At 68.7% G+C, this 57,671-nt stretch carries 45 protein-coding genes and 1 pseudogene (1 of these 46 running past the window's edge); 24 read left to right on the forward strand and 22 right to left on the reverse strand.

Annotation, left to right across the window (positions count from 1 at the left end; all coding sequences use genetic code 11):
* Window positions 1-814: 814 nt before the first annotated feature.
* The 12 genes and pseudogenes from ASG32_RS09035 to ASG32_RS09085 all read right to left on the reverse strand — a co-directional run bounded on the left by ASG32_RS09035 (window position 815) and on the right by ASG32_RS09085 (window position 16,404).
* Window positions 815-1,363, reverse strand: coding sequence for a cytochrome b/b6 domain-containing protein (locus tag ASG32_RS09035; protein WP_056524818.1), 549 nt, complete (start codon window positions 1,361-1,363; stop codon window positions 815-817).
* Entirely contained in the window at window positions 1,360-2,472 is a 1,113-nt protein-coding gene (locus ASG32_RS09040; protein WP_056524821.1) for a catalase family peroxidase, read from the reverse strand. Before ASG32_RS09040 ends, ASG32_RS09035 begins: the two co-directional genes overlap by 4 nt.
* Window positions 2,473-2,480: 8 nt before the next feature.
* On the reverse strand, window positions 2,481-3,248 hold the full coding sequence (locus tag ASG32_RS09045) for an anti-sigma factor (RefSeq protein ID WP_082557816.1): 768 nt from the start codon (window positions 3,246-3,248) through the stop codon (window positions 2,481-2,483).
* A gap of 2 nt (window positions 3,249-3,250) precedes the next feature.
* Window positions 3,251-3,781 carry a sigma-70 family RNA polymerase sigma factor gene (locus ASG32_RS09050; protein ID WP_082557810.1) on the reverse strand — a complete coding sequence of 177 codons (531 nt, stop codon included), beginning with the start codon at window positions 3,779-3,781 and terminating at the stop codon, window positions 3,251-3,253.
* A gap of 789 nt (window positions 3,782-4,570) precedes the next feature.
* A pseudogene (locus ASG32_RS34975) lies at window positions 4,571-4,690 on the reverse strand (IS481 family transposase); the annotation flags it as partial.
* Between the two features lie 223 nt (window positions 4,691-4,913).
* Window positions 4,914-5,858, reverse strand: a complete 945-nt coding sequence (locus tag ASG32_RS09055; protein ID WP_056524828.1) for a family 16 glycosylhydrolase — start codon at window positions 5,856-5,858, stop codon at window positions 4,914-4,916.
* Between the two features lie 132 nt (window positions 5,859-5,990).
* On the reverse strand, window positions 5,991-8,621 hold the full coding sequence (locus tag ASG32_RS09060) for an FAD-dependent oxidoreductase (RefSeq protein ID WP_056524831.1): 2,631 nt from the start codon (window positions 8,619-8,621) through the stop codon (window positions 5,991-5,993).
* A gap of 552 nt (window positions 8,622-9,173) precedes the next feature.
* A complete protein-coding gene (locus tag ASG32_RS09065; RefSeq protein ID WP_056524834.1) occupies window positions 9,174-10,286 on the reverse strand; it encodes a glycosyltransferase in 1,113 nt (370 codons plus the stop codon).
* Window positions 10,287-10,357: 71 nt separating this feature from the next.
* Window positions 10,358-12,022, reverse strand: a complete 1,665-nt coding sequence (locus tag ASG32_RS09070) for a Wzz/FepE/Etk N-terminal domain-containing protein (RefSeq protein ID WP_056524837.1) — start codon at window positions 12,020-12,022, stop codon at window positions 10,358-10,360.
* Window position 12,023: 1 nt separating this feature from the next.
* Window positions 12,024-14,054, reverse strand: a complete 2,031-nt coding sequence (locus tag ASG32_RS09075; protein ID WP_056524839.1) for a glycosyltransferase — start codon at window positions 14,052-14,054, stop codon at window positions 12,024-12,026.
* A 269-nt stretch (window positions 14,055-14,323) separates the two neighbouring features.
* Window positions 14,324-15,643, reverse strand: coding sequence for a hypothetical protein (locus ASG32_RS09080; RefSeq protein ID WP_056524842.1), 1,320 nt, complete (start codon window positions 15,641-15,643; stop codon window positions 14,324-14,326).
* Window positions 15,640-16,404, reverse strand: coding sequence for a hydrolase (locus ASG32_RS09085; protein WP_056524845.1), 765 nt, complete (start codon window positions 16,402-16,404; stop codon window positions 15,640-15,642). The genes ASG32_RS09080 and ASG32_RS09085 overlap by 4 nt, the downstream gene beginning before the upstream one ends.
* Before the next feature lie 705 nt (window positions 16,405-17,109).
* Between ASG32_RS09085 and ASG32_RS09090 the strand changes: the two genes are divergently transcribed.
* The 6 genes from ASG32_RS09090 (at window position 17,110) to ASG32_RS09115 (ending at window position 26,209) form a co-directional block, all read left to right on the forward strand.
* Window positions 17,110-18,132: a glycosyltransferase family 2 protein gene (locus tag ASG32_RS09090; RefSeq protein WP_056524847.1), complete on the forward strand. Its 1,023-nt coding sequence runs from the start codon at window positions 17,110-17,112 to the stop codon at window positions 18,130-18,132.
* 182 nt (window positions 18,133-18,314) lie between these two features.
* Window positions 18,315-19,376: a glycosyltransferase family 4 protein gene (locus tag ASG32_RS09095; RefSeq protein ID WP_056524850.1), complete on the forward strand. Its 1,062-nt coding sequence runs from the start codon at window positions 18,315-18,317 to the stop codon at window positions 19,374-19,376.
* A 244-nt stretch (window positions 19,377-19,620) separates the two neighbouring features.
* The gene (locus tag ASG32_RS09100) at window positions 19,621-21,036 is read left to right on the forward strand and encodes a lipopolysaccharide biosynthesis protein (RefSeq protein WP_056524853.1); all 1,416 of its coding nucleotides are present in this window, start codon (window positions 19,621-19,623) and stop codon (window positions 21,034-21,036) included.
* A gap of 279 nt (window positions 21,037-21,315) precedes the next feature.
* On the forward strand, window positions 21,316-22,674 hold the full coding sequence (locus ASG32_RS09105; protein WP_056524856.1) for a polysaccharide biosynthesis/export family protein: 1,359 nt from the start codon (window positions 21,316-21,318) through the stop codon (window positions 22,672-22,674).
* 150 nt (window positions 22,675-22,824) lie between these two features.
* Window positions 22,825-24,300, forward strand: a complete 1,476-nt coding sequence (locus tag ASG32_RS09110) for a hypothetical protein (protein ID WP_056524859.1) — start codon at window positions 22,825-22,827, stop codon at window positions 24,298-24,300.
* Window positions 24,301-24,865: 565 nt separating this feature from the next.
* The gene (locus tag ASG32_RS09115; RefSeq protein WP_056524862.1) at window positions 24,866-26,209 is read left to right on the forward strand and encodes an NAD(P)-binding protein; all 1,344 of its coding nucleotides are present in this window, start codon (window positions 24,866-24,868) and stop codon (window positions 26,207-26,209) included.
* 118 nt (window positions 26,210-26,327) lie between these two features.
* Here ASG32_RS09115 and ASG32_RS09120 read toward each other — a convergent pair whose 3' ends face one another.
* Window positions 26,328-27,473 (reverse strand): glycosyltransferase, encoded by a 1,146-nt coding sequence (locus tag ASG32_RS09120; protein WP_020091237.1) that lies wholly within the window; start codon window positions 27,471-27,473, stop codon window positions 26,328-26,330.
* A 1,192-nt stretch (window positions 27,474-28,665) separates the two neighbouring features.
* Here ASG32_RS09120 and ASG32_RS09125 point away from each other — a divergent pair.
* The 3 genes from ASG32_RS09125 (at window position 28,666) to ASG32_RS09135 (ending at window position 31,453) form a co-directional block, all read left to right on the forward strand.
* A complete protein-coding gene (locus ASG32_RS09125) occupies window positions 28,666-29,424 on the forward strand; it encodes a sugar transferase (RefSeq protein WP_020091236.1) in 759 nt (252 codons plus the stop codon).
* A gap of 157 nt (window positions 29,425-29,581) precedes the next feature.
* Window positions 29,582-29,806 (forward strand): hypothetical protein, encoded by a 225-nt coding sequence (locus tag ASG32_RS09130; RefSeq protein ID WP_056524865.1) that lies wholly within the window; start codon window positions 29,582-29,584, stop codon window positions 29,804-29,806.
* Window positions 29,807-30,940: 1,134 nt separating this feature from the next.
* The gene (locus ASG32_RS09135; protein ID WP_157861926.1) at window positions 30,941-31,453 is read left to right on the forward strand and encodes a hypothetical protein; all 513 of its coding nucleotides are present in this window, start codon (window positions 30,941-30,943) and stop codon (window positions 31,451-31,453) included.
* Between the two features lie 248 nt (window positions 31,454-31,701).
* On the opposite strand, the gene ASG32_RS09140 is transcribed toward ASG32_RS09135, so the two are convergent.
* The 7 genes from ASG32_RS09140 to ASG32_RS09170 form a co-directional block, all read right to left on the reverse strand.
* The gene (locus ASG32_RS09140) at window positions 31,702-32,202 is read right to left on the reverse strand and encodes a hypothetical protein (protein WP_244491879.1); all 501 of its coding nucleotides are present in this window, start codon (window positions 32,200-32,202) and stop codon (window positions 31,702-31,704) included.
* Window positions 32,203-32,898: 696 nt separating this feature from the next.
* Window positions 32,899-33,906 (reverse strand): dienelactone hydrolase family protein, encoded by a 1,008-nt coding sequence (locus ASG32_RS09145; RefSeq protein ID WP_056524875.1) that lies wholly within the window; start codon window positions 33,904-33,906, stop codon window positions 32,899-32,901.
* 115 nt (window positions 33,907-34,021) lie between these two features.
* Entirely contained in the window at window positions 34,022-35,833 is a 1,812-nt protein-coding gene (gene atzF, locus ASG32_RS09150) for an allophanate hydrolase (RefSeq protein ID WP_056524878.1), read from the reverse strand.
* A gap of 15 nt (window positions 35,834-35,848) precedes the next feature.
* Window positions 35,849-36,763 (reverse strand): polysaccharide deacetylase family protein, encoded by a 915-nt coding sequence (locus ASG32_RS09155; RefSeq protein ID WP_056524881.1) that lies wholly within the window; start codon window positions 36,761-36,763, stop codon window positions 35,849-35,851.
* Window positions 36,763-37,545, reverse strand: a complete 783-nt coding sequence (locus ASG32_RS09160) for an ABC transporter ATP-binding protein (protein WP_056524883.1) — start codon at window positions 37,543-37,545, stop codon at window positions 36,763-36,765. Before ASG32_RS09160 ends, ASG32_RS09155 begins: the two co-directional genes overlap by 1 nt.
* Window positions 37,538-38,398: an ABC transporter permease gene (locus tag ASG32_RS09165; RefSeq protein WP_056524886.1), complete on the reverse strand. Its 861-nt coding sequence runs from the start codon at window positions 38,396-38,398 to the stop codon at window positions 37,538-37,540. Before ASG32_RS09165 ends, ASG32_RS09160 begins: the two co-directional genes overlap by 8 nt.
* Window positions 38,395-39,345 carry an NrtA/SsuA/CpmA family ABC transporter substrate-binding protein gene (locus ASG32_RS09170; RefSeq protein ID WP_056524888.1) on the reverse strand — a complete coding sequence of 317 codons (951 nt, stop codon included), beginning with the start codon at window positions 39,343-39,345 and terminating at the stop codon, window positions 38,395-38,397. The genes ASG32_RS09165 and ASG32_RS09170 overlap by 4 nt, the downstream gene beginning before the upstream one ends.
* Before the next feature lie 117 nt (window positions 39,346-39,462).
* Between ASG32_RS09170 and ASG32_RS09175 the strand changes: the two genes are divergently transcribed.
* Window positions 39,463-40,359, forward strand: a complete 897-nt coding sequence (locus ASG32_RS09175) for a LysR family transcriptional regulator (protein WP_042671102.1) — start codon at window positions 39,463-39,465, stop codon at window positions 40,357-40,359.
* A gap of 44 nt (window positions 40,360-40,403) precedes the next feature.
* On the opposite strand, the gene ASG32_RS09180 is transcribed toward ASG32_RS09175, so the two are convergent.
* Entirely contained in the window at window positions 40,404-41,981 is a 1,578-nt protein-coding gene (locus tag ASG32_RS09180; RefSeq protein ID WP_056524890.1) for a winged helix-turn-helix domain-containing tetratricopeptide repeat protein, read from the reverse strand.
* A 203-nt stretch (window positions 41,982-42,184) separates the two neighbouring features.
* Here ASG32_RS09180 and ASG32_RS09185 point away from each other — a divergent pair, with 203 nt between their 5' ends.
* From ASG32_RS09185 to phnE (ASG32_RS09210), 6 genes are all read left to right on the forward strand, one after another.
* Window positions 42,185-43,234 (forward strand): alpha/beta hydrolase, encoded by a 1,050-nt coding sequence (locus tag ASG32_RS09185; protein ID WP_056524892.1) that lies wholly within the window; start codon window positions 42,185-42,187, stop codon window positions 43,232-43,234.
* Between the two features lie 65 nt (window positions 43,235-43,299).
* Window positions 43,300-43,812: a cytochrome P460 family protein gene (locus ASG32_RS09190; RefSeq protein WP_042671122.1), complete on the forward strand. Its 513-nt coding sequence runs from the start codon at window positions 43,300-43,302 to the stop codon at window positions 43,810-43,812.
* A gap of 190 nt (window positions 43,813-44,002) precedes the next feature.
* Window positions 44,003-45,025, forward strand: coding sequence for a phosphate/phosphite/phosphonate ABC transporter substrate-binding protein (gene phnD / locus ASG32_RS09195; protein ID WP_056524895.1), 1,023 nt, complete (start codon window positions 44,003-44,005; stop codon window positions 45,023-45,025).
* 47 nt (window positions 45,026-45,072) lie between these two features.
* Window positions 45,073-45,867: a phosphonate ABC transporter ATP-binding protein gene (gene phnC, locus ASG32_RS09200; protein WP_056524898.1), complete on the forward strand. Its 795-nt coding sequence runs from the start codon at window positions 45,073-45,075 to the stop codon at window positions 45,865-45,867.
* Window positions 45,864-46,685, forward strand: a complete 822-nt coding sequence (gene phnE / locus ASG32_RS09205; protein WP_056524901.1) for a phosphonate ABC transporter, permease protein PhnE — start codon at window positions 45,864-45,866, stop codon at window positions 46,683-46,685. Before phnC ends, phnE (ASG32_RS09205) begins: the two co-directional genes overlap by 4 nt.
* A complete protein-coding gene (gene phnE, locus ASG32_RS09210; RefSeq protein WP_020091220.1) occupies window positions 46,682-47,497 on the forward strand; it encodes a phosphonate ABC transporter, permease protein PhnE in 816 nt (271 codons plus the stop codon). Before phnE (ASG32_RS09205) ends, phnE (ASG32_RS09210) begins: the two co-directional genes overlap by 4 nt.
* Before the next feature lie 12 nt (window positions 47,498-47,509).
* On the opposite strand, the gene ASG32_RS09215 is transcribed toward phnE (ASG32_RS09210), so the two are convergent.
* Window positions 47,510-48,931 (reverse strand): M20 family metallopeptidase, encoded by a 1,422-nt coding sequence (locus ASG32_RS09215; RefSeq protein WP_056524903.1) that lies wholly within the window; start codon window positions 48,929-48,931, stop codon window positions 47,510-47,512.
* Window positions 48,932-49,252: 321 nt separating this feature from the next.
* On the opposite strand from ASG32_RS09215, the gene ASG32_RS09220 reads away from it, so the two are divergent.
* From ASG32_RS09220 to ASG32_RS09255, 8 genes are all read left to right on the forward strand, one after another.
* The gene (locus ASG32_RS09220; protein WP_056524906.1) at window positions 49,253-51,043 is read left to right on the forward strand and encodes a peptide ABC transporter substrate-binding protein; all 1,791 of its coding nucleotides are present in this window, start codon (window positions 49,253-49,255) and stop codon (window positions 51,041-51,043) included.
* A gap of 16 nt (window positions 51,044-51,059) precedes the next feature.
* Complete coding sequence (locus tag ASG32_RS09225; protein ID WP_056524908.1) at window positions 51,060-52,019, forward strand: ABC transporter permease; 960 nt, start codon at window positions 51,060-51,062, stop codon at window positions 52,017-52,019.
* The gene (locus ASG32_RS09230; RefSeq protein WP_012321500.1) at window positions 51,985-52,917 is read left to right on the forward strand and encodes an ABC transporter permease; all 933 of its coding nucleotides are present in this window, start codon (window positions 51,985-51,987) and stop codon (window positions 52,915-52,917) included. The genes ASG32_RS09225 and ASG32_RS09230 overlap by 35 nt, the downstream gene beginning before the upstream one ends.
* A 2-nt stretch (window positions 52,918-52,919) precedes the next feature.
* On the forward strand, window positions 52,920-54,779 hold the full coding sequence (locus tag ASG32_RS09235; protein WP_056524911.1) for an ABC transporter ATP-binding protein: 1,860 nt from the start codon (window positions 52,920-52,922) through the stop codon (window positions 54,777-54,779).
* Between the two features lie 200 nt (window positions 54,780-54,979).
* Window positions 54,980-55,534: a SiaB family protein kinase gene (locus ASG32_RS09240; RefSeq protein ID WP_020091215.1), complete on the forward strand. Its 555-nt coding sequence runs from the start codon at window positions 54,980-54,982 to the stop codon at window positions 55,532-55,534.
* 13 nt (window positions 55,535-55,547) lie between these two features.
* Window positions 55,548-55,937 carry a DUF1987 domain-containing protein gene (locus ASG32_RS09245; protein ID WP_012321503.1) on the forward strand — a complete coding sequence of 130 codons (390 nt, stop codon included), beginning with the start codon at window positions 55,548-55,550 and terminating at the stop codon, window positions 55,935-55,937.
* Window positions 55,934-56,779 (forward strand): GGDEF domain-containing protein, encoded by an 846-nt coding sequence (locus ASG32_RS09250; RefSeq protein ID WP_082557813.1) that lies wholly within the window; start codon window positions 55,934-55,936, stop codon window positions 56,777-56,779. Before ASG32_RS09245 ends, ASG32_RS09250 begins: the two co-directional genes overlap by 4 nt.
* 54 nt (window positions 56,780-56,833) lie before the next feature.
* Window positions 56,834-57,671 carry the start of a SpoIIE family protein phosphatase gene (locus tag ASG32_RS09255; protein ID WP_107351941.1) on the forward strand. It continues 971 nt past the right edge of the window, so only the first 838 of its 1,809 coding nucleotides appear in the window; the start codon lies at window positions 56,834-56,836; its stop codon lies off the right edge, out of view.

Here is a 57,671-nt window from a genome sequence, read left to right on the forward strand (position 1 = left end):
CGCGAGCCGCTTCTCCGCCTCCGCCCGGTCGGTCGCCGCCGTCACGGCGACGTCGTGGTCGGCGAAGTGGTCCGAGACGATGCGCTGCATGCCCGCGTCGTCCTCGACGAGGAGGATGTGGGTGGTGCCGGCGCGCGCGCTCCGACCCTGACCCCGGTCCAGACTGGATTCGATCATGGCCACCTCCGGCTTGCGGCGGCCCGCCGTCAAGGCAGGATGCAGACCTGACACCTCGGCTGTGTAAGCCCAAATTTGTCCTGCTTGGACTAGCGCCAGTGAATTATTCATAACCCTACCAACCATGTAGATCTGTCACTGACTGCTGTTTTTACTTCGCATAATCATCAAAAATATAGACTTCATCGCAATATGATTCTCTCAATTACTCAAATTCATATCTACGTTTAAACAAGGTGATTTAATTGGCAAATACTTGAGGCTGAAAATTTAGTGGCGCGTCCGAATAAATGATAAAGACACTAGATGGTTTGGAAGTTGATCAAGCATCAGAGATAATGCCATAATATATGCGCTCAAGGAGAAATTTGGCGCAAATTTGCATGCATTTGCCCTCATTCTCAGTAATGCGCAGTAGTGGAAACATCCGCCCTGCCTCATCAGCACTCACTGAGATGTCGATGAGCGTACTCGCGAGGGAGAATGTCGGTTTGCTGCAACGGGGCAATCCGTAAGCGCCGAGGAGCCTGAAGCGTAGGCATGGCGCATGGTGACGTCCGCGATGCCGTCCCAGCGATGATTACCCGGCCAGCCGTGCCACCGACCATCCCGTTTCGCCCCACTGTCTGCATCGCCGTCATCGTGTTCGCGGCCCTGCCGCGCGCAGTGCCATACTGGAGAAGACACCGTCTCGGCGGATGAGCCCGTGGATCAGGGCAGCACCGAGATGGGCGAGAATGAGAGCGAAGAGGGCGTAGGCCAACACGGTGTGGAGGCCCCGCAGCCACGCATACAGGACGGGACTCTGCGGCAGGATCGGAGGCAGCACGATCGGTCCCGCGAGCGCGACGGGGTAGCGTGCCGCCGACAGCATCGCCCAGCCGATGACGGGCATGGCCAGCATCAGGCCGTAGAGCGCGATGTGCGAGGCGTGCGCGGCGTGGCGCTGCCACGCGGGCAGATCCAACGGCAGGGGCGGCGGCGGATGGCGCCAGCGGTTGGCAAGCCTGATGGCGGCGAGCAGCAGGATTAGAATACCCAGGGGGCGGTGCAGGGCTACCAGCACATAGTAATCGGCCAGCGACGTCACCATCGCAACGCCGATGAACAGCATCGCCAGGATCAGCGCCGCCATGTTCCAGTGGAGGAGGCGCGCCGGCAGGTTGAAGCGGAGGGAACGTGTCACAGGCCGGCTCCTTGCGTTGTCATCTCGGACACGGCACTCGCGCTCTTTGCCTCGCCGGCCCGGCGGGTGAAGGAACGGGAATAGGCCGCCGAGCGGGCACTCAGCAGAGGATCGTCGGAGGGCGCGATGCCATCCGGCAGAACGAGCGGGTCGAAGTTGATATCCCGGCAGTTGCCCGCCTCTTCCGGGACGGCATTCGTTAGGGTGAGCGTGCCCGTGTCGACGGTCTCACGGCCTGCGGGCCAGGGTAGGGTCGCATCGTCGGTCGCATCACTGGGCTGCCCCAGCGTCGCGATGAGTTGCCAGCGCCGTGGGCCGTGCCGGAGTTGCGCGATCAGATCATCGAACAGGTAATTCTTGTCCGTCATTGCGGACCGCGCGGCAGTCTCCGGCGTCGCCTGCATCTCCGGCACGAAGGCCCAGCGTACCGGTGTCGCGGACCCGTCGGCGGCGACGAACCGGAAGGCGTTTAGGCCCCAGAATGTGCTGTCGGCGAAGCCCGAGGTGATCGTGCGCGCCTTGATCAGGGCGGCCGCCTTCGCACTCTTGGGGTGGTTGGCGAAGAAGGACTTCAGGCGCTCTGGGTCGGGTTTGCCGGTCGCCGGATCGGGTTTGGCGGCGAGAAGCTGCTCGTAGAAGGCTTCGGGCGTACGTACCGGGAAGACCGGGATGTTGTTCATGCCGGTACGCCACTCCTCTCCTCCAGGAAGCCGGAAGCGCAGGGCAAGGCTGCGCACGGTGGCCAGAGCATCGGCCGCGTAGGGCTGGCCGCCGGCCAGGGCCACCCGCCCCTCGACTGGTGTCACCCGATTTGCCGCGAACACGTTCGCCTTCGAGAGACGGGCACCCGCGCCGTTGGCGACGAAGCGGCCCGCTACGCACAAGCCCTTGGCGTGGTTGCGCCGGAAACCGGGATGCGGACCGTTCACCTGCTCGAAGCGGTCGATCACGTGCGCCGGCGTCAGGGTGGCCGGCGACAGCCAGCCGCCGGCATAGGCGAAGGCGCCCACGCTTCCAGCCAGCACCGCGCCGATAGTGGAGAGCCGGAGAAGCAGGGCACGAGTCGTCGTTCCGGGGGGCGCCCCGGTCAGATCGTTCAGCAAGGTCATGATGGGCCTCAGGTGTTCGTCGCGCTCGTGCGGCGAATCTCGTTGGCGAGGGGGTGCAGCGTGGCCGGGTCGGCCCTGCCGACGAGGCTGTAGCCGAGGCCGTCTTGGGCCCAGGCGTAGCCGATGGCCGTGTCGGACCTATGCTCGCGCATCGGCGCGTCGCCAGGCTCGGCCATTGGACGCATCAACATGACGAGACGCGTGCCGCGCTGGTCGTCGTACATCAGCAGGCCCGCAGGGCCATGCGGCGTCGCGACGAGGCGCCCCCCCATCAGTTGGTACCCGGCGGAGCTCAGGTCGGGCACGCCCACCTTGCGGTCGAGGCGAGTGGTGAACCAGCGGGCGAGTTCGTCACGATCGCTGGCGGCCAACTCGACCGGCCGCAGGCGGTCCGGCGCATAGACCGCGAAGTTCGCGCTGGCCTCCTGCGCCAGGGCATCGACGCCGGAGGGGATAGGCGCGAATGCGCCGCGCAGCCCCCAGCCACCGAGACCGCCAAGGATCAGGAGCATTGCGGCGGCGCCGGCCTGCCAAGCGGGTATCTGGGGACGCCGCCGCGCCTCCACGAGGTGCACGAGGTTAAGTTGCGCCGGGACCGGCTCGGTCATCACAGGTGCGAAGGCGGCACGCAAATCGCGGCCCAGGTCGCGCAGGCGCTCGACCCGCGTGCGAACTTCGGGGTTGGCGGTGAGATAGGACTCGACTTCGGCGCGACGGACGGGGTCGAGCCGCTCGTCGACGAGCGCCTGGAGATCGTCCTCATTGATCGGGCGCATGGTCATTTCACCCTCCTGAGCAGCGGGCGCTTGGCAGGAGCGGAGCCGCTCTCGCCGTCCATGAGCTGGATCATTCGGTCGCGGGCACGCGAAAGTCTCGACATTACGGTGCCCACCGGGATGGATAGCACTTGCGCAGTCTCGGCGTAGGAGAGACCCTCGACCGTCACGAGCAGGAGCACGCCGCGCTGCTCCTCGGGCAGCGTGTCGAGGGCGACCATCAAGTCGCGGTGGCGCAGGCCGTCGTCTTGGTTCGGGGCGACCGACAGGCTTGCCTCCGACACGTCCTCAACGGGCATGTGCACCCCGCGGCGGGCGCGCTGGCGCATCTGGCTCATCGCGAGGTTGTGCAGGATCGCGTAGAGCCACGTGCGGGCGTCTCCGTCCGGCCGTCGCTGATGCCAACGGCCGACGGCACGCTCCAGGCAATCCTGAACTAGATCGTCGGCATCGGACGGGTTGCGCAGGAGCGCACTGGCATAGCGGCGCAGGGCTGGGATCAGCGGCTCGACGAGGCGCATCATGTCGCTCACGATGGGCCTCCTGACATGCGGGCATCTCCTTCGCTGAGAAGCCGTCCCATGAGGACGAAATTCTGCATTGCACGGACAAGGACGCCAGTTCGCGCGGCTTATTCCACGGGCCGCAAAAAATTCTTGCGGCACCGCCGCGCCGGCATCGACCGACGCCAATCGGACTGTCTGAGCGTGGAATAGAACACGACCGATGGCGTCTGTCGGGGATCGGCCCCTGTGGCCCTTCAATGGATTGGCAAGCTCGATGCCACGTCACGGGCGGGAAAGTGTTCCAGACTATGTCTTGGACAAGTGCAGCAGCGCGAGCTGCTTTGGATCCCAATTGCTTTGTGGCTTCGCACTGTATGCCGCGGCGGTGTTCGCTCTACTCCTGATCTGAAGGCTTAAGCAGCTTTGATGATCATGTCCGCTTCCGGCCTCTGTGTATACAAAATGGGACGACCGGGATGGGCGCACTGCGGAACGTCCGGGTTGCAAAGTTGCGTTGCGGCCTGGAGAGGGTCCGCCGCTGATAGCGGCGTGACGAGCAGCAGCCGAGCCTCAAAAATTATCGTGCCACCTCAATGGCATAGGTGTTCGCATTTATGTTCAAGCTGGCGCGCCATTCAAATCACGTGCTTAGCGGATGCCGGGGCAATGCCCTTTCCCGCTGACGACTGTCGGACGACCAACCCACGCAGTCTCTGAACTCGCGACGAGAGCGTGTTTGGTCCCGGCTTTTGGTGGAGCGGGTCGAGCCTGAAGTGCTCTGATTCTGCGGCCCAGGCTTTGCTGATAGCCTCGTAACTCGACCGACAGCACGGTCGAATGCCGCTCCTTCGGCCCAGTACGCTGATCGAGGACGGACGTGCGCGTCTTCCACTTCGCCACGGCTTTCAGGTTGATGCCGTATCGCTCGGCCAGCGTTCGATCTGGCGCAGCTTCAGCACCACCTGCTCCCCGCTCGTCTTCTGACCTCGCCGCATGTCCGACGCCTTCGGTCCTGGCTGATCCTCTCAATCAGCCCGGTCCAAAGCCAGCCGGTCAGGTCAGATTCGGAGCGACGCGCTTGGTGTGCCGTCCGCGATGAGAACAGGTCGCGGGCGCGAGCCTCGCCGCCCTCACGGATTCGTCGGCGCGGCGTCCGAGGCTACGCGTACACGCGAAAGTAATCGACGCGCATATGGGTGAGCTTCTGCGCTTCGGTCAGTTGAGGGGCCGGGACATCCGTCCGCAACGCCAATGTGAGGAGCGGCCAGAAGACGTCGCCGGCTTGTTCCATCTCCGACGCGCGGGTGAGTGTCCAGATATTGAGCTGGTTCGTTTTAGGATTGATGATTGGCTTGCGCTCAAAATAAGGAATGCATTGACCGTCCTGGATCAGCACGCCGTACCGGCAGTACTGTTCGGTCATATCGACGGGCGTGGGAACGCCGGTGCCTTCGTTGTGCTCGCCGGGCTGCCCCCATTCGTGCAGGTACGCGCCGTAGAGCTTCGGCTCGAAACCCTTATGCTCGACGATATCGACCTCTATGCTCCGTTTGGCATTGGTGATGCCATCCCGGTTGAGAAGCCAGAAGGCCGGCCACGTGAGCGGATGCCGCGGAAATCTCATCCGCGCTTCGAGATAGCCTTGGCGCCAGCCGACCGATACGACACCGCTGCGGCTGCCGGTCTGCAAATTTCCGGAAATCCACTGATAGTCGGATGTGTTGTTTCCATAGTAATTCACGACGCTCATCTTGCGTCCGATGTATTTCGCGGAAATCTGGAGGGCCGTGCCGCCCGTGGCCTCCGCATCCGCGACGATCTCGTAGGGTTTGAAGCCTTCCGCCCCGGCAAGGGGAGCGAAGGCGGAACGGCCGTAGAAACCGGACGGCCCTGTCGTGGCCTTCGGTCCGCCATTCCAGATCCGTCCGTTGATCTCCGCGAAGGGCTCATCGAAGACGAGCGTGCGGCCCTGCGTCGGATCCACGGAGGCGTCGATCGCCGCGCTCGAGCGGCTGGTCGGCAGCAGGGATGCGGCCGCGCAGATCGGTAGATCCCGGAAGCACGATTTCAGCAGATCGCGGCGTACCCAGCGAGGTTTCGTCATGGCTCAGGCTCCGAGTTCCGGCGTGGCAAGTGAGAGAGAACTTCGCGGCACAAACCTCCCTTTCGCGGCGACGCCATGATCTGGGACGTGCCGGTGCCCGGCGGCGCGCCGCTGTGGTGAGGCTGACGGCTTTCAGGACCGGTTTCGCTCCCGTGTTTCCGCTCGCAGGATGTCCAGCGCCATGGCGCGGGCCCTGGCCATTCCGTAGCGGTGTCGATACCCGGCCTGCCGCAGACGATCGTTGGGGAACCGCATCCTCCAGAGAGGATTGCGCAAGGGCAGCGTCCGGTTGCGCAGGAAATCGTGGAGCCAGTCGACGAGGGCCGGCATCGGGATGACCCGAAAGCGGGGATCGCGGCTTATCGCGAACGCCCGCCGCATGAAGTCGCCGATCCGCGCATCGCGCGTCTCGTGATCGGAGAGATTGAAGACCTGGACCTCGCCCGCCGGCCAAGCCCCGGTCAGGGACCGCGTCATCGTCCAGATCGCCGCGTCCGTGACGTCCCGGACGTAGACGTGATGGGAGGGCCGATGCGCTGCGAAGAGGCGCTTCGAGAGGCTCCAGTCGCGCAAGCCGATGAGATTATGGAGATCGACGACCACCGTCGGGCGCAGGATCACGTAGGGAAGGGTCGAGGCGATCCGCCTGATGGCCTCTTCGCCGGCGAGCTTCGTTCGACCGTAGGCGCGAACGTAGTCCAGGGCCCAGTATTCGGATTTGACGTCGACGCTGCTGGTGAGAACCGGCGCCGTCTCCGTCATGGTGCGCGCGCGGCCGCTGCCATACACGGAGACGGTGCTCATGTAGCAGAAGGCCCGGACGCCGTCCCGCTCGGCGGCTTCGGCCAGTCGCCGCGTCGCCTCGACATTGATGGCCTGCATCCGATCCTGCTTCCCGAGCTCGGCGGCGAGATGCATGACGGCCGCGCAGCCGTCGACGAGGCCGGCGTAATCCTGATCCGCCGTGAAGTCGAAGGTCCGCCACTCGACCCGACCCGTGCGCGGCTGCGCCTCGGTCAGGGGCTGGGACGTGACGGCCCTGACCGCGTAGCCGCGTTCCTGCAGGTCCTCCACCAGGATGCGGCCGATCCGCCCCGTCGCCCCCGTCACGAGGACGCGGAGATCGCCCGGGACGGGCGGAGACGTTCGGAGGTCGGGGACCACGGTGTCGCGCTGCTCCCGGACCTTCAGCAGGTCGGCGAGGCGGATCGCCAGAGCGACGATCATCTGCGTGGGATTGCAGTGGCCTCCTGTCGGGAACACCGAACTTCCCGTGACGAACAGGCCGTCGATCCCGTGAACCTGGCCGCGCGCATCGACGACGCCCCTGGTAGCATCGTCGGACATGCGGGTGGTGCCGGTCGGGTGGGCGACATCGACGAAGCTGAGCGGGATCGGCGCCTCTTCGCGCACCCAGTCTGCCAGCTCGGGCACGGGCAGGCCCAGGCGGGCGAACTCGGAGACGACGAGCCGCGCCGTCTCGCGCATCGTGCGGCCTTCATCTTCGTGACTGCGCCAGTCGATCAGGGGCAGCCGGCTGCCCAGGTGATCCCGCTGATCGGACAGCATGACCCGGCTCTCGGGATCCGGCCGCTGCTCGACCATGCATTCGAGGCTCAGCTCGGAGAGCTTCCGCGGAAAGCCGTTGCGCGCGATGAAATGGTCCCGGCAGCCGCGCAGGAGCAGCGGCAGGTTCGACGTCAGCGTCAGGATGTCCTTCGCCCGCGGCTTGCCGACCAGAATCCTCCGGATCGCGTCGCCCGGGTCGTCGGGGGCGAGCGTCTCCCCGAGCCAGACCGCGCTGTTCAGGAGCTGACGGCTTCGCTGGACGTCCGGGCTCAAGCGGAGCCCGCCCCGGAACAGCCGATCCTCGATGGTGTAGCGGCCGAACCGCCGCTGCAGCGCGCGCGATCGGTGAGGGTCGAAATGCGCGACCGGCCCGCGCAGATGATCCATCAGGTAGCGACCCACGCGGTCGAACCTGTTGCCGAGGCCGCCCGGGACCTGATGATCGGAGGCGAGGAGGAGCCGCGCATTCTCGATCCCGCCGGCACACAGGACGACATGGCGGGCCGGCAGCTTGACGATCGCGCCGTCGGGCGCCGCGACTTGGACGCCCTGTACCCTGTCGCCCGTCCCGTTCACGTCGATCGCGACGACGGTCGCGCCGCTGATCAACGTGACGTTCGGGCCCAACTTCTCGTCCAGTTTCCGCCCGAAGCGCGTGTACTCGAACGGATAGGATTCGGCGTCGTCGCGGCTGAACTGCCAGAAGAAGGGCAGGAGCATCCGAGGATCCGGCTCGGACCAGCCTGGCTGCGAACCGAACAGGTCCCAGAAGCGCGCGTCGCTGAAATGGTTGCCGTAGGCGAGCCCGAGATACTTGGCCGTCCGCTCGAGATAAGGATCGAGTGCGTCGCGCTGGAACGGCCACCCACTCTCCGGGACCCAGGCACGCTGCTCGAAGTCGATCGTGTCGAAAGGGGCGCACCGGCCGCCCCACGTGTGCGAGCTACCACCCACGATCCGGTTCCGGACGGCCCACTGGGTCGCGCGCGGCCGGCCGACAATCACGATGGCGTCCAGCGCGTCCGCGCTCTCCATCCGGTCGAGGCCGCCGCTCTCCAGCAGCACGACCCTCAGGCCGCCGCCGGACAGCTCGCGCGCCAAGGTGCTCCCGGCCGGGCCCGTCCCGACAATGCAGACATCGCAAGCCGCATCCAGAAGACCCTCGATTTCACGTGCGGCACGCAGTTGGATCACGGTGGGCGGCTCCCGGGCTCATTCCATCGAGACTACCGTCGCGCACTTATTGCTGAAGCGCGGACGTGGACGATCGACGCGTTGAGGAGGCATGAATATGCTCAGTGTCCACTTGCCATGACGCCGGATCGTCAGTGATTCTTCGGGCACGACGCGGATATGGACCAGCGATAGATCCGTCGACGAGCGGGCGCGACGGTTGCGCGCGGTCGTGAGGACGGCGATCCATGACGCTCCGCGGCGCGGTCCGGACGTTGTCGGCCGGTGGTGCGGCTCTCCCGTGCGACGCGCGCCTATCGCCCCGTACCGGCCGGCCGGCGCATCGCGGCTGCGAACCCTGACGCGCTCGGCGGGCCGCCGCGTCGATGCTGCTTCCGCGGCGCGCGCGACGACTTAGAGCCATGCCCGATCGCGTTGCAATCGGGCATGGCTCTAAACCTTTGTCTTGACGCGCTCTCTCACGCCGAACCGGTATCCACTTCGGCGGAGTGCGCTCTAGGGTCGAGGTGGAGGATGGGCCGGGCCGCTGCGCGACCGGGGGCTGGCCGAGGTTCAGCATGCCGATTGCCGGATCGCGTCGGCGTGAATGTGCACGATCCTCTCGGCACTGTACTGGTCGATGTGAAGCTTCCTGAATTCCGAAAACGATCTCTCCAGGATTATATTGTCGCAGTAATACTCCATGGATTCTATGAGCGCCTCCTCGTCGTCGGGTGGGATCAGGCGCCCGAGACGTCGGTCGACCAGGATGTCGCTGGGGCCGAATTCGCAGTCGGTGGATATGACGGGCAGTCCGCACCGGAGGGCTTCGCAGATCGCCAGCGACCAGCCCTCCCATCGAGACGTCGCGACGAAGACATCACTCGCGAAGAGCGCCCGTTGCGGGTTGTCCGGGTAGTGGACGAGCCGGACGACCTCGGACAGGCCGAGCGCCTGAATCTGGTCCGCCAGCGCCGCTTTGTCGGATCCGTGGCCGACCAAGTTGAGCCGCACGTTCCTGCGCCGCTCGTACAATCGCGCGAACGCGCGCACCAGAAGGTCCTGACCCTTCTGGAAGGCGTAGCGTCCGACATTCACGAAGGTGATGACGGCGGGGTCGGGCCGGATGTCGGCGTCCGACGCTTCGAAGTGCCTGACCGGGTTGGGAACCCAGTACATCGGCCGTCTGCAGTTGAAATCGGCCTCGAACGCCCGGAGCTGCCGCGGCGACGTGCCGAAAACGGAAGCGATCCGCGGGAGGATGTAATGCTTCAGGAGGAAGAACTTGACCTTCGATTTCAGGCTGGCGGATTCGCGCCGCGGGTTGCCGTGCAGGTGCATCGTGATCCGCTGCGGGATGCCCAACCGGGCGAGCCAGAAGATGACGGTCGGCTCGATCTGCGGGACGATGACCAGATCGTAGCGGCCTCCTTTGCTGACATCCCTGAAGATCCGCAGGAGGTGCAGGCGCGATGTGACCGGCCGGAAGACGCTTCTGTAAGGCCGCGGTTCCGCCGGGTAGTTCGCGTGCTGCGTGACTCGCAGCACGTCGACGGCGAACTCGGTGCCGCACTTCTGCGCGAGTTCCCCGCCGATCGTGTCGACCACTCGCTCGATGCCGGCGAAGACGGAAGACCCCGGCTGTAGATAAAGGATCTGGACCTTCTCACGATCTCCGGCCGCCATCCCAACCAACTCCTTCCGTTCAGAGCTCCGGCGATCCGGGCGCGGGCCCGTCGACGATGCCGGAGTCCGACTCACGCGCGATTGAGAACGGCGCCGATCACGTTCGCGCCGGCACCGATCAGGCCGTTCACCGCGTCCGACAGCTCGTCGACGGTCGTCCGCCCGGCCTCGGCGACGATCACCACGACATCCGCTCGACGGGCCGCGACCCGGGACTCGGCCGAGACGGAGAGCGGCGGCAGGTCGAGGATGACGTAGCCCCCCCGGCGCATCTGGTCGATGACGCTCTGGAAGACCGAGGAGCTGAGGGAGATGCCGGTGCCGACCGCCGTGTACGGCGACCGCGACGGCAGGACCGAGACGCCCCCGAAATCCACGAACTTGGCGAGGGCCAGATGGCTCGGATTGATGATCAGGTCGGCGAGACTCGCGCCGACCCCGGCCTTGGAGTCCGGGGTCAGGAAGAAGGTTCCGGCGCCGTGGATATTCGTGTCGATCAGCCGGGCGGTTCGGCCACCTTCCTGCAGCAGGCGCGCCAAGCTCAGGCCGATCAGGGTCGTGCCGGTGCGCGGGGTGCAGCCGACCAGGGCGATGACACAGTCGGAATCGTGGCCGCGCGCGGAGAGGGCCAGCTGGATCGACGTCCGAAGGTCTCGGACGCCCGTGGAGAATTTGACGTTGAGGAACCACGGCGCGTTGACGTTGCGCAGATCCACGGTCTCGCGGCGCCCCTCGGCCGTCTTGCGCAGGACCTCGGGCATCACGGCGAGGCAGGGGATGCCGGCCCTCTGGACGAGATCCTGCGGCGTCCGGATCCGGCGGTCGAAGGCCTGCAGCAGCGCCACGGCCAGGAAGCCGCCGACGAGGCCGATCATCGCGCCGAGGCCGAGGATCAGGGTCTTCCGCGGGGCCGAGGGTTTGAGGGGCTGCAGCGCCGCGCCGATCACCCGCGCGTCGGCATCGGGCGTCGGCGCGTCCGGCAGCGTGCCCTCGGTGACGGCCGCCGCGGCGGACCGCGCCTGGGAGGCGAGGGCATTGACGCGACCCTGGAGGAACTCGGCACCGTTCTTGGCCGCATCGGCCTTGGCAGCGATGGATTGCAGGAGATAGGCCGAGACGGCCGCGTTCGCGACGCGCCGCGCCAGGTTCGGGTCTCTGGACGTGTACGAGACCTCGACAACGTACGACTGTCCGACCCGCCTGACGGTAAATCGCTCGGCGAAGTTCTCGAACTTCCTCTGCTGCAGGATGGCTGCCGTCGACGGCGGGGCGGTCCGCAGCCCCGACAATTCGGACGCGCCCGGGCCCGGCTCCTTCGGGCTCTCGGCTTCCGGAGGACCGAATTCCGGATTGTTCGCCAGCTGGAGACTGTTGAACACGTTCGCCAGCAGCCGTTCCGAGCGGAGGACCTGGAGCTCACTCTCGGCCCGGCCCACATCGAGGCTCGGCATCAGGGCGCCATCGGAGGAGCCCGAGCCCACCGGGCGCCGCGGCTCGAGCAGCAGCACAGCGGTCGCCGTGTAGAAGGGGGTCGCGGTCACCGTGTAGAGCGCCGCGCAGCCGATGCAGAAGACCACCCAGACGGCCACCGCCAGTTTGTGCCGGCGGGCCGCCTTGAGGGCCGCCGAGATGACGGCCAGCGGGCCGTCCTGCACGCCGATGGAGGTCGTCTCCGGAGAATGGGAGACCGATTGGGACTGGTCCGGCGGGATCCGGTTGGTGTTGTGGATGTTCATCTCACACTTTCCGTCGGATCTTCAGGGCCCGCTCGGGCTCCAGCCGTCCCAGGAGCACGTCCGCGGCGCCGCGCAGATTGCCGCGCAGCCGGCCGCGCCGGTCGATGAACGGCTCGGGGGCCGCGAAGCGCGTCACGTTGCTGAGAACGTTGCGGGTAATCTGGCCGAAGACTTGAGACAGGGTCATCGTGCCCTTGCGCAGCATGTATAGCGGGTTGACAATCTGCGAGTAGCCGAGCCGATCGCCGGAGATCCGGCCGCCTTTCACGCCCATATGGACGCCGCGGGCCTCCATGCATTTGACGAGCCGGCCGCCTCGGGCCGCCAGGGCCGCGCCGAAATCGCGGTCCTCGAGCCAGCCGTACAGGACGAGCCGCTCGTCGAAGCGCAGCGTGCCGATGGCCGAGCGACGGAACGCCATGTTGCAGCCGTACGGGCTGAAGGCCTCGATGGGCGCCGCCGGCTCGACCGGAGCCAGCGCGGCGAGCATCCGGTCGACCTCGGTGAAGCGCAGTCCGGGCCCCTTGATGCCGTCCGCGACGACGTCGCCCGTCAGGCCGACGATGTCCGGCTCGTCTTCGAAGCGCTGCGCGGCTGCCGCGAGCCAGCCGGCCTCGGGGACGAAGTCATCGTCGAAGAAGACCACGATATCGATCGCCTCGGGCAGCGCGGCGAGGGCGGCATTTCTCTGAGTGGCGAGGCCGGGACGCCCCGTGACCACCGTCACGCCGGGCCACGCGGCCGCCTCGCCGGCATCGTCCGGGGTGACGCAGGAGATCAGGATGGCGGCGGGCTTCAGGGTCTGCCGATCCAGGATCCGCCGCAGCGTGCCGGTCACCACCTCGGGACGGCCCAGCGTCGCGATGGCGACAGCGATGCTGGGCGGAGATGGCGGTGCCGCGGATCGCGCGGCAGGGCGCGCGGCGGGGCGCGCGGTCGGCCGCACCTTCGGCGCCCGCATGAGATCGAGGTAGCCCTGCGCCGAAGCCTCCCACGAGAAGAGGGCGGCCTGATCGCGACCGCGGCCGATCAGGTCCGATCGCAGGTCCGGGCTCGCGGCCAGGGCGCGGATCTGGTCGAGCCAGCGTTCCGGCCGGTCCGGCGGAGCGAGCAGGGCCGCCGACCCGCAGATCTCCGGCAAACTCGCGCGGTCGGTCGAGACGACGGGGCAGCCGCGTGCCATCGCCTCCAGCGCCGGAAGCCCGAACCCCTCCGTGAGGGAGGGGAAGGCCAGGCACAGGGCGCGCTCCATCAGGTAGGCGAGGTCGTGGTCGGTGACGAAGCCGAGGTGGCGGACATTCTCGCCGCGCCGCAGGTCCTCGGCGGCGTAGATGGTCGCCTGGCCGCCCGCCACTACGAGGTCGAGCCCGAGTGCGCCCAAGGCGGGCGCCAGTTTGAGCAGCAGATCGAGGTTCTTGTGGCGGGCGCGGGACCCGAGGGCCAGCACGAAGGGGCGCTCCAGGCCGTCGGCGTCCCGGTCCAGGGCCGCCGGCGCCCGGACGGCCTGTCGCGGATCCCAGGCGTGCACGTGCTCGTGCCCGTTCGGGAGCACGACGATGTCGGAGGCTTTCACCGAGAGATGGTTGGCGATCTGTCCGGCCGAGAAGCTCGAGACGGTGGCGATCCGCGCGGCACGGCGCGCCAGAAGCGGCTGGAGCGTCCTGTAGAAGGTCCGGAACGACGCGCTGTAGCTCTCCGGCGCGTTGAACACGTTCGCGTCGTGGATGCAGACGACCTGATCGGCCTTCAGCGCGGGGGCGGTGTTGCAGAGGTTGAGCAATCGGCCGGGCCAGGCGCGCGGCAGGACGAATTGCTCCCAGGCATGCCCACCCGCCGGTCCGACGGTGCGGAGCGGCGTGCCTGCGAGACGGGGATCCTCCGCGTCCGGCACGGACAGCAAGAGGGCGCTCTCGCCACGAGCGGTCAGGGCTGCGCTCAGCGCCCGGGTGACGTTCATCGCGTAGCGCTGAACCCCGGTCATCGGCTGGGTGAGGAACCGACCGTTGATTCCGAACGATCCGACTGCCGTCATGCTGTCGCTCTACTCCTGTCGGAGCCCCGATTCGCGGATCGAATACGAGAACAAGAGTGTTCCACCTTTCGCGTGAGCGGCGCGGTCGGACCCGCGATCCCAGGAGCCGGGATCGCGCATGACCCCGCGCGTGCGCAGAATTCGCGTACGTAATAGAGGCAAAAATCCGGGACGCTAATTATTTTATAGGCAGCATTCTGATTCTCGACAGGAAAATCCAAGTGCAGTAGCCGAGGCCCGAACGCTGCATTCGACGACACGGAGAGACCTCAGTTCGCGCCAGAGGCCTGCCGGCGCCACAGGGGCGGCTCCGCGCGCGCCTCGGGCGCGGGCTCGCGGCGGCGGACGAGACGGGACGTGGCCTCCCTTCGAAGGGCGCGACCGGCGTAGACGGCCTCGATCACGGGAAGCAGGAACCGGCCGGCCCGCGGGAAGAAGCGGAGAAGCGCGCCCTCGCGCCAGAGACTGTCGCGGATCTGCTGCGCGGGTCGGGCCGGCCGCGGTGTGGCGTACTGGGCGCTCAGCTCGACGCGTCCGAAATCGCGGGATCTGCCGCCGAGACTCAAGGTCGAGACGGTCCGGTCATCCGGCCAGATGATTGCCTTCTTCAGGGCCGCCCACGCCCGCGCCGCGTCGTCCGGGATCGCCGCGACGCTCTCGGAGCGAAGATCGTCGATGTGGGCCAGAACGCCGGTGAAGAGGTCCGGCCGCGTCGATGCGATCCGCGCCTCCCAGCCGTCGTCCTGAAGATTGGCCCGCGGCGGCGATCCCGGGACGGCCTGGGCGAAGGTGCGGACGCTCGGCAGGTCCGGTTCCAGGCAGGCCTCGATCAGGTGCCAGAAGCGCAGCACCGACGTGCGCGCGTCCCAGGGCTTGTACCAGTCGCTCTCGACACTCAGGCCGAACGTGCGGCGGAAATGCGGTGTGGCGAGGCGCTTGTAGTTGCAGCGGGCGAGCTGGAGCCCTGACCACGTCCGCTCCGGCAGGCCCTCCTGAAGCATGCGGACCGTGCTGCCGTAGAGCCCGGTATCGACCAGCACGCAGTGGCGCGCCGGGCCGGCGCAGGCCTCGAGATGCGTGCGGAAACGGGCATCCTGTTGGGCGACCGCGGCGTGAAGGCGGGCCACGCCGGGCTGGTTGCCGGACAGCAGCGCGGTGAAAGCCCCCTCCTCGAAGGGCTCATCCCAGGACGCCGGAAGGGCCAGATCGTCGCGTTGCGCCAGCGCCGCCGCGATCTCCGCCATCGACCGGCCGCTGAACTCCCGACCGAGTTCGGAGAGCATGCCAGGGCTCGGCGGATCGAAGGCGGTGCGGGCGGCCACGAGGCGCGAGACCATCAGGGCCGCGCGCGGGAGGTTCTGTGGCAGGCCGGTTCGCTGGAGGAAGCGCTCGTAGACGAGTTGCAGGCGCAGGCCACCCCGGGCGCAGAACAGGAGGACGGTCCTGTCCGGCGCGAGGAAGCGTTCCGCGAGCCAGAGGCGTAGGCAGAACTCGGCGAGGATCGGGCCCAGCACGCGCTGGCCGAACGCGACCGCGTCGTCGCCCGCGTCGTCGCCCGCGGGGCCGCGTGCGGCGTCGGTCGCGCTCACGGCCCGATCCTCCTGGCCCCGCTGCGGGCGGCACCGATCCAGTGCCGGTGCATCACGCGAGCGCGGACGGCATCGAGGCGGCGACGCAGCACCACGTGGCGCGGCCGGAGCAGTTGTGCCGTCCTCAGGCCCGCGGCGGCGGCCATCGTCACGTCCGCCAGCGTGTCATCGCCGAGGTGGAGGATCTCGGCGGGGGGCACTTTCTCGCTCCGGAGAACGACATCGAAGAGCGCCCGTGTCCGCTTGGTCGCGTCGTGGTCGGCACTGGTGTAGATGCGCGCAATGGGATGGTCGGGAGCCAGCGCGTTCAGCAGCTGCGCGATAGTCTCGCCGCGGTGGTACGTATCGCTCACCGCGATGATCCTCCCCCCGGCCCGTGCCCGGCCCCTCAGCCACGTCATCAGCCGGGTATTCGCGCGCAACTGGGCGCGTTCGACCGTGATCTCGGCCCGATACAGGATATCCGCGGCCCGATCATCGAGGCCGAGGACGCGCGTCATGGCCGCGAGCATGTCGGCGAAGCGCACGTCGCCCGAGGGATTGGCCAAGTCGAGCGCCCGGTAGGCCGCTCGCTGCACCTCCAGGCGCGCGGCGTAGATCGCGCCCGGACGGCGCACCACGCCGTGCTCCGCCGCGAGCAGCTGCGACGCGACGGCCGCGATCTCGTGGAAGCGGCAGCGCTCGGACCGGTGATCGCGCAGGAGCAGCGTGTCGAAAACGTCGCAGGATACGATACGGGCTGCCGTCTCGGGTAGGTGCATGATGACTAGATCTCTCCCGATCGATGGCGATCGAACCTGATGTCTGCCCGCCGGGCCGCGTCCGGCGGATCCCTTCTGCAATGACGGTGCCGTGACGGCACCACGCTGCGCGCGATGTCCATCCTCCAACGAGTATAGCAACAATCTGTCCCGTCCGACATCAATGAAGGCGCGCTGCTACGGCCATAAGAATTGACGAGGCGACCGCGCACCCCCCGAAAAGGCGGGTTGATCGGCCCGACCGAGGGGGAATTTCCGGGAAGGGGGCCTTAGTGGAGCTTGGGGGCGCCCAACAAGACCGCCGTTCGGAGTAGGTCCGGGGGATCAAAGGTACGACCGCCCGCGCTGGGAGGGCGGCCGGCGCCGTCGGCCGCGACGGATCGACCGACAGGCTCGTCTTGCCTGGATGTCACCTCGATCTCGCGCCTCATCCGGGGTTCAACACGTTCCTGGAAGCCCGGCTCGGGCCGGAAAGGGATGGACCTCGATCGATTCTCGATCACGGAGAATTGACTATTGTCATCGAGACAACGTGAAATGCTGAGCTCGTCAGCGATAAGTCCGGCAATTAGACTTTGGTTGTGGCTGCGTCTTCATGTATCGATTGTGGATCTCGGCGGGATGCCGTGCTAGCCAACATCCTGTTGAGCGCTCGAGACAGTGAGAGACGGGAGCGCGGAGCGACGAGCGAGAAAGACGTCTGTCGTGGTCAAGGATCCTAAGCTCGCAGTCATTATTACCTGTTTCAACTACGAAAGTTTTGTCGATAAAGCGATTCAGAGTGTCGTCGACCAGCACAACGACTCTTGTGAGATCGTCGTGATAGACGATGGATCGACGGATGACTCATGGTCGATTATCCAGCGGTCCGGCGTCGCGGCATTCCGGATCCCGAACGGCGGTCAGAGGGCGGCCTGCCTGTATGGATTGGCCAAGACTTCTGCCCCGTTTCTGCTCTTTCTCGACGCGGACGACGAGCTTCTGCCGGGTGCTCTCGACCGTATTCTCGCGGAACTAGATCCGACTGTCGCCAAACTTCAGTTCTGTCTGAGATGCGTCGACTCGACGGGGGCGATCCTGGCGGACCCATACCCCGCTCTCGGCGCGTTCCGCGGGCAGGACAGGACTGTCGGCGACATCCTGCGCTCAGGCGTCTACCAGACGCCGCCCACGTCCGGGAATGTCTTCCGCCGCGATGTCTGCGATCTGCTCCATCAATGCGCGTACGACCAAGCTGTCGATGGCGTGATCCTGTTGGCTGCCCCGTTCATGGGCGAGATCGTCAGCCTTTCCGAAAGTCTCGGGCTCTACCGTGTCCATGGCCGCAATGACTCCGGTCTGGGCCGCGTCCCGCAGGCGGCCACCGTCGAGCGGGATCTCCAGCGTTTCCAGTCACGTCTGAGGCATCTGCGCGGTCTTCTTCACGACTGGCGTCCCGGGATCTCCCTCGTCGAGCCAGAGCAGACATACTATTTTCAGTTCCTCGAGTTCTGCATGGCGATCCTCCGGGGTGTCCGGTACGGTGGCAGGCCGTTCCTGGGCCTGATCAGATCTGTCCTGATCGAGCCGCGTTCCCTGAAGTGGAAAATGGCGAATGCGCTCTTCGTAGTCGCGACGTTTCTCGCGCCCGTTCGCTGTGCGCAGGCATTGCTCGCCTTCCGCTTCTCGCCCAAGCGCCGGCCGATCCGACAGATCCTGCGCGCCACGATCGGTGCGGGGCATTGTTGAAAATCAGTAGTGCGCCGGATTTTTCTGTTGCGCCCGGTCGCGCTTTTACACCTAGATGGCTCCGGAATATGTGGCGGCTCTCCTGTTCGGCCAGGGTCGTATCTCCCGCCTAATCGGCGCCGCGGCTTGCATGGAGTCCAGCGCAGGCCGGGGCTCGGATCCGACACGAGCGCTCGTAAGTCATGCGTATTCTCCATCTGCTGAATCACACGCGCCGACTGAACGGCCATGTCCACGCGGCCGTCGATCTCGCGTGCCAACAGGCGCAGGCCGGACACCGGGTCGCGATTGCCAGTCAGGGTGGGGATTTCGATACGCTGCTCCGGTCCAACGGCGTCGAGTCGATCTTCGCGAGCCACGCGCGCACGCCGGCCCGGATCCTGACGTCGTTCCTCGGATGTGGCGGTGTGCTCCGGCGTTGGCGTCCCGATGTCGTCCACGCCCATATGATGACCAGCGCCGTGCTGGCTTGGCCGACCTGCAAGCTGCTGCGCGTTCCCCTCGTGACGACCGTCCACAATGAGTTCGAGAAGGGGGCCGTCCTCATGGGCCTTGGGACCAGGGTCATCGCTGTGAGCGGCGCGGTCGCCTCGTCGATGCGGAAGCGCGGCATCGCGGCTTCCCGCATCGACGTCGTGCTCAACGGGACCATCGGCTCAGCCCGCATGCGCGGTCGGTCCGAGGAACCGCAGGCTCTGGATCATCCCGCCATCGTCTTCGTCGGAGGCCTGCATCCCCGGAAGGGATTGCCCGATCTGCTGCAGGCCTTCGACAAGGCGTTCCCCCACAATCGCGCCATGCGGCTCTACGTCGTCGGCGGCGGTCCTCACCGGGACGCCTACGAGCAGACCGCGCGCACGCTGGCCTGCGCGGATGCCATTACCTTCGCCGGGCCGCGGGACGATCCGTACCGCTGGATGCTGGGCGCCGACATCTTCGTGCTCCCGTCCCACGCCGATCCGGCACCGCTCGTGCTCTCCGAAGCCCGGGAGGCGGGCTGCGCGATCGTCGGCACCGACGTCGACGGGATTCCCGAGCTGCTCGACGGGGGAAGGGCGGGCATTCTGGTCCCGGCAAACGATCCGGACAAGCTTGCGCAGGCGCTGATCACGCTCACGACCGATCCGAGCGCCCTGGGCGCTTTGAGAGCGAAGAGCCAGATCAACCTGGATCACCTGCGGATCGCACGGGTGGCCGACGAGACCTTGACCGTCTATCGGCGCGCTGCCGGCCTCGCGGGGTGATGCGCGTCCCGGTGCGCGGAAGCCGGACACGGCTCCCACAACGCACCGCGGGCGCGGCTCGATCGCAAGCTGACCAAATTAGCTAGATTGATGCCGCCGCCGGATGCTGGTTCAGGACTGCCTTGCAGAGCGTGTCAGGATCGGAATCGCCATGTTGCTCAGATCCGGATCCATGTCGTGACCACGAGGCACGACGTCGTTCCGGGCCGGTGTGGCGCCGGTCAGTCTTCCGTGGGACACGTTCATGCTCGCCTCTAAGACGCTGCGCGGCGCCGGATGGAGTGTCGCCGCGCGGATCTCCGCGCGCGCGATCGATCTCGGCACGCTGCTCGTCCTCGCACGGATCCTGTCGCCCGCCGATTTCGGCCTGACGGCCATCGCCGCGTCCCTGATCTCGATCGTCGAGATGATCCTCGAGATCCCGCTGGTTCAGGCCCTGTTGCGTCTGCAGAAGATCGAGAAGTCGCATCTGGATACTGCATTCACGCTGGGCCTTCTTCGGGGCGGGGTCATCGCCGTTCTGATGATGGCCGCCGCTTGGCCGGTCGCCCACATCTACGACGACGTCCGACTGATCCCCATCACGCTCGCACTCGCGTCGGCGCCGATCGCGCGAAGCCTCTACAGCCCGGCCATGGTACACTTGTTCCGCAAGATCGACTTCCGTGCGTCGTTTCTCGCGGATTTTTCCGGAAAAGTGGCCGCGGCCCTGATCTCGATCGGGTCTCTCTACTTGGGAGCCGGCTACTGGGCCCTGGTGATCAACCCGGCTGCATCCGCGATCCTGCCGACCATCCTGTCCTACGTGCTGGCGCCTTACCGACCGGGGCTCTCCCTGGCGCGGCTGAGTGCCTTCTCGGCGTTCACAGGCTGGTTCACATCCTCACAGATCCTCGCTGCCTTCAGTTGGCAGTTCGATCGCATGTTCCTCGGTTACCACGTCGACAAGGCCGTACTCGGCCGCTACGGGGTGGCGAGCGATTTCTCCGTCCTCCCGACCCAGAGCGTCATCGGTCCGGCTATGCGGCCGGTCATGGCCGCGTTCGCGACGATGGCCGATGACCGCCTCCGCTTACGAGCCGCCTTCCTGAAGGCGGCTCGACTCACGATGATCATCGCGCTCCCGGCTGGCGTGGGCATCGCACTGACCGCCGACCAGATCGTGAGCGTCATCCTCGGTGCGCAATGGATTTCCGCGGCGCCCTATCTGCGATGGCTGTCGCTGGCCGTCATGTTCACCGCCTATTACCAACCTGTCTCAACGCTCTGCCTCGCGATGGACGAGCCGAACGTGATGCTCAAGATCACGCTCCTCGAATCGGTGGCGAAGGTCTTGAGCATGACACTGGGATTCTATCTCGGCGGCGTGATGATGATGATCTACGCGCGCCTTGCCACGGCCCTGTTTCACTTCCTGATCAGCGCGATCTACGCGCGGCGTCTCGTCGGTGCCGGTGTGGCGGGGCAGATCCGTAATCTCTGGCAGATTGCCCTCTCCTGCGCGGCGATGGCGGCCGCCGTCCTTGCGCTGCGGGCCGCCTTGAGCCGCCTGGATATCGGCTCGGCCGGGCTTCTCGCGGCCCTGATCCTCGGCGGCGCGGCGGCTTACGGCGTGAGCATGCTGCTGCTCGGCTTTCGCCTGCGGACCCTGCGTCCATGAGGCCGGTCGCGCGAGGGCCAGCGGCGAAGAACGCAGAACTTACAGCCGCCATCGGGCTGATCCACGAGATTGCGGAGGGTATAATTTTGGCCGCGCTCACTTCAACGGCTCGGATGAGCAGCGGCCGCAAGACAGACCTCGGGTCGTTAAATCTTGGCTAACTTGGCGGCGTCTGCTACCTTTCGATGTGGCCCTCGGGATTCTGTGCTACGGATACCGTAGGGCGATCGCAGCGCGCAGACTTATACTCAAGATTTGGCTCTGGTCGGGGAGAATTTGATGCGTCTGCGTCTAGTTGCGGCAGCGTGCGTCCTGCTGTTCGGCAGCCCGCGCGCGAATGCGGCCCCCGACGAAGCCGGTCGATATCTGCTCGGCCCTCAGGATCATCTGACGATCCGCGTCTATGATTTGCGTCGCAACACCGGCGAAGCGTACTCGTGGACGGCACTGAACGGTCAGTTCGTCGTTGCAGCGGACGGAACCGTGTCCATGCCACTGATCGGCCAGATCAAGGCGGCGGGCGGCACGCCGATCGATCTCGCGAACGCCATCGGTGTCGCTCTGAAACAGGTCGCCGATCTCGCGGAGAAGCCCGCGGCATCGGTCGAAGTCGCGACCTACCGTCCCTTCTACATCATCGGTGCGGTCCAGCAGCCCGGCAAGTACGAGTATCAACCCGGCCTGACCGTACTACAGGCCGTCAGCACGGCTCAGGGACTGATGCGCGGCACCGACCCGCGCAGTATCCAGCGCGACGCGGTCACAACGCGCGGCGAGTTGCGAAATCTGGCCGCGGAGCGGGTCGCCTTGGCCGCCAAGCTGGCGCGTCTCGAAGCGGAGGTCGGCGGCGCGGAGACGATCGCGTTCGGCGGCGAGCTGAAAGGCACGGTGGACAGGATATACGCGGAGCAGGCCGTCCGCGGTGAGCAACTCCTGTTCGACACGCGTCGGAACGCGCTGAAGGCCGAGATCAAGTCGATTGAACAGTCGATCGCCAGCTTTCAAAATGAAATGAGCACGCTCGATAATAAGTCCAAAACGCTGGACCGCCAGATCGAGCTCAGTCGCGGTGAGCTCGGCCTGATCAACGATCTGGTCTCGAAGGGGCTCACGATCGCGCCGCGCAAGCTGGCTGCGGAGCAGAGTCAGGCGTCGTTCGAGAGCAGCCGACTCGACGTGCAGGTCGCCATGCTGCGCGCTCAGCAGAGCCTCACGCGCGCCGAGCGCGACATCATCGACCTCAAGGCCCGGTTCCGCCGCGAAGCTCTGTCGGAGGCCGCGGATGCCCGTCAGAAGCTCGCCTCGATCGACGAGAAGGCGCGGACAGCCGAGCGGCTCGCGGCCGATGCCGAGTCTCAGATGGTCGGCAGCACCGACGACGCGGCAGAAGCCGTGAGCGCGCGCTACGAGATTACCCGGAAGCAGGGGGTGAAGGCGGGCACATGGCTCGCCTCCGAGGAGGCCGTCGTCGAGCCCGGCGACGTCGTGCGGGTGACGCTCGTGCGCCAGCCGGCCGACAAGGCCGGGGAGACGCGGCCGTCCCCGTCGCCGCGGCCCGGATCATCGGGCGCTCCGGTGAGCCGCGGTCCGGCCGCTTCGGATGCGCCACTGCGGCCAACCGAGAGTGCGAATCGCTGAGATGGTCGATGCGTGCGCGTCGCATCGATCCGGGCGGTGACCAGACGACGCGATCGCCCGATCCCGGCCCGGCACGACCGCCGGGGGTGGCGGTGCGTCGCCTGAGTGCCACCGCCGCTCCGCCGTCGATCATGCCTGGATCAGCCTGACATGAGCTTCGAACCAATAGGCGCCATCGCGGTCGTCATCGGCCTGTTCTGTCTGCTGTTCGGCAGGGAATCGGTGGTGATCGCCTTCGTGGTGTTCTGCAATCTCGGCTCGGCCGCGGCACTCCTGCTGGGCGGCGCCAACGTGCAGCCGGCGCATCTCTTCCTCGTGTTCCTGATGATCGCGACACTGTTCCATCGCAACATCTCGACACAGGTCCTGAGTTCGTTCCGCCTGCCTGAACCGGGTTTCTGGCTTCTCTGTCTCACTCTCTACGGGGTGGCGAGCAGCTACATCCTGCCGCGGCTCTTCGCGGGGCAGACCTATATCGTGCCGCTGGGAACGTCGTCACACCTGATCACGAGCGACGGCGTCGTTCCCCTGGGACCAGTATCCAGCAATTTCACGCAGCCGATCTATCTCATCGGTGATCTGGTCTGTTTCAGTATCATCACCGCTTTCGGATCCTCGAAGAACGGGATTGAGACGCTCGCGAAGGCGCTCATCCTCTACGCGGCTGCCAACATATGTTTCGGCATCATCGACGTCCTCACGGCGGCAACGGGCACGCAGGAGGCCCTGCAATTCATTCGCAACGCTCAGTACACGTTCCACGACGAGGAGAGTGTCGGCAGTATGCGGCGGATCATCGGGGCTTGGCCGGAGGCGTCGGCCTTCGCGGGAATGACACTGGGAGGTTGCGGGTTCACGGGCATGCTGTGGCTCTGTGGCCGCAAGCCCTTGGTGACGGGACCTCTGGCGTTGATCTCGCTGTTGTTCGTGATCCTGTCGACATCCTCGACCGGCCTGGTCGGCGCCGCGGTGCTGATCCCGATGCTCTACACGATCGCGTTGCTGCGATGCAGCACGCGTCGTCAGGACCGCTTCAGCGCCTGGCTGGTGGTCGCGGGTCCGTTGGTCGCCTGCGTCCTCGTGCTCCTGGCCTTCTCGGTCGGCGGCGTGGCTGAGCGCGTCTACGATTACGTCGATACGCTTGTCCTGAGCAAAGCCGAGACGAGTTCGGGTGTTCAGCGTTCGGCCTGGAACGCCTATGCGTGGCGGAACTTCATCGACTCGAACGGCCTGGGCGTCGGCCTTGGAACCAATCGCACATCGAGCTTTCCGCTCGCGGTGCTGTCGAATGTCGGGATTCCCGGAGCCGTCTTCTACGTGCTTTTCCTGGCGTCGGTGTTCGGATTTCGGCGCGGAGCGCCGCGGACCTACGCGAGCGACATCCGTGCTGCTGGCCGCGTCGCCTGCCTGTCCCTTCTCCCTGGCAGCCTCATCGCGGGCCCGACCGTCGATCAGGGCTTGATATTCTACATCTTCGCCGCCACCGCCTGCGCCTATCCCGCACGTCATCCAGTCGGGCGTATCGGTGTCTCCGCAACTCCGATCGAGCCGGCCGCGGTCGCGATACGGTCGCGGCTCGCCGAACCGGCTCGCCATTCGGCTCAGAACGTATCACTCGGCACGTGAGGGCAGCCCCGGAGGCCGATGGCCGGACCGAGGGCTGGGCGTTGCTGCCATCCGGCACCGGGAACTGCCGCTCCGTGTTCCGCTCCGGGAGCAAAACCACGGACCGCGCCGTCGCGCCGCGACGGCCGTGCAGGGAACTCGGAAATGGCCCCGGGGCGCGGAGGACGCTCAAGGTATGCTGGGTGGATCCACTGCCTCGAAGCCATTGATCAAATGGCTCATGGGACATCTGTCGTTTTCGTTGTTGACTTTACCCTGCTGAAGGGCGGCCAATGCTGCCTCAGTCGGCCGCAAGGCGCGGACCGCCTGCCCGCTCGTTCGGAACGGGGACAGATCCATAGTGCGACCGTCAGGCGATGTTTCGGTCCGCGCGCCACGGTGTGTTTGCATATTCTGCTCAATTAACGGTAGTCATGACTGGGTTCCGAACTGATCCTATGGTATCGATCCGCAACTTCCGATCTGATTCGAGTGTCGGCGATGATCATCGTGCTCGGCGCGGCCGACCATCATGCTCCGGCATCGTCCTCCATCGCCTGACGCCGTGGCCGATGCAAAGCGAATCATGACCGTTTCTTCAGCCTTCGATTGTCATGGGCACTCGGGAGACGAGATTTTCGATGCGATCGTATTAGGGGCCGGTATTACTGGCCTCGTATCGGCTTCAATTCTTCACGATCTCGGCTGTCGAAATATTGCCGTCATCGACGAATTTGAAAATATCGGCGGCAATCATATTGACCGGTCCATCAATGGATATACATTCGACATCGGGAGTTTAATATTTCAGGACGATTCGCCGCTGCTGAAGTATTTTCCGGAGTTGCTGGAACATTACGTTCCGATCAAGCCGACGTGGGGAAAGCTGACACCCCAGGCTTTCGTCACCTCGTACCCGCTGTCGATCCGGGACGACATCGTCCGGGCCGGTCCATGGGGCATCTTCAGGATCGTGCTATCGGCCGCTTTCTCGCGCGTGGCGCGGCGCAGAATCGGGAATGCGCGGGAGTTTGCTCGCTACTGGATCGGTGATTATCTGCTCAGAAGGTCCGGCCTCGAGAGCTACATGAAGCGGTTCTTCGGCGTTCCGGCCGACTGGGTCGATCTGGAATTTGCCGAGAAGCGGATGCTCTGGATCAAGGAGCACGCCAGCCCGCGCGTCTTGTTGCGCTATGTCCGCCGGCATCGCGCGCCGGGTCCGACCAACAGGCAGTTGGCGCGACCCCGCGAAGGCTTCAATGCCCTCTACGAAGTGGCCGCCCGGACCCTGCGGCAGCGCGGTTCGGTCTTTCATCTGGGCGAGCGGATCGAAGCGATCACACGGCGCGGGACGCAATTCGATGTCCGCACAGGTGGCCGCCGTTTGACCGCCCAGCGACTCATCTCGACGATCCCCATTGCGCGGGCGTTGGCCCTCTGCGGAGTCCGAGAGGATCCCGGTCTCGCCTCGGTAACGCTGATCAGCCTGTATTTCAGCTTCGACGGGAATCGCGGCTTCGACTGTTCGATCCTCTACAACTTCGCGCATGACGGCGCTTGGAAGCGGCTCACGATGTATTCCGATTTCTACGGTCGGGTGGAGGGGCGCGAGTATTTTGGAGTCGAGGTCATCGCTGGCCACGCGAACGATTCCGTGACGATCGCCGAGCAGGATTTTCGGGCACATGTCGCCAAGAACGGGCTCTTCGCCGGTGATCTGGTTTGTGAGGGCAGCCAAGTGGTGCCCTGTGCCTATCCCATCTACACCGGGCAGGCCCATCAGCGGGTGTCGCGCGCGCTCGCCCAACTCGCCGACCTCGGGATCGAGTCGTTCGGACGACAGGGCGGTTTCGACTACCAGCCGACGGCCCGTGTCTCGACGCTCAACGCGGCGGCTCACCTGATGCCGACAAGGACATCGGACGCTTAGTCGAGTCGATTCGGCCGGCGGGCGCCGCGCGCCGCCCTCTGAGACCGGGGCCTCCGCCGCGTCGGTCGTGGCCTCGGCGGTTCGGCGAGGAGGCCGGGGCCGCCGGCGCGGGGCCGTCTCACTGGACCAGATAGGCGCGGCTCGGCTCACGCGGAGGACGAGGGGCCGCCAAGCGCTCGCGCGCGAGGACCCCGTCGACGAAACGGCTGATCTCGTCCGCGAAGCGGCCGACACCGAAGTCGGCTGCGCGCCGGACGAGGCGCTCTGGCTCCACCCCGATCGCCCGACAGCGCTGGACGGCATCGATCAGCGCGTCGACGGACTGCTCGTGGAAGAAGGTGCCGGTCACGCCGTCGATGACCGTCTCGGTGACACCACCCTTGCCGAACGCGACGACCGGCCGGCCGCTCGCCATGGCCTCGACCGGGACGATGCCGAAATCCTCTTCTCCGGGGAAGATCAGGGCTTGGCACCGTGCGTAGTGGTGTTTCAGGACCTCGAAGGGCTGCGGACCGAGGATCTTGATGTGCGGACCGGCCATGCTGCGCAGTTCACGCAGCATCTCGCCGCCGCCGATCACCACGAGGGGCTGCCCCAACCGGTTGAAGGCCTGGATCGCCAGTTCCGGCCGCTTGTAGCGGACCATTTCGCCGACCATCAGATGGTAGTCACCGCGCTGGCCATCCGGAGCGATCTCGAAGGCCGCCGTGTCCACGGGCGGATGGATGACCTTGGCTTGGCGCCGATAGTAGGTCTCGATGCGTCGCGCGACCGTGTCCGAGTTGGCGATGAACTCGTGGACCCGGCCCGCCGAGACCGCGTCCCAGTTGCGCACGTAATGGGCCACCGGCGGCATCAGCAGGCGCGTGAGCAGCCCCGTCCGCTCGCGATAATCGTGGTACATGTTCCAGACGTACCGCATCGGTGAGTGACAGTAACAGATATGGAGCGCGTCGGATGGCGGGATGATCCCCTTCGCCGGACCCGATTCGCTGCTGATGATCAGATCGTATCCCCGCAGATCGAGCTGCTCGAGGGCCATCGGCATCAGGGGTAGATAGGATTTGTATCGGCTGGTCGCGAACGGCAATCGGCCGATGAACGAGGTCCTGACCCGGTGCGCCCTGATGGTCGGCGACATGGATTGCGGGGCGTAGGCGTGCGTGAAGATGTCGGCTTCCGGATAGAGGTCGCAGAGCGCCTCGACGACCTTCTCGCCGCCGCGCATCCCGATGAGCCAGTAATGGACGATCGCGACTCTCATCGCTCGGAACCTGCTTCCCCGATCGCCGCGCAGCTCTCACCGAGTCGCCCGGTGGATGTCCGATCGGTCGCTGGCAGGCAGCTGCTCCACAGGCAAGGGACCATGATTGCGCTATTCTCAGTCTTGATCGGAAACGTGCGCCTTCGGCTGGACCTGTGTGGTTCGAGCCTCGGGAGCCGCGGGGATTGATGACTTTCAGACGGGATCGACGGGTCTCACGCCATCCGTTGCGGATGGACGTTGCAGGCAGGCCTGGCCGACTTGGCGGGTATGCTCCGGGGCCGCATCAGGCTCTGCGCTCCCACCCGTCGGCCGAACAGGCGCAGACCACCCGGCGTGCCGCGCCACCCGGCACTCTGTTCTCTCTCGGCGCATGCATCATGAGTGGCCCCAATCCGTACTGGCTCCGGCATTGTGGCCGCTCCTGCACGTTGGATGCCGCTTAGCCATCCGCAGGATACTGAGTTCGCCCATCCGGGTCACGCTGCGGAACCCGCCGCCATAGGGATTAGTCCCGCGGAATCGCAATAGGGCCGCGCACGCACGGTCCGTCGCGGCGCGGCGGCCGATGCCGCCGATCCGGCACGCGTCTCATCCCCCTGACCGCGCCTGAGGTACTGTATCGGAAGTCCATCCATAGAGCGCGCCCCGCACGTTGTCATGATCGCCCTCGGCGCGAAATTGATTTCGTCGCGCCATTCAGCAACATCCCGGCGATCGCCGCCGCAGCGACCTCCCGGAATGCCTGCGGCGGGACGTCTGGACGTTGCACCGCGATCCCATGCGCGAGCGTCCCGGTCCGGACGGGTGGCCCGCGCGCGCGGGAGAAGCACAGAGCTGCAAGTGGCTCAGCTCTCGACCATCAACCGTGGGAACGCGCGGCATTCCTCGGGCCGGACGAACGCAGTGCACAATGATGGGTGAGCATCCGGCCAAGGTCGGTGTCTCGTGACATTGCTTGGATTGCGGCATCGAGGCGGATTCGTGGCCGGGTCGAGAGGCAGAGGCCCGGTGCCACTGTGCTTCATCCTGCGGGATCGAAATCTATTCTTGCATTTTTGGGCGGAAAATATACTGACATTTAGGGTACGGTTAAGCTTGAAACAGGCGCGATGATTTGATATCTCGTCGTTAACAATTGATTAACCGTTGCTGCGCCTGGCGGCCACCTGCCGTCACGAGGAGCCAGAACATGCTGCGCGACGTCGGCCCACCGCTTCAGCCTGCCTTGCGTGCGCCGCAGTACGGTGTCGAGCTGGCGGACCAAGTGGGCGATGCCGCGGAGGCTGTCGCGGAGGCCGTTCTGCCAACGGCGCCGTTCGTGGCGCGCGGTCTGCGGTTGGGTTGGGCGGCCAAGCGCGGGCTCGACATCACGGTCGCGGCCACGGCCCTCTTCCTCTTGCTACCGTTGCTGATCCTGATCGCCGCTCTCGTGTATGCCGGTGATCGCAAGGCGCCGATCTTCCGCCACATGCGGGTGGGCCGGGACGGTCGCCGCTTCGGGTGCCTGAAGTTCCGCTCCATGGTGACGAATGGCGACGCTGTTCTGGCGGCGCATCTGGCCGCCAATCCTCTGGCCCGGGCCGAGTGGGCGGCGACGCACAAGCTCAGCGACGACCCGCGCGTCACCGCCGTCGGCTACGTGCTGCGCAAGACCTCGCTCGACGAGCTGCCGCAGCTCTGGAATGTGTTGCGCGGCGAGATGAGCTTGGTCGGTCCGCGCCCGATCGTGCCGGCCGAAGTCGCCCGCTACGGGCGGGCATTCCCCACCTGTTTCGCCGTGCCGCCGGGCGTGACGGGGCTGTGGCAGGTCTCGGGCCGCTCCGACACGACCTATGCCGAGCGCGTCGCGCTGGATCTGGACTATGCCACCCGGTGGACCTTGCACCGGGATCTCGCCATCATGCTGCGCACCGTTCCCGCCGTTCTGGCGCAGCGCGGGAGCCGATGAGGCGCGGGTGGTCCCCGAGCCGCCCCGCGCCCGGGGCGCGGCGTGCTCTGGCCCTGCGCGACGGCGCAGCACGAACCGCGCACCCAGATCCGGTTCGGGGCAGCACTTTGCTGGTCCGACAGATGAGGGCCGGATCGGATTGTGGCGGGTGCCAGCGATGACCGAACGAGACCCGTACCGGTACGAGGATCCGATCTGGTACGATCGGATCGAGGCCGATGAGCCGCCTGGCGTCATCCTCGATCTGCTGGCGCACGCGTTCGTGCCGATCATGGCGGCTCTCGGTGCGGTGAGAGCGCTGTACTGGCTACCGACTCGACTGTGGTGCCGGGCCGCGCGCTCGATCCTGCGCGATCGGACCACCGCTGCGAAGCGGCTCTGAGCCGAGCGCAGCATCGTCACAGTGAAGCGTTCGCCGGGCTCGAGCGGCCTGTCGTGATACGTCATCCGCCGACGGACCCGCGACGCGGCCTCCAGCCGTCCGAGCTCCGGTGAGCGTGATGCCACGCTGAACGCGCATCTGAGCGTCCGTTCACCGCCCACCTCTCGGGCACGCAGGCTGGTTATGTCCGGAGCATACCGAACTCGGAGCCGCGGCGCCGGTTGTGGGAGCTTCATCAGGTCGAGATTGACAATATTAACGCTATGAAGTAGCGCTATTGACCATTCTGAAAATTGACAGACGTGATGGATCCCGAACGGGATCAGATGTCATTTGCCCATATCGAGTGGCGAGTGCTTGTATGAGGTTCTCGGAGGCAGGGGCTGCCATTCGGCGCTGGCACTTTGGCTGGCCGCCGCGCACGCGCAGGATGACCGCCAGCGAGCGCTCCCTCTCGGTCGGTGCCTGCCAAACGTGCGGGGCAAAGGTGGAGATCTCCAACGCATACTGCGTTCCCTGCGCCACAGAATACGCCGACTGCGATGTCGCATATTTTGATCGATGGTTGCTGGTCTTTATCTGGGTTGCTGCAGGTGTAACGCTGTTCGGCGCAATCTATTTTATGTTGAGATTCTTCGGTGTTGTATCATAGAGATGTTCGCGATCCTTCGTCGCTCGGCTTTCGCGTCATCGCCGACGTCGGATTGTGGAGCGGTCGGAAGGCTCACCGATCGGAGCGGAACGGCGCAAGCGGCATTCCCAGGATTCGGTGCGCGATGCCGCGCCATCGATTCCAGGTCTGGGACGTATAGGTCCCTGGTCAGGAAAGGTGGCACGTTCCCGGTATCGGATGGCGATCGCGTCGATGCGCCGGCTGTCAGGTTCGTGCACGCTCCTGTCCCGGACCCAGGGCCCTGGCTCGGCGACCACGGGTGGGCCGGCGCTCGAGCGTTGGTATGCGGTCCGTCCAGCGCGATATCCCGGTGGATGAGAGATCTGAGTACCTCTATCGGGTGATGGACGCCGGCCATTGCTCGGTAGAATGGCTGTGGGACCCGCTGTTCAGGGCGCGATCACGGCTGACGATACAATCGAGCCGGGTCTGAACAGGTTGCGGGTGAGGGTGAGGGCAGGATGCGCGGCTTGGTTTCGACTGCGACGCTCTCCGGAGTGCTGGCGCTTGTCTTCAGCATGCCCGCATCGGCGGCCTCCGATATCACGGTCGCTGCCATCGCCACCGGTCGCCTCTATGTTGTCGGGACGACCGATCGCCCGCACACGGCCGTGATTTTGGACAAACGGTTCGAAACCGAATCCGACGAGAATAGGAAGTTTCAGTACGAGTTGGTGTACCATCCCGCCAATTGTGTGGTTTCCGCCGCAATCGATGGGACGATACATGAAGCGGTTGTCAGCAATTGTGGGCAGCAGGTGGTGCCCGGAACTTGGCTGGACCCGAAGCCCGCGATGACCAGGCCGACTCCTCTGGAGCGGGTGCTCTCACCGACGGTCGAGGTGCCCTCCACCGTCTTCTGTCCCTCAGTTCAGACAGAGCGCTCGCAGGATCCGGCACGCATCGAGCTTGCTGACCGCACGCCACCGGTCTTCACCGTCGTGACGGGGATGAATTTTTCGCCGCGCTACTGACGCTTGGCCGCAGGTGTGAAGAAGGCGGAGAGGATGGGTGCGGCGCATCGTCGGGATCCTCCCCGGAAGGAGTCCGCGAACGGACTTCTGCGCGGCGTCGGCTGACGGAGCGCACGGCGAAAGCGATGGCCGCTTCGCCGGCTTGGGGGCCGTAGTCGGGACCGGCGTGGCGGGTGAGAACGCACCGAGGCGTGCCGGTCGATACAGAGAACTCGCCGTTCACTCTCGAGCCGCGTCGAAGAGCGACGTCAGCATCCTGAGCATACGCTCTTCGCGGCGCCGTGTCCGCCCTTCAGGAGCGCCGCCATCGCCGCTTCGCGATTGTACTCCGACATGATCCTCTTGGTGGCGAGATCCTTATCGAAGCCGGGAATGTTGTCTTTCTGTGTGGCCGAGGCTTCTCCGACGCCGGCACCGTTCGACATGCGGGACAGGCCGGAATAGATCGGCGGCTTCGTCAAATTCTCCGGACGGAGACTCTTCCAGCTCATGCGGTTGCGCATCGAGGAATCGAGAACCGCCAGAGGGTTCACACCGCTCTGGCCGATCTGCGCGTCCGTGAGCTTCAGAGTGCCGGGAATGACGACGGGGAGCGGATCGATATCGGGCTCAGCACGCGGTGCCGCGGCGCCCACGAGCGGGCCCGTCGACGCGGTTGCCGCAGGCATCGCGGTCGGGGGCGGCAAGGCGCTGTAGGCAGTCGGCATCAGCGGCGCGTGGGAGCACGCGCCTAGAGTGAGCACCGCCACGAGCGTTCCGATTCGTCTGAAAGCCATGGTCGCCCTCGCGCTGCGCCGGGCCATTCTAGCCAAGCTTGCACATGACATACCAGTGTTGGGCGGGGTGAGTCCAACCCCTATAAACTGGCTACAGCAATCTCCGAAGTACGCAATGACCAAAAGTAGTATAGGGGCTCAGTGGCCATTCTTGCCGACGGATCCCGGCGATGGGCTCCGTCTCGCGACAAGTGATTTTCGGCCCTGATATGAACAGCTCCGATTTCCGTGCATCTAAGACAAATCGAATTTCGATGATGTATCTAACGCAGTAGATTTGTCGATTGAAGCTCACAGCTACGCTCTCGGTTGTCCCTGTCCTTCATGCGAAGTTGGTTGCGGTGTTCGGGTCGGAAGGTGTCCGTGCCCGCGAGAGCGGGGTCGCGGGTCTCCGGGCAGTTAAAGAGAGCCCCGATAGATCGTCCTCGCCGTCGAAGAGGCTGCGCCTACTGGCCCAGTTGGGCACGAGATCGCCACAGTTCGGCCGAGCACGTTCGATCTGTGAGCATTCATGACGCTGCCTGCAGGTAGGACGCCACGCGACACGCAGGTTGGGGGCGGCCCGGGCGGTGCGGGGCAAGCCGACGACGTCAATTGACCGAGTCGGCCGCCGCACGAGCGCGCGGCGGGCAGGCAGGGGCCGCGCAGATCCGCACCGCGCTCCGTCGGTCACCGTCCCCGGAACGCGGCGTCCAGCGCGTGCGAGACACGCGCCAGGATCCCGGCGCGGGCGGCGGCGTCGGAGCCGATATGCGGGTCGCGCTGCACACACGGGTCCGCGTAGGTGAACGGCGTGGCGTCCGGGCCCGCCACGAGGGCGCCGTCCGCCGCCTCGCTTATCGCGCAGGCGCGGACGGTCTGCGCGCCCCGGGCGACCACGGGCTGGGTCGGCCCGGCCGGGTTGTCGAAGACGTGCTGCGCTCCTGGAAAGACGGTCAGGTCGACATCGGCGCCGGCCGCCCTCAGCCGCTCCGCGTAGGCCGCGCAGGTGGCGGCGGGATTGTAGTCGTCGCCGCCGCCACCGAAGATCCGGATCGGCCGATCCGCCACGGCCGTGTCGTCCCGGAAGCGGATGGAGCAGTCCGGGTAGACCGGCAGGTAGAGCGCGGGGATCACGCCGGAGCGGTTCCAGGCCGCGTCGAAGCGCTTGAGGCTGGCATAGAGCGCGGCCTGCCCGCCGCGCGAGAAGCCCATCACGGCGATCCGCGCCGGGTCGACCCGCGGATGCTTCGCCAGCACGCCCAGCGCCCGGTAGATGTCGAGGATCAGGTTCGTGCGCGCCAGGAGGCTCTGGTCGGTGTTGACGCTGGTCAGGCCGCGCCCGGTGAAGCCGTCGATCGCGAAGGTCGAGATCCCGCGCGCCGCCAGCGCCCGCTGCCAGAACTCGATGTTGCCGCCCAGACCCCCGGAGCCGTGCATCAGGATCACGGTCGGCAGGCGCTCGGTCCCCGCCTTGGCGATGCGCAGGATCCCCGCGACCGTGACCGGCTTCGCTCCCTCGGACGTGCCGGTGAGGAACTGCCGGTCGGTCAGCGTCAGGCTCTCGAACGGGTGAACCTCCACGCGGGCGGCGTAGCTGCCGAGATCGGCGACGCCGTCCGCTGCGGGCCCGGCGGAGGCCGCCGGCGTGATGCCGGCCAGCAGACAGGCCGCCAGGAACAGGATCGATCGCCGCATCGGAACGCTCCGCCACCGGGCGGCAGCCTAGCAGCGGCGCGGGCGGCCTGTCGCCGCGGGATGGACCGGAACCGGTTTCCTCTCGCTGCCCGATGTCAGGCCCCGGGGGCGAGGGCTACGCGGCCGCGCGGTCGGCCAGGTAGGCGCGCCAGCCGCCGAAGCGCGTGATGTCGGCCGCCCCGTCGAGGCCGGCTTGCTCGACCAGGAAGCCCTTGGGCGCCGTGCCGTCGGCGAGCCGCAGCGTGCCGATGCCGAGCGGTGCCGGGATGGCGCCGACGAAGCGTCCGAACGCGGCGGGCGGCAGGGCCCACACCTCGGTTTCGATGGGGGCGCCGTCCCCGGCCGCCACCCGGAGCAGCCCCGGGCGCTGCGGCGGGCCGCCCGGCAGGGCGTAGAGGCGATAGTCCCGGGCTGTCGGCACGGCGCGCAGGAAGCGCCCGCCGCAGCCGGCCAGCTCGCGGTTCAGCGGCAATCCTGAGAGATGCGCCCCGACGACCGCCAGCTCGATCGCGTCCGGTCCGGCCGCGGCCGGCCCCGGCTCCACGACCGTCACCGGCATCGTGCCCGCGCCGATCCGCGGCGCCGAGGCCGCGTGCAGGCGTGCCCCGAGGGCGGCGAGGAGCCCGTCCGAGCCGCGCGGCGCCAGCAGGGTGATCCCGGCGGGGAAGCCGTCGGCGCGGGGCCGGCCCGGCACCGCCAGGGCGCACCAGTCCAGCAAGTTGACGAAGTTGGTGTAGGTGCCGAGCTCGCTGTTCGGCCCGATCGGGTCGGCCGCGACCGCCGCGCAGGTCTGCGGCCGCGGGTAGGTCGGCACGGCGAGGACGTCGATCCGGTCCCAGACCGCGTCCGCGGCCCGGCGCAGCGCCGCGAGGCGGTAGAGGCCCGCGAAGGCGTCGGCCGCGCTGTGGCGCTCGGCGGAGGCGATGACCGCCCGCGTCGTCGGGTGGAGGATGTCGGGGCGCGTCTCCATCACCGGGCGGATCGCCGCGTAGCGCTCGGCGACCCACGGGCCGTCGTAGAGCAGGGCCGCGACGGCGAACATCGGCGCGAGATCGACCGGCGCCGCCGCCCCGGCGAGGGCTTCGAGATCGGCGACCGTCGCCGCGAAGGCCGCCTCCGAGAGCCCGTCGCCGCCGAAGCGGAGGTTCGCCGCGTCCGGGAGCCCGAGGCGCAGGCCCGGCGGGAGGGCGGCGGGGGCGGCCGGCACCGGCAGGGCCCGCGACCAGGGATCGGCGGCATCCGGACCCAGCATGACCCGGAAGGCCGCGTCGGCGTCGGCCACGGTGCCGGCGAAGACCGAGAGCGTGTCGAGGGTCCGGCAGGCCGGCAGCATCCCGCGGCTGGAGATCGCCCCGAGGGAGGGCTTCAGCCCGACGACGTTGTTGAGCGCCGCCGGCACCCGGCCCGACCCCGCCGTGTCGGTGCCGAGCGCGAAGGCGACGATCCCATGGGCCACCGCCACGGCCGAGCCGCTGCTGGACCCGCCGGGCACGTAGGCCGGATCGATCGCGTTGCGCGGGGCCGGGTAGGGGGTGCGCAGGCCGACGAGCCCGGTGGCGAACTGGTCGAGGTTGGTCTTGCCGATCAGGATCGCGCCGGCCGCGAGGAGACGCGCCACCGCGGGCGCGGTCTCGGCGGGGGTATGGGCGAAGTCCGGGCAGGCGGCAGTGGTCGGCAGCCCGGCGACGTCGATGTTGTCCTTGACGGCGAAGGGCACGCCCCAGAGCGGCATCGCCGCGGGGTCGAAGGGCGGGAGCGCCGCCGCGGCTTCGCGAGCATCCGCCTCCGGGACGAGCGCGAGGAAGATGCCGGGATCGTCCACCGCGGCGAGCCGCCGGTAGGCCTCGGCCACGACGGCGCGCGGGTCGAGGCCTTCGGCGTAGGCCGCGTGCAGGAGCGGGATGGTCGGGAAGGGGGGCACGGTCATTCCTCGCAGCGAGGCTCAGGATTCGTCGCCGGTGGCGCGGTACCAGTCGAGGATCTCGACCCCCTGCATGAACACCGCGTCGTCGCGGGCCAGGACGGCGTCGAGCAGCCGCTCCAGCAGGCCGATCCGGTGCGGCACGCCGGTGATGTAGGGGTGGATCGCGAAGCCCATCACCTTGGCCCCGCCGAGGGAGCCGGGGCCGGCGGCCTCGGCGGCGAGCCGGTCGAGATGGGCGAGCGCCCGCTCCACGAACTCGTCGGCCCGGTGGTGCTGGATGGCCAGAAGCGGGATGTCGTTGAGCTCGACCGAGTAGGGGAGGGCGACGAGGTCGCCCGTGCGCGTCGCCACCCGGCAGGGGCGGTCGTCGGCCACGAAGTCGCCGACGTACTCGAGGCCGGCCGCGTGCAGGTGGTCGGGCGTGTCCAGGGTCTCGGTGAGGCCCGGCCCGAGCCAGCCGCGCGGCGGGCGCCCCGTGGTCGCGGTGATCGCCGCGACGGTGCGGGCGATCATCGCCGGCTGGTCCGGGATCCGGTGCGTCGGGACCTGGTGGAAGCCGTGGGCCATGAACTCCCAGCCGGCCGCGTGGGCGGCCTCGGCCACGCGGGGATAGGCCGTGCAGACCGAGCCGTTGATCGAAAGCGTCGGGCGGATTCCGCGGCTGGCGAAGGCCTCGAGGAAGCGCCAGAAGCCGACCCGCATCCCGTACTCGTGCCACGCCCAGTTGGGGATATCCGGGAGCAGGCTCGCGGCGGTCGGCGGCACCAGGATCTGGCGCGGCATCGGGTTGTCGATCAGCCAGTGCTCGACGTTGACCACCGGCCAGACCGCCACGTGCTTACCGCCCGGCAAGGTGAGGCGCGGCCGGTCCACGGCGGCGCGGTAGGCGAGGCGATTCTCGGGCCGGCGGGGATCGTCGGGCGCGGTGTCCATCAGGCGGCGGCCCGCGGGGCGTGGTGGCTGTGGAGCTGGGCCGCGAGAATCCGGCGCAGGTCGTTGAAGGCCGGGCTCGACACGTCGCGCCGCCGCGGCAGCTCGACCGGGTGGATCGCCTCGATCCGGCCGGGGCCGGGCGACATCATCACGATGCGGTCCGCGAGGAAGATCGCCTCCTCGATGGCGTGGGTGACGAACAGGATCGTCAGCCCCGTCCGCGACCACAGGTCGAGCAGCTCGTCCTGCAGTCGCTCGCGGGTCATGGCGTCGAGCGCCCCGAAGGGCTCGTCCATCAGCACCACCTCGGCCTCGTTGGCGAGCACCCGGGCGATGGCGACCCGCTGCTTCATCCCGCCCGAGAGCTGGTGCGGGTAAGCGTCGGCGAAGGCCTGGAGGCCGACCAGGGCGATGTAGCGCTCGGCGGTGTCGCGCACCTCGGCGGCGGGCCGCCCGCGGGCCTTCGGGCCGAAGCCGATATTGTCCCGCACCGTGAGCCACGGGAACAGGCCGTAATCCTGGAAGACCATGCCGCGGCTCGGCCCCGGCCCGGCGATCGGCTTGCCCCACATCAGGGCCTGCCCGGCGGTCGGGGCCTCGAACCCGGCGGCGACCCGCAGCAGCGTCGACTTCCCGCAGCCCGAGGCGCCGAGCAGGCAGACGAATTCGCCGCGGGACACCGTGAGGTTCGCCTCGCGCAGGGCCTCGGTCCGGCGGCCGCCCGCCGCGTAGGTCTTGGAGACCGCCCGCATGTCGAGGATCGGGATCGTCGGATCAGCCATGATTGGGGCTCCAGGCGAGCAGCCGGCGGCCGAGCTGCATGACCAGCCAGTCGGAGACGAAGCCCGCGACCCCGATCACCGCCATGCCGCAGATCACGATCTCGGTGCGCGAGAGCTGGCGCGCCTCCATGATGATCGCCCCGAGGCCGGTCTGGACGCCGGTCATCTCGCCGACCACGATCACCACCCAGGCGAAGCCCAGCCCCAGCCGCAGGCCGGTGAAGATCGACGGCAGCGCCGCCGGCAGCACCACGCGGACGAGCTGGGCCGGCCCGGTGCAGCCCAGCATCGCTGCCGCCTCGAACAGGCGCGGCTCAACGGAGCGGACCCCGAACACGGTGTTGACCAGGATCGGGTAGAACGCCCCGAGGAACACGAGGAAGAAGGCCGAGCGCGGCCCGAGGCCGAACAGGATCATCGCCAAGGGCAGCCACGCGGTGACCGGAACCGGCCGCAGCACCTGCAGGACGGGATCGAGCAGCGCCCGGATCAGGGGCACGCGGCCGATCAGCAGGCCGAGCGGCAGGGCGGCGGCGGCCGCCAGCGCGAAGCCGCCGTAGACCCGGCTCAGCGACGCCGCGAGATGGGTCCAGAGCGTGCCGCTGAACGCGTCGTCGTTGACGCCGCCGACCGCGAGATCCCGCATCTCGGCCCAGACCTCCGCGGGGGGCGGGATCAGGCTGTAGGGCCGGCCCGCGGTGGTGACCTGCCAGACCGCGACGAGCGCGGCCGGCACCACGCAGGCGAGCGCCAGCCGGCGCAGGTGGGCGAGCCCGGGCCCGGATCCGGCCCGGCGGGAGGGCGCCGGCGTCACCGCCGCCGGCAGGGCGCCGGCCTCGATCCCGGTGCTCACGCCCGCCCCAGCGCGTCGACGAAGCGGGTGTCGATGAAGCCGGGCTCCGGCAGCCGCTTGATCTGCTTGAGCGCGAGCATGTGCTGCGCGTAGGCATCGGCCTGCCGGATCTCGTTCGGCCCGAGGCGCCAGGTCAGCTCGACGTTCGGGGCCGAGAGCTCGAGCGCCTCGCGCTTCTGGCCGAGCTTCGCCACCGCCATGGCGATCATCGCGTCGCGGTCGCCGGCCGCGAAGTCCGTCGCCTTGCGGTGGATATCCAGCATGGTCCGGACGAGGTCCGGCCGCTCGGCCAGCGTGTCGCGGTGGGCGCCGAACACCATGTTCAGCGCGCCCATCTCGGTGCCGTAGGGGTACTCGACGAGCTGGCCGACGCCCGAGGCGAGGCTGACGCCGGGGCCCGGCTCGGCGCCGACATAGGCGTCGACGTCGCCGCGGGCGAGGGCGATGTGCATCTCCGAGAAGGAGACGCGCACGGGGGTGATGTCCTTCACCGAGAGCCCCTCCATGCGCATCCGCTCCAGGACGAAGACCTCCTGGGTGCTGCCGGGCCAGATCGCGACGCGCTTGCCGCGCAGGTCCTTGATGGCGTGGATGTCGGAGCCCTTCTTGGCGATCACCGCCATCCCGCGGTTGCAGGTGGAGGCGATGACCACGAGCGGCTCGCCGGCGGCGGCGCCCAGCGTCGCGGCGGCGATCCCGAAGGTGCCGAAATCCACCGACTTGGTGACCACGGCGTTCTTGCACTCGGTCGGGCTCTCGAAGGGCACAACCTCCACATTCACCCCGGGCGGGGTGAAGCGCGCGTAGAAGCTCGGCGCGATCGAGTGGATCAGCTTGAGGGAGCCCATCCGGATCGTGACGGGTGCGCCCTGGGCGCGGGCCCGGGCCAGGGGTCCGAGGGCGAGGCCGGCCCCGAGACCGGCCAGGAGGGTGCGGCGGCGGATCATCGAACGGCTCCTGAAGGGTCCCGATGTGCCGACGCTACGGGCACCACCTGTTGCGAGGAAGTGCTATTTTCTGAGCGTGCCGTTGCCTCTCGGGCAACGGTCGGGCAGGGTGCGGGCGTGAAGCACCTGCGCACCGTCACCTACGTCGCCGAGGTCGCCCGCGCCGGCTCGATCCGGCGCGCCGCGGAGCGCTTGAACCTCACGCCCTCGGCCCTGACCCGGCAGATCCAGGATCTCGAGTACGAGCTCGGCACGCCGATCTTCGAGCGCCTGCCGCAGGGGATGCGGCTCAACGCGGCCGGCGAGCTCTTCGCCCGGCACATCCGCGACCAAGCCGCCGATCTCGACCGGGTCCGCTCGCAGATCGCCGACCTGTCGGGCGTGCGGCGGGGGCACGTGGCGCTCGCCTGCAGCCAAGCCTTCGTCACCCAGGTGGTGCCCGAGGAGGTCGAGGCCTACCGCGCCCGCTTTCCGCAGGTCGGCTTCACCGTGCAGGTCCGCGACCACGCCCAGGCGGTGACAGCCCTGGCGGAATTCGAGGCCGACCTCGCCCTGATCCTGCAGCCGCCGCCCTCGGCGGAGCTGCACCCGCTCTATTCCGGCCATCAGACCCTGTGCGCGCTGATGCGCAGAGGCCACGCGCTGGCGGCGGAGAGCGGGCCGGTGCGGCTGCGCGACTGTCTCGCGCACGCCCTGGCGCTGCCCGACCGATCGCTCGCCATCCGCCACCACATCGAGCATGCGCTGGCCCGGCGGGGCGTCGAGCTGCGGCCCGTGGTGGAGTCGGGCTCGCTGGAGTTCCTGCGCAACCTCACCCTGCGGGAGGACGTGGTGAGCCTGCAGGTGCCCAGCGGCATCCCGGAGGACCCGCGCCTGCACAGCCGGCCGATCGACACCCGCGACCTCACCCCGATGACGCTGGTCCTGGCGCAGCTGCGCGGGCGCTCGCTCTCGGTGGCCGCCGCCAAGTTCGCCGATCAGCTGGTCGTCCGGCTGAACCGGGAAGGGGCCTGACCGTGAAGAGGCCTCACCGGGACGGGGCCTGACCGGCGTCCCGCTCAGGCGGGCAGGCCGGCTTCGGCCAGCGCCGCGGCGTATCGCTGCCCCAGGGCGGCGACCGGGAAGGGGATCCGCGCCAGGAAGCCCGAGACCGTCAATCCGGGCTCGATCGCCAGGAGCTCGGCCACCGCCTGCCGGGCGCGCTCCGGCTGGCCGAGCCCGACATGGGCCACGGCGAGCGCCCGCAGGGCGACGGCGAAGCGCCGGTTCTGCGCCAGCGCCCGCTCGGCCCACCGGATCGCCTCGGGATAGTCGGACTCGCTGACCGCCGCGACCGCCATCACGCCCGACATCAGCCAGCCGCGCGGATCCCGCGGGTTGAGCTGCAGCGCCCGCTCGACCATGGCGCGTCCCGCCTCCGCGCGGCCGCACATGGTCTCGATCCAGCCCGCGAGGGTGAGCGCCAGGGCGGAGTTCGGGTTGACGAGCAGCGCGCGGCCGAACAGGTCGCGTGCCCGGTCCCGCCCGGTCTCCGACATGTTCCAGACCGCGAAGGCCGCCATCCACAGCACCTGCGCGTCCCCGGGCGCGCGCTCGACCGCGCCCCAGGCCAGCCGCACGGCCGCCGCGCGCTCCGCGTCGCCCTGCGCGATCCAGCCCTGGAAATGGCACTGCGCCCGGCAATAGGCCGCGGCGGCCATCGCCGGTGCGTAGCCCGGGTCGAGCGCCAGGGCCTCGTCCAGGTGATCGAGCGCCGCCGCCATGCCGGCGGCGGTGAAGTCGGCGAGCCGGGCATTGGCCCGGAGCAGCCGGTCGTAGGCGTCCGGATGGGCCGGCGCGTCGCGGCCGAGCCGGCCGATCTCCGCCAGCTGGAGGGTGGGCTCGATCGCGGCGGCGGCGCGCGCGGCGACCCGCTCCTGCAGGGCGAAGACGTCGTCGAGCCCGCCGTCGAAGCTGTCGGCCCAGAGATGGGCGCCGGTCCCGGCATCGACCAGCTGGCCGGTGATCCTCAGGCGCGACCCGCCGCGGCGCACGCTGCCGGCGACCACGTAGCCGACGCCGAGCTCCTGCCCGACCCGGCGCACGTCGATCGCCGCGCCCCGGTAGGTGAAGGTCGAGTTGCGCGCGATCACGAACAGGCCGCTGACGCGGGACAGCGCCGTGATGATCTCCTCGGTGATCCCGTCGGCAAAGTAGTCCTGATCCGGATCCGCGCTCATGTTGGTGAAGGGCAGGACCGCCACCGCGGGCAGGCGCGGCCCGGTGCGCCACGTGACGCCCGGCTCCGCCGCGTCTTCCGGAGAGATCCCGGGCGAGACCTCCGATGCGGCCTCCCGCACGGCGCCGACGAAGCGCACGCCCTTGCGCGGGAGCGTCCGGATCCAGCGCTGCTCGGTTCCGGTGTCGCCGATCGCCGTCCGGGCCGCGTTGATCCGGCTGCCGAGGGTCGCCTCGGAGACGATGCGCCCGTTCCAGACCGCCCCCAGCAGGTCGTCGCGGCTCACCACCCGGTCGCGCCGCTCGATCAGCACCCGCAGGAGATCGAAGACCTGCGGCTCGACGGCGATCTCGGCGCCGTCCCGGCTGAGCTCGCGTCGGGCGGAATCGAGGGCGAAGGGTCCGAACCGGTAGATCACGGGGCGTTCCTGGGCGGGGCCATGTCCTTGTTCCGCGCCCTGCTCACCGAACCGGTCTCCGCGGCGGAGGGCGCTCTAGCACGGGCTCGGGTGGGCATAAAACATGGGCCTCTGAAGGTGTCCTCAAGGTCCTCTCAAAGCGCGGTGTCGAACATCGGGATAGGTTTCGCTCCATCGAAGACTTTCCAACGAGGGAGCCGTCCATGGCCCGCGAGACCGATCCCGACACATCCGCCTGGAGCCGCCGCCGCCTCCTGAAGAGCGCGGTAGCCACCGCCGCCCTCGCCGAGCTCGGCCTTGGCGGGACCGCGCGGGCGCAGGGCGACTCGGCCCCCGGCGCCCCGGTCCCCGGCGCCGTGCCGGGCGTCCTGAAGCAGGTCGAGGCCGGCGTGCTCGACGTCGGCTACGTCGAGGCCGGTCCCGCCGACGGGCCGGCGGTCATCCTGCTGCACGGCTGGCCCTACGACATCCACGCCTTCGCGGAGGTCGTTCCGGTTCTCACGGCGGCCGGGCACCGGGTGATCGTGCCGTACCTGCGCGGCTACGGCACCACCCGTTTCCTGGCGTCGGACACAGTCCGGAACGGCGAGCAGGCGGCACTCGCGGTGGACGTCATCGCCCTGATGGACGCCCTGAAGATCCCCCAGGCCGTCTTGGGCGGCTTCGACTGGGGCGCGCGGACGGCCGACATCGTCGCGGCGCTGTGGCCGGAGCGGTGCCGGGCGCTGGTGGCGGTCAGCGGCTACCTGATCGGCAACCAGGAGGCCGGCAAGAAACCGCTGCCGCCGCGGGCCGAGCTGTCCTGGTGGTACCAGTTCTACTTCGCCACCAGCCGGGGGCGGGCCGGCTACGAGGCCTACCGCGCCGACTTCGCCAAGCTGATCTGGCAGACCGCCTCGCCGCGCTGGCGCTTCGACGACGCCACCTTCGCGCGGAGCGCCCCGGCCCTCGACAACCCGGATCACGTCAGTATCGTCATCCACAATTACCGCTGGCGGATGGGCCTCGCCGAGGGCGAGCGCCGGTACGACGCGCTGGAGAGCCGCCTCGCGCAGGCGCCCACGATCGGCGTGCCGACCATCACCCTGGAGGGCGACGCGAACGGCGCCCCGCATCCGGACCCCGCCAGCTACGCGGCCAAGTTCACCGGACGCTACGCGCACCGGCTGATCACCGGCGGGATCGGCCACAACCTCCCGCAGGAAGCCCCGCGCGCCTTCGCGCAGGCCGTGATCGACGCGGCCGCGGCCTGACCGCGCCGGCGCGGCCGGATCATCCCCGGACACACGATCATCCCGAGACGATGACGGAGGTTGCCATGCGGTTCCTGGCTGTCGCGCTGCCGGCCCTGCTCGCTGCGGGCCTGATTTTGGGAGGCTCCGCGGTGCGCGCCGTGGATGCCGGGACCGCCCCGGCGGCCTCGCCGATCTACGGCGTCACCGTCCCGGACGGGTACCGCGACTGGCAGCTCGTCGGCGTCGCGCAGGAGACCGGGGCCCTCGACGAGCTGCGCGCCGTGGTCGGCAACGCGCGGGCGCTGGACGCCTACCGGTCCGGCACCCTGCCGTTCCCGGACGGGACGGTGCTGGTGAAGCGTGCCTGGACGCGGGTGCCGTCCGCGGAGTTCGCCCCGGCCTTCGTGCCCGGCGGCGCCACCACGGTCCAGGTCATGGTGAAGGATTCGCGGCGCTACGCGGCGACGGGGGGCTGGGGGTTCGGGCGCTTCGTCGACGGCAAGCCCGCGGACGCGGCCCAGCACGAGACCTGCTTCGCCTGCCACAGCGCGAATGTCCGGGACCACGACTACGTGTTCACGCGGCTCGCGCCCTGAGGCCGGCCGCCGCCCGGACGGCCGCCACGACGCCCCTGTCAGCGCGCGGCTTCCCTCAACGTCCGCTCGCTGTCGCGCCTTGCGTCTCCCGTCAGCCGGCGCCTACACCTTTGCCGGCTCAAGCTCGGCCCGGACCGGGCGGGACATGACGGCGCCGGCCCGAGGCACGGCCCCGCAGGGAGGATAGCGCGTGACGATCGCCCGATACGGCGCAGCCCTGGCGCTGCTCTGCGGCTTCGGTTCCCTCTCGCCCCTCAGGGCCGACGAGTGCCCCAACCGCGGCCAGCTCGACGACGCCTACTGCGACGCCAACAAGGATCTCGTCGCCGACGTTCCGGCCAAGACCCGCGACCCGAGCGTCATCGTCTTCGCCTACACGCCGGTGGAGGATCCCGCGGTCTACGAGAACTCGTTCAAGCCGTTCACGACCTACCTGAGCCAGTGCACCGGCAAGCGCGTCGTCTACTACCCGGTCCAGTCGAACTCCGCCGAGATCGAGGCGATGCGCTCCGGCCGGCTCACGGTGGCGGGCTTCTCGACCGGACCTCTCGGCTTCGCGGTGAACATGGCCGGCGCGATCCCGTTCGCCGCCAAGGGCACCGAGAAGGGCGCCGAGGGCTACAACCTGATCGTCGTGGTCAAGGCGAGCAGCCCGTACAAGACGCTGGCCGACCTCAAGGGCAAGCGCGTGGCCCACACGGCGCCGTCGTCGAATTCCGGCAACCTCGCGCCCAAGGCGCTGTTCCCCGAGCAGGGGCTGAAGCCCGGCGAGGACTACAAGCTCATCTACTCGGGCGGCCACGACAAGTCGGCGCTTGGCGTCGGCACCGGCGACTACGACGCCGCCCCTGTGGCCTCCGACGTGTTCTACCGGATGGTCGCCCGCGGCACGATCAAGGGCGACGATTACCGGGTGATCTACACGAGCGAGAAGTTCCCGACCTCGGGTTTCGCCTACGCCCACGATCTCAAGCCGGAACTCGCCGAGAAGCTGAAGCAGTGCTTCTACGACTTCCGCTTCCCGCCCGACATGGTGAAGGATTTCGAGGGCGACGACCGGTTCGCGCCGATCACCTACCTCAAGGACTGGGCGATCGTCCGCAAGGTCGCGGAGGAATCGGGCACGCCGTACAACAAGGTCGCCTACGAGCGCGAGGCCGCCCGCGAGGCCGAGGCGGCACGCAAGAAGGCCGCGGGCGCGCCCAAGCCGTGACGCAGGCGTTGACGTCGGCCGTGACGGCGAGGAGCGCGGCGCGCGCGGTGGCGGCCGGATCCGAGGGCGATCCCCGGGCGGAGGATCCGCGCGCGCTGGTGATTCGCGGGCTGACCAAGGCGTACCGGGCCGGCCAGCCGGTCCTGAAGGGCATCGACCTCGTGGTGCCCGGCACCGGGCTCACGGCGATCATCGGGCCGTCCGGCACCGGCAAGAGCACCCTGATCCGCTGCATCAACCGGCTGGTCCAGCCGACCTCGGGGGAGATCCTGTTCCGCGGCGAGGACCTCGCCCGGCTCTCCGGCCCCGCCCTGCGCCGGGCGCGGCGCCGGATCGGGATGGTGTTCCAGGAGTACAATCTCGTCGAGCGCCTCTCGGTGATGGAGAACCTGCTCTGCGGCCGCCTCGGCTACGTGCCGGCCTGGCGCGCGTGGCTGCGGCGCTTCCCCGAGGCGGACATCGCCCGCGCCTTCGACCTCCTCGACGCGGTCGGCTTGTCGGGCTTCGCCACCCGCCGGGCCGACGCCCTGTCGGGCGGGCAGCGCCAGCGCGTCGGCATCGCCCGGGCGATCATGCAGGAGCCCGAGATCGTGCTCGCCGACGAGCCGACCTCGTCCCTCGACCCGAAGAGCTCCGTCGAGATCATGGAGATCCTGTCCCGGCTCGCGGCCGAGCGCGGCGTGCCGGTGGTGGTCAACATCCACAACGTGGCGCTCGCCCAGCGCTTCGCCGCCCGGATCGTCGGCATGTCGGGCGGGCACGTGGTCTATGACGGGCCGCCGGACCGGCTGAGCGAGGCCGACCTGCGCGGCATCTACGGCGGCGAGAACTGGCTCGAATGAGCGCGCCCGCCCACCCGGCCTCCCCCGACGCCTCCCCCGACGCTTCCCCCGACCGCGTCGCGTTCCGGCCCAACTGGACCGCCCGCGCGGGCTGGGCGCTCCTCGCCGTCTACGCGGTCTACGCGGCGACCCAGCTCGGCTTCTCGCCCTCGCGCTTCGCCGGCGGCCTCGCCCACGGGCAGCAGTTCCTGGCCCGGATGTTCCCGCCGAACTTCTCCCGCTGGGAACTGATCCAGTCGGGCATCCTCGAGAGCCTGCAGATCGCCGTGATCGCGACGGTGGTCGGCATCGCGGTCGCCCTGCCGATCGGATTCCTGGCGGCCCGCAACCTGATGCCGCCTTGGGTGACGTGGCCGACCCGGATCCTGATCGCGCTCTGCCGGTCGTTCCACCCAATCATCGTGGCGATCCTGTTCGTGAAGGCGATCGGGTTCGGGGCGCTCGCCGGCGTCATGGCGCTGATCGTCGCCTCGGTGGGCTTCATCGCCAAGCTGTTCGCCGAGGCGATCGAGGAGATCTCCCTGAAGCAGGTCGAGGCGGTGCGGGCGACCGGCGCCGGCTTCCTGTCGACCCTGATCATGGGCGTGCAGCCGCAGGTGCTGCCGCGCTTCATCGGGTTCGCCACCTACCAGCTCGATTCCAACCTGCGGAACTCGACCATGGTGGGCATTGTCGGCGGCGGCGGCATCGGCGCGACGCTGTTCACCGCCTACCAGCGCTTCGACTTCGACGTGGTGCTGGCGATCCTGATCGTCATCGTCGCCCTGATCATGGTGGCCGAGATCGTCTCCGGCTGGGCCCGCAAGGTGTTCCAGTGAGCGTCGCCCTCGCGCCCGCGTCCGCCGACCCGCGCCGCTGGCAGCGCTTCCCCCTGTGGAAGCGGCTGGCGCGGCTCGCCTTCACGCTCTGCGCGGTGGCGGCCTTCGTGGCGAGCCTGCGCACCATCGAGGTGATCCCGGAATTCCTCTACGACGCCCCCGACCAGCTGGCCGACCTGTTCGGCCGGATGTGGCCGATGGATGCCGGCTATGTCGGGCCGACCCTGCGGGCGCTGGTGGAGACGCTCCACATCGCGACGCTCGGCACCCTGATCGCCATCGCGATCGCGGTGCCGATCGGGCTGATGGCGGCCCGCAACGTCACGCCCAACCGCGCGCTGAACCTCTTCGCCAAGTTCGTGTTCGTGACCTCGCGCTCGGTGAACTCCCTGGTCTGGGCGCTGCTGTTCGTGGCGGTGTTCGGCCCCGGTCCGCTGGCCGGGACCCTGGCGATCGCGCTCCGCTCCGTCGGCTTCACCGGAAAGCTGTTCGCCGAGGCGCTGGAGGAGGCCAATCGCGGCTCGATCGAGGCCCTGCAGGCCGCGGGTGCCGGCCGGATGTCGACTTTGCTGCTCGGCTACTGGCCGCAGGTGAAGCCAGCCTTCTGGTCGATCGCGCTGTTCCGCTGGGACATCAACATCCGCGAATCCGCCGTGCTGGGGCTGGTCGGCGCGGGCGGCATCGGCGTCGCGCTCGATACTGCCCTGAACCTGCTCTACTGGGACCAGGTTGCCGTGGTGCTCGCCGCGATCTTCGGCGTCGTCATCCTGGCCGAGATCGTCGTGACGGCGCTCCGCGCCCGGACGCTCTGAGACGGGCCCCGGTCAGCGCCCCAGCGACATGCCGAGCGGCGGCTCGACCTCCGGCGGCAGCGGCGAGACGTAGCCCGCCGCGCCGACCCGGCGGGCGAGATCCGCCTTGGCGGCGTCGCGGAGGGCCGCGTCGGTCACCGCCCGGGCCCCGGTGGCGGCCATCGCCTTGGCGACCTGCACCATCGCCTTGTGGGCCGCGGGGGTCTTGCCCTGCGCCACCACCTGCCAGGTGTGGAACGGCGTGCCGATGGCCACCGTGGGCGCGTGGGCCTGGACGGTCGGCACCACCCAGCTGACGTCGCCGACGTCGGTGGACCCCACCGCCGGGTTGCGCGGCGCGTCGAGGGGCACGAGGAAGTCGGCGAGCGGCGCCTCGGTGCGCGGCATCCCCACGGCGCGGAACACAGCGTCGATGTCGCCGTCGGTGAGCGTCGCCCGGATCTTGCCGGCGAAGTCCCGGTCGGCCTCGTTGAAATGCGGCGGCCCGAGCTCCTCCATGACGCCGTGCAGCGCCCGCTCCAGGGGATCGTTGCCCAGCAGGTTCGACACCGCGCTGACGATCCGCACCTCGACGGCGGTCTCGGTCATCAGGGCGGCGCCCTGCGCGATCTTCTTCACCCGCTCGACCAGCGCCAGCATGCCGGGCAGGTCGCGGGCCCGGATCGAGTAGCGCACCGTCGCGCCGGCCTGGACGACGTTCGGGGCGATGCCGCCGGCGTCGAGATAGGCGTAGTGGACCCGCGCGTCGGACGGCATGTGCTCGCGCATGTAGTTCACGCCGACGCTCATCAGCTCGACGGCGTCGAGCGCCGAGCGCCCGAGATGGGGCGCGGCCGCCGCGTGGGCGGTGCGGCCGGTGAAGACGAAGTCGGCCCGGGTGTTGGCGAGGGCGACCGGCGGTGCCACCTCCCAGAAGCTGCCCGGATGCCAGGTGATCGCGATGTCGGCGTCCGCGAAGGCGCCGGCGCGGACCATGAAGGCCTTGGCGGCGCCGCCTTCCTCCGCCGGGCAGCCGTAGTAGCGCACGCGGCCGGGCGTCCCGGTCTCGGCGAGCCAGTCCTTCAGCGCGGTGGCGGCGAGCAGAGCCGCCGAGCCGAGGAGGTTGTGGCCGCAGCCGTGGCCGTGCCCGCCCGCCTCCACCGGCCGGTGCTCGGCGACGCCGGCCTCCTGCGACAGGCCCGGCAGGGCGTCGTACTCGCCGAGGAACGCGATGACCGGCCCGCCGTCCCCGGCCTCGCCCATCACGGCGGTCGGGATGCCGGCGACTGCCTCGGTGACCCGGAAGCCCTGGTGGCGCAGTTCGGCGACGTGCTCGGCGCAGGAGCGGCTCTCCGTGTAGCAGACCTCCGGCATGCCCCAGACCCGCTCGGACAGGGCGATCAGCCGTTCCGACTGCGCGTCGACGTGGCGCCACACGGCGTTGCGGTTGTCCATCGGGTCCACTCCGGGAAAGCTGCGCATCGAGGTCGCGCCACCATAGCGGGCTCCGCGCCGTCTTCGCGAGCGCAGCGAAGCGACCCAGGGTTGCGCGCCCTCGGGAAGCGTGGCGCCGCTGGATTGCTTCGCTCCGCTCGCAAGGACGGACACGGCGCGAGCCCCGCTGCTGCCTGACCGCATGCACTGCCCAGGCCATGCTCCTGCCCGAACCAAGCGTCCGTCGACACGTTCCGATTGAACCGTCACTGGCCCGCCCCTTGCCAAGGCCGCTGCCGGAATGTTGCTGTGCCTGTCACGGCGGTAAACGGGAAAGCGTACATGGACGAGCGGGATCTGCGCGGCCTCATCGGGCAGGTGAAGGACGGCCGCCTGTCGCGGCGCGCTTTCGTGCAGCGGATGGTGGCTGTGGGCCTCACCGCGCCCATGGCCGGTCTGATGCTGGCCGGCAACGGGGTCGCGATGGCGGCCGATATCCGGGCCGGCTACAAGCCGACCAAGGCCGGCGGCGGCGGCGCGCTCAAGCTGCTCTGGTGGCAGGCGCCGACGCTGATCAACCCGCATTTCGCCGTCGGCACCAAGGACCAGGACGCCTCGCGGATCTTCTACGAGCCGCTCGCCGCCTGGGACGCGGACGGCAACCTCGTGCCGGTGCTCGCCGCCTCGATCCCGTCCAAGGAGAACGGGGCGCTCGCCGCCGACGGCCGCTCGGTGGTCTGGACGCTCAAGCCCAGCGTGAAGTGGCACGACGGCAAGCCGCTCACCGCCGACGACCTCGTCTTCACCTGGGAATACGCCCGCGACCCCGCCACCGCGGCGGTGACGGCCGGGTCCTATAAGGATTGCAAGGTCGAGAAAGTCGACGACCTCAGCGTCCGGGTTCTGTTCGACAAGCCCACGCCCTACTGGTGCGACGCCTACGTGGGCATCGTCGGGATGGTGCTGCCGAAGCACCTGTTCGGACCCTACAGCGGCGCCAAGTCCCGGGACGCGCCCCAGAACCTCGCCCCGGTGGGCACCGGCCCGTACCGGTTCGTGGAGTTCCGGCCCGGCGACATCGTCCGCGGCGAGCGCAATCCCGACTACCACCTGCCGAACCGCCCGTACTTCGACACGGTCGAGATGAAGGGCGGCGGCGACGCGGTCTCGGCCGCCCGCGCCGTGCTCCAGACCGGCGAGTACGACTACGCCTGGAACATGCTGATCGAGGACGAGGTGCTGAAGCGCCTGGAGACCGGCGGCAAGGGCCGGGTCGACGTGGTCTACGGCGGCAAGCTCGAGTTCCTGCTCCTCAACGCCGCCGACCCGAACGTCGAGGTCGACGGCGAGCGCGCCTCGATCACCACCAAGCACCCCGCCTTCTCCGACCCGAAGGTGTGCCAGGCGATGAACCTCTTGGTCGACCGCAAGTCGATCCAGACCTACATCTACGGCCGCACCGGCAAGCCCACCGCCAACACGGTCAACGGCCCGGAGCGCTTCGTCTCCAAGAACACGAGCTTCGCCTTCGACCCGACCAAGGCCAACGCGCTCCTCGACGAGGCCGGCTGGAAGAAGGGCTCGGACGGCATCCGCGCCAAGGACGGCAAGAAGCTCAAGCTGGTCTTCCAGACCTCGATCAACGCCCCTCGCCAGAAGACGCAGGCGATCATCAAGCAGGCGGCCGCCAAGGCCGGCATCGAGATCGAGCTGAAATCGGTGACCGGCTCGGTGTTCTTCTCCTCCGACCCGGCCAACCCCGACACCTGCACGCATTTCTACGCCGACATGGAGATGTACGCCTACAGCATGACCCAGGCCGATCCGGCGATCTGGCTGCTCATGTACGCCTCCTGGGAGGTGGCCCAGAAGGCCAACAAGTGGCAGGGCCGCAACGTCGTGCGCTGGCGCAACGACGCCTACGACAAGGCCTACAACGCTGCCCAGAGCGAGCTCGACCCGGTCAAGCGCGCGGCGCTGCTGATCACCTGCAACGACCTCGCGGTCTCCGAGAACGTGCTGCCGCTGATCCACCGCGCCGAGGTCTCGGCGGTGGGCGCGACGCTCACGGCGCCCCGCAGCGGCTGGGACAACGACCTGTCGTTCCTGCCCGACTGGTACAGGGAGGCCTGAGCGGGAGCGCCGCGCCATGGGCGCCTACATCCTGCGACGGCTCCTGATCGCGATCCCGAGCCTACTCGGCATCAGCCTGATCCTGTTCACCGTCCTGGCGCTCGCGCCGGGCGACCCGTTCGGCGAGCTCGCCAGCAACCCGAACGTGCCCCCGGAGGTGCGGGCGGCGCTCCGCGTCAAGTTCGGCCTCGATGACCCGATCCTCACCCGCTACCTGCACTGGCTCACCGCCATGCTGCAGGGCGACTGGGGCTTCTCCTTCGCCAGCCGGGTGAACGTCGACACGCTGATCCTGCAGCGGCTGCCGACGACCCTGTTCATCGTCGGCTCCTCCCAGGTGCTGGCGCTGCTGATCGCCGTGCCGGTGGGCCTCTACGCCGCGCGCCGGCCCTACTCGCTCGCCGACCAGGTCGCCAACACGCTGGCCTTCGTGGGCTTCTCGCTGCCGACCTTCTTCACCGGCCTGCTGTTCATCCTGCTGTTCTCGATCAAGCTCGGCTGGCTGCCCTTCGTCTACCAGGCCGACCTGCCGGGATCCGGCCTGCCCTGGCTCTGGGCCAATGTCCGGCAGGCGATCATGCCGGTGGCGGTGCTGGGCTTCTTCCAGGCCGCCTCCTATACGCGCTACGTGCGCGCCTCGGCGCTGGACGTCGCCCGGCTCGACTACGTCACCACGGCCCGCGCCAAGGGCCTGACCGAGGGCACGGTGACCCGCCGGCACATCGCCCGCAACGCCCTGATCCCGGTGGTGACGCTCGTCGCCCTCCAGATCCCCGCGGTGTTCGGCGGCGCCATCGTCACCGAGCAGATCTTCCGGATCCCCGGCATCGGCTCGCTGCTGATCGACGCGATGCTGTCCAACGACACGCCGGTGGTGATGGCGGTGACCTTCGTGTTCGCCGGCCTCGTCATCCTGTTCAACCTCGTCGCGGACCTGCTCTATGGCTGGCTCGACCCTCGCATCGCCCTCCGATGAGGCGGTGCCCGTCGCCCGCGCGCCGGCCTCGCCGGGGCGGGAGACGTGGCGGCGCTTCCGACGGCACCGGCTGGCGCTCGCCAGCGTCGGCGTGCTGGCGCTCCTCGTCGCCGGCGTGGTGTTCGGCGGCCTGCTCTGGCCGGTCGCCATCGACGACATCGACTTCGCGGCCCAGCTCCAGGGCCCGTCCTGGGACCACCCGTTCGGCACCGACGATCTCGGCCAGGACCTGCTCGCCCGGATGATCTACGGCGGCCGGATCTCGCTCGCGGTCGGCTTCGCCGCCATGGCGGTGGCGAGCCTGATCGGCGTGCTGGTCGGCGCGCTCGCCGGCATGTCGCGCCGGTTCCTCGACCCGGTGCTGATGTGGCTGACCGACCTGTTCCTGTCGCTGCCGCAGCTGCCGCTGCTGCTCCTCGTGATCTACCTGTTCCGCGACAGCCTGAAGGCCGTGTTCGGCAGCCAGGGCGGCGTGTTCCTGATGATCGTCGCGGTGATCGGCGGCCTGCGCTGGATGCCGGTCGCCCGGCTGGTGCGGGCGCAGTTCCTGTCCCTGCGCGAGAAGGAGTTCGTGGAGGCGGCCCGCTCGCAGGGCGCGACGACCGGGCACCTCGTGCGCCGCCACATCCTGCCGAACGCGCTCGGTCCGGTGATCGTGGCGGCCTCGATCGAGGTCTCGTCCGCGATCATCGCGGAATCGACGCTGTCCTTCCTGGGGCTCGGCTTCCCGCCCGACATCCCGACCTGGGGGCGGCTCCTGTTCGACGCCAAGGACCATCTCGACGTCGCCCCGCACTGGGCGCTGTTTCCCGGCGGGGCGATCTTCCTCACGGTGCTGTCGATCAACTTCATCGGCGACGGCCTGCGCGACGCCCTCGACCCGCGACGGGTTCTCTAGCGATGACGGATCCAGTGGACCCGATCCTCTCGGTCTCAGACCTCACCGTCTCCTTCCGCTCGGACGGGCGCTGGCGCGAGGTCGTGCACGGCGTCTCGTTCGACGTGGGCCCGCGCGAGACCGTGGCCCTCGTCGGCGAATCCGGCTCCGGCAAGAGCGTCAGCGCCCTCTCGATCCTGCGCCTCCTGCCGCGGGACGCGAGCCGTATCGGCGGGCGCGTGCGCTTCGAGGGCCGCGAGCTGCTCGCCGCCCCCGAGGCCGAGATGCGGCGGGTGCGCGGCGATTCCATCGCCATGATCTTCCAGGAGCCGATGACCTCCCTGAACCCGGTCCTGACCATCGGATTCCAGATCGCCGAGGCGCTGATCCGGCACCGGGGCCTGTCGCGGTCCGCGGCCGAGGCGGAGGCGCTCCGGCTCCTCGACAAGGTCCGGATTCCGGCCGCTCGCTCGCGCCTGCACGAGTATCCGCACCGCTTCTCCGGCGGCATGCGCCAGCGGGTGATGATCGCCATGGCGCTCGCCTGCCGGCCGACGCTCCTCATCGCCGACGAGCCGACCACGGCGCTCGACGTCACGATCCAGGCCCAGATCCTCGACCTCATCAAGAGCCTGCAGGACGAGGAGGGCATGTCGGTCCTGTTCATCACCCACGACATGGGCGTGGTCGCCGAGATCGCCGACCGCACCGTGGTGATGTACCGGGGCCGCGCCGTGGAGGCCGGCCCGACCGCGCGGATTTTTTCCGAACCCACCGAGCCTTATACGCGGGCGCTGCTGGCCGCGGTCCCGCGCCTCGGGACCATGGCGGGCCGGGCCCGCCCGATGCGCTTCCCGGTGGTCGACCGGGCGACCGGCCTCGCGGCACCGACGCCCGAGACGCCCGACACCGTCAGGGCCGCCGAGCGCCCGGTGCTGGAGGTGCGCGACCTGACGACCCGGTTCGACATCCGCTCCGGGCTGCTCGGCCGCGTGACCGGCCGCGTCCACGCGGTGGAGCGGGTCTCGTTCAGCCTCGCGGCCGGCGAGACCCTGGCGCTCGTCGGTGAATCCGGCTGCGGCAAGTCCACCACCGGGCGCTCGATCCTGCGCCTCGTCGAGCCGCTCTCGGGCTCGGTCCTGCTCGACGGCGAGGACATCACGGGCCTCGATCCCAAGACCCTCCGCGCCCGCCGCCAGCGCATGCAGATGATCTTCCAGGACCCGTTCGCCAGCCTCGACCCGCGCCTGAGCGTCGGTGCGGCGGTGGCGGAGCCGCTGCTGATCAACCGCCTCGCCGCGCCCCGCGAGGCCCGGCGGCGGGCGGAGGATCTGCTCGCCCGGGTCGGGCTTCCGCCCGAGACCGCCGCGCGCTTCCCGCACGAGTTCTCCGGCGGCCAGCGCCAGCGCATCTGCATCGCCCGCGCGCTCGCCCTGAACCCCCGCCTGATCGTCGCCGACGAGGCGGTCTCGGCGCTGGACGTCTCGGTGAAGGCGCAGGTCGTGAACCTGATGCTCGACCTGCAGGCGGAGTTCGGCCTCGCCTACCTGTTCATCTCGCACGACATGGCGGTGGTCGAGCGGGTCAGCCACCGGGTGGCGGTGATGTATCTCGGCGAGATCGTGGAGATCGGCCCGCGCGCGGCGATCTTCGGCGACCCGCAGCACCCCTACACGAAGAAGCTGCTGGCCGCCGTGCCGGTCCCGGATCCGGCCCGGCGCGGCGAGCGGCACGCCCTGCCGGACGACGAGATCCGCAGCCCGATCCGGGCCCCCGACTACGTGGCGCCGGAGCGGCTCTACCGGGAGGTCGCCCCCGGCCACGTCGTGCAGGATTGGGGCACCGAGTGGGACGCGGGCGCCCGCCAGGGCGCGGCCGCCTGAAGCCGGCGGCCCGGACCCTCGCGCGCGATGCCGCGCGGTCCGCGACAGGATCCAGCGTAAAGCTTGCGGCACTGCTCGCAATACAGGCAATGTTGCTCAGAAAGCGATCAGTACCGGTAAGAAATCTTTGATTATTTCCGCATTAATGTCGGCCCTACACACGCGGTGTGTTGCCGCGATGAAGCGGTCGAGAGGCTTCCTTGCGCGCGAGCGATTTCCGATCCTTCCACGAGGCTTCGAAGCGCAGCGGCGTGATCCTGTCGTTCGGCGGAGATCTCTCGGAGAACATCCTGTTCTCGCTCGGGGAAGTGCTGAAGCTGCGCATGCGGCACGAGGAGACCGACGCCGCGGTCGCCAAGCGCGTCTTCTCGATCTTCGTCGAGCAGGCCCAGAACGTGATCCGCTACTCGGCCGACAAGGTCGCGCCCGCCGAGCCGCCGGGCCCCGCCCGGGTCAGCGCCGGCATGATCGCCGTCGGCACCGAGGAGGGGCGGTTCTTCGTGGTCTGCGGCAACGAGGTCGGCAGGACCGAGGTCCCGCGGCTGCGCGAGCGGCTCGACGAGATCGCCACCCTGTCGAGCGACGAGCTCAGGAAGGTCTACCGCGAGAAGCTGCGCCAGCCGCCGGACGAGGGCAGCCTCGGCGGCAGCATCGGACTGATCGAGATCGCCCGCCGGTCGAGCGCCCCAGTCGAGTACGACTTCCAGGATCTGGGCGCGGAGCGCAGCCTGTTCTGCCTCAAAGCCTTCATCTGAGGATCGCACGGACATGGACCGCATCACGCTGCCCCGGACCGAGCGCTCGCCCGAGGTCGATTTCGACTTCGCGTCGGGGCGGCTCGTCCTGCGCGGCGAATCCTACCCGGAGGACGCCGCCGCATTCTTCGGCCCGCTGCTGCAGGCCCTGCGCGGCCACCTCGCGGCGACCGAGGCGAGCCCGATCACCTTCGACGTCGCGCTCGCCTACTTCAACTCGTCGAGCGCCAAGGCGCTGATGAACCTGTTCATGCCCCTGGAGGACGCCGCCGCCGAGGGGCGCCCGGTGACGATCCGCTGGATGTTCGGCGCCGACGACGACGTGATCCAGGAGGCCGGCGAGGATTTCGCGGCCGACTTCGCGCATGCCCGGTTCGAGATGATCGCGAGCGTCCCCGCGTGAGCCCGCACCGGGCGCCGGCCCACGATCTCCTGTCCGAGCCGGCGGACGCCTTCAGCCTGTTCGACACCGAGGAGGCCGTTCTCGGCCGATCCGAGGTGATGCTGGCCCGCCTCGCCGAGGTCGGCGACGGGGTGCGGGAGCTCGCCGGCGCCTACCGGCGCAGCTACCACGAGCAGCGCCGGCTGGTGCGGCTGAGCGACCGGATGCAGCTCGACCTGCACCGCGCCAACCAGCGGATGGCCGAGCAGCAGCGCGCCCTGCGCCACCTCAACGACGCCCTCTCGGCGGAGATCGAGCACCGGGCGCGCCTCGAGGCCGAACTCCGCCGCCTCGCCGACACCGACCACCTCACCGACGCCCTGTCGCGCCGCCGCTTCCTGCAGATCTGCGAGGAGGTCTGGGCCCGGACCCAGTCGGGCGACACGCCCTCCAGCGTGCTGATGCTCGACCTCGACCGCTTCAAGCTGATCAACGACCGCTACGGCCACAGCGCGGGCGACACGGTCCTCAAGGCCTTCGTCGAGACCTGCCGCGACAGCCTGCGCGCGGTCGACGTGATCGGCCGCATGGGTGGTGAGGAATTCGCCATCCTCGTCACCGGCACCGTGATGGCCGAGGCGCAAGTCATCGCCGAGGCGCTCCGCCGCGCGGTGGCGCAGCGGCCGGTGCGCCTGGAGCACGGCCCGCTGCCGATCTCGGTGAGCATCGGCCTCGCGGCGTTCGGCCCGAGCGAGTCGATGTCGGCGACGCTCCGGCGGGCCGACGCGGCGCTCTACGCCGCCAAGCATGCCGGCCGCGACTGCGTGCGCTGCGCGGCCGAACCGGGCGCGTCCCTGACCTGAGGCGCCGCGCGCCCGGCCTCGGAGCGGAACCGCTGTGACACGGAGTGACGTCGCGTGAGCGGACCTGACACGGCCCTGGACAGCCCGCGTCTCGCCGGGGGGATCCGCGGCGCGCGACCGCTGCGGACCGGGGATGCCCTGGCGCGGCTCGGCTTCGCCGACATCGATCCGGTCCCGGCCGCCGGCGGCGCCGGGCGCGCGGGCGGCCTGCGCGGGGCCGGCCCGATCCGCCGGGGCGATCCCCTGTCGAAGCGCGGCTTCGCCGACGTGCTGGCCGCGGGCGCGCCCGCGGACGAGCTGATGAAGCCCGGCGCCCTGCGCGGGGCGGCCCGAGGCCGCGACCTCGACAGCCTGTCCCACACCCTGTTCCTGCGCATCTACCCGGTGATCGGCGCCCTCCTGCTGCTGACCCAGCTCGGGATCGCCTGGGTGACCTACACCGACCAGCTCCGGCTGTACGGCGACCGGGCGCATCTCCTCGCCCGGCTCACCGCCGCGGCGATCGCGCGGCCCGACTGGGCGCGCGACCCGGACGCCTACGACGGCCCGCTCAAGGCCCTGGCCGCCGAGCTCGATTTCGCCCACGCCGTCCTGCGCGACGCCGCGGGCCACGTCGTCGGGACGGCGGGCGCGGCGCTCCCCGCGCGGGGCTGGTCCACCCTCTCGGCCCAGGCCGACCTGTCGGTGCCCGGCCGCGCCGGCCCGGCGGGCAGCCTGACCGTCACGGTCTCCACGAAGGCGCTGCGGGACAACGCGGCGTGGCAGGTGATGCTCGCCCTCGGCGCCAGCGTCGGGCTGATGATCGCCTTCGTGGTCACCCTGCACGCCACCGTGCGCCGCCACGTCATGGCGCCGCTGATGCGGCTGCTGCTCGCCATGCGGGAGATCGAGC

Origin of the sequence: Methylobacterium sp. Leaf361 (assembly GCF_001424445.1) — a bacterium.
Lineage (GTDB): Bacteria > Pseudomonadota > Alphaproteobacteria > Rhizobiales > Beijerinckiaceae > Methylobacterium.

Bases quoted from the DNA above. Each gene is read 5' to 3' on its own strand.
- ASG32_RS09040 (WP_056524821.1), bottom strand. From the start codon at position 2,472: ATGACCTTGCTGAACGATCTGACCGGGGCGCCCCCCGGAACGACGACT.
- ASG32_RS09045 (WP_082557816.1), bottom strand. From the start codon at position 3,248: ATGCGCCCGATCAATGAGGACGATCTCCAGGCGCTCGTCGACGAGCGG.
- ASG32_RS09055 (WP_056524828.1), bottom strand. From the start codon at position 5,858: ATGACGAAACCTCGCTGGGTACGCCGCGATCTGCTGAAATCGTGCTTC.
- ASG32_RS09065 (WP_056524834.1), bottom strand. From the start codon at position 10,286: ATGGCGGCCGGAGATCGTGAGAAGGTCCAGATCCTTTATCTACAGCCG.
- ASG32_RS09070 (WP_056524837.1), bottom strand. From the start codon at position 12,022: ATGAACATCCACAACACCAACCGGATCCCGCCGGACCAGTCCCAATCG.
- ASG32_RS09075 (WP_056524839.1), bottom strand. From the start codon at position 14,054: ATGACGGCAGTCGGATCGTTCGGAATCAACGGTCGGTTCCTCACCCAG.
- ASG32_RS09085 (WP_056524845.1), bottom strand. From the start codon at position 16,404: ATGCACCTACCCGAGACGGCAGCCCGTATCGTATCCTGCGACGTTTTC.
- ASG32_RS09095 (WP_056524850.1), top strand. From the start codon at position 18,315: ATGCGTATTCTCCATCTGCTGAATCACACGCGCCGACTGAACGGCCAT.
- ASG32_RS09100 (WP_056524853.1), top strand. From the start codon at position 19,621: ATGCTCGCCTCTAAGACGCTGCGCGGCGCCGGATGGAGTGTCGCCGCG.
- ASG32_RS09105 (WP_056524856.1), top strand. From the start codon at position 21,316: ATGCGTCTGCGTCTAGTTGCGGCAGCGTGCGTCCTGCTGTTCGGCAGC.
- ASG32_RS09110 (WP_056524859.1), top strand. From the start codon at position 22,825: ATGAGCTTCGAACCAATAGGCGCCATCGCGGTCGTCATCGGCCTGTTC.
- ASG32_RS09115 (WP_056524862.1), top strand. From the start codon at position 24,866: ATGACCGTTTCTTCAGCCTTCGATTGTCATGGGCACTCGGGAGACGAG.
- ASG32_RS09120 (WP_020091237.1), bottom strand. From the start codon at position 27,473: ATGAGAGTCGCGATCGTCCATTACTGGCTCATCGGGATGCGCGGCGGC.
- ASG32_RS09125 (WP_020091236.1), top strand. From the start codon at position 28,666: ATGCTGCGCGACGTCGGCCCACCGCTTCAGCCTGCCTTGCGTGCGCCG.
- ASG32_RS09130 (WP_056524865.1), top strand. From the start codon at position 29,582: ATGACCGAACGAGACCCGTACCGGTACGAGGATCCGATCTGGTACGAT.
- ASG32_RS09135 (WP_157861926.1), top strand. From the start codon at position 30,941: ATGCGCGGCTTGGTTTCGACTGCGACGCTCTCCGGAGTGCTGGCGCTT.
- ASG32_RS09145 (WP_056524875.1), bottom strand. From the start codon at position 33,906: ATGCGGCGATCGATCCTGTTCCTGGCGGCCTGTCTGCTGGCCGGCATC.
- atzF (WP_056524878.1), bottom strand. From the start codon at position 35,833: ATGACCGTGCCCCCCTTCCCGACCATCCCGCTCCTGCACGCGGCCTAC.
- ASG32_RS09155 (WP_056524881.1), bottom strand. From the start codon at position 36,763: ATGGACACCGCGCCCGACGATCCCCGCCGGCCCGAGAATCGCCTCGCC.
- ASG32_RS09160 (WP_056524883.1), bottom strand. From the start codon at position 37,545: ATGGCTGATCCGACGATCCCGATCCTCGACATGCGGGCGGTCTCCAAG.
- ASG32_RS09170 (WP_056524888.1), bottom strand. From the start codon at position 39,345: ATGATCCGCCGCCGCACCCTCCTGGCCGGTCTCGGGGCCGGCCTCGCC.
- ASG32_RS09185 (WP_056524892.1), top strand. From the start codon at position 42,185: ATGGCCCGCGAGACCGATCCCGACACATCCGCCTGGAGCCGCCGCCGC.
- ASG32_RS09190 (WP_042671122.1), top strand. From the start codon at position 43,300: ATGCGGTTCCTGGCTGTCGCGCTGCCGGCCCTGCTCGCTGCGGGCCTG.
- phnE (WP_056524901.1), top strand. From the start codon at position 45,864: ATGAGCGCGCCCGCCCACCCGGCCTCCCCCGACGCCTCCCCCGACGCT.
- ASG32_RS09215 (WP_056524903.1), bottom strand. From the start codon at position 48,931: ATGGACAACCGCAACGCCGTGTGGCGCCACGTCGACGCGCAGTCGGAA.
- ASG32_RS09220 (WP_056524906.1), top strand. From the start codon at position 49,253: ATGGACGAGCGGGATCTGCGCGGCCTCATCGGGCAGGTGAAGGACGGC.
- ASG32_RS09225 (WP_056524908.1), top strand. From the start codon at position 51,060: ATGGGCGCCTACATCCTGCGACGGCTCCTGATCGCGATCCCGAGCCTA.
- ASG32_RS09230 (WP_012321500.1), top strand. From the start codon at position 51,985: ATGGCTGGCTCGACCCTCGCATCGCCCTCCGATGAGGCGGTGCCCGTC.
- ASG32_RS09235 (WP_056524911.1), top strand. From the start codon at position 52,920: ATGACGGATCCAGTGGACCCGATCCTCTCGGTCTCAGACCTCACCGTC.
- ASG32_RS09245 (WP_012321503.1), top strand. From the start codon at position 55,548: ATGGACCGCATCACGCTGCCCCGGACCGAGCGCTCGCCCGAGGTCGAT.